Below are 57,671 nucleotides of genomic sequence, written 5' to 3' on the forward strand. Positions count from 1 at the left end.
GGCGCCTAGGATCAAAAGCAGATCAAGATCAAGAGCGGCTCGCTTCGCATCGTGGTTACGGTTGGGCGCTACAGAGTTGTGTAGATACCTATGGCTATCGGGAGCAAGCCCCCTCCCACATTTTTGATCCCATCAAGCTTCAGGGATCAGGTCGGTTTGGCCTCCGCTAAAGCCTGCTGCGCCAGCTCTTTCTCTGCCTCCTTCAAGTCTTCCTCGCTGATCATCTCGGCAATTGCCCTTAAGCGCTCCACCACCCGCGCATTGACCGTGCCTTCCGGAAACTGCCCTTCCGCATCCGGCTCACCGGCATCCTCGCCCACCAACAGGCTCAACGCCTCATCCGCCTGACGCACCGCATAGATATGGAATTGCCCGGCGCGCACGGCCTGCAATACCTTTTCATCGAGCATCAGCGTGGCCACGTTGGCCTTGGGAATGATCGCGCCCTGTTCACCGGTCAACCCGCGCGCTTCGCACAGGCGGAAGAAGCCTTCGATCTTCTCGTTGACCCCACCCACGGCCTGCACTTCGCCAAACTGGTTGATCGAGCCGGTGATGGCAAAGCACTGCTTGAGCGGCGTCTTCGACAACGCCGAGATCAAGGTGCAGGCCTCGCCCAGGGAGGCACTGTCGCCGTCCACGTAACCGTAGGACTGTTCCAGCGCGATGCTGGCCGAGATCGCCAGTGGGAATTCCTGCGCGTAACGGCTGCCCAGGTAACCGGTGAGGATCATCACGCCCTTGGAGTGAATCGGCTGGCCGAGATTGACCTCACGTTCGATGTCGACAATCCCGCTGCCGCCCGGGTACACCGTGGCGGAAATCCGCGCCGGTACGCCAAACGCCGAATCCCCCACCTCCAGCACCGTCAGCCCGTTGCACTTGCCGACGGCGGCGCCGGCGGTGTCGATCAGGATGACCCCCGCGAGCATGTCATCGAGAATCCGCGCCGACACGCGGCCGGTGCGCGTGGCCTTGGCCTTGAGCGCGCGCTCGATATGCCCGGCATCGGTCATTTCATCGCCCGCCAGGTGACGAATGAAGTCGGCCTCGCTGACCAGTTGGAACAAGTCGCCGATGCGCGCCGACAAACGGCCCTGATGTTCAGCCAGGCGTGCGCTGTAAGTCGCCAACCGCGCCACCGCATCCGACGTCAGCGGCGCCATGCCTTCTTCCGAGGTGCGGGTCTTGAGCAACTGGGCGAACTGCTCCAGGCTTTCGTCGACCATCGGGATGTCTTCGTCGAAGTCCACCAGTACCCGGAACATTTCCTGGAAGTCCGGATCGGCGTCCTGCAACGCGTAGTACAACTGGCGCGACCCGATGATGATCACCTTGACCTGCAACGGAATCATCTGCGGGTTGAGGGTCACGGTCGCCAGGCGGCCGAGTTCGCCCAGCGGGGACTCCATCTTCAGCTTGCGCGATTGCAGGGAACGCTTGAGCGCATCCCATACAAATGGCTCGCTGAGCATTTTTTCCGCTTCAAGAATCAGGAAGCCACCGTTGGCACGGTGCAACGCCCCCGGACGCAGTTGGCGATACGTGGTGTAAAGCGCGCCCTGGTCGGTGCTGTATTCGATACGGCCGAACAGGTTGTCGTAGGTCGGGTGCGGTTCAAACACCACCGGCGCACCGCCGTTGACCGAATGCCCCACCACCAGGCTCGGGCAGTATTGCTCCTCGAGCAGCTTGCGCGCCTGGGCATCGGTCTTGGCGTCGTCGACCAATTGCTCGACCACGGTCTTGAGCAGATACACCTGCACGGCCTGCAGGTAACCGCAGACGGCGGCGTTTTCCGCGTACTTTTCCGACAGTGGCGCAAGCAACGGCTGCAGGGCCAGGGTGATGGTTTCTTCGTTGAACTGGCGCAGTTGGTTGTTTGACTCACGCTTCCATTGCGGCAGGCTCGCCAACTCTTCGTTGAGGCGTTCTTCCAGCTCGGAAATATCGGTGTGGAAGCGCTCGCGATCGGCTTCCGGCAACTGCGAGAACTCCGCTTCGTCCAGCGCCTTGCCGTCAAGCATCGGCGTGAAGGCGATGTTGGAGCTGTCGCGATACAGCGCCACGTCTTTTTCCAAGGCCAGGCGCTCGATCACGTCCAGGGCCTTGTCATAACGCTGGTTGAACGCACGGTCGATGGCGCTTTTGCGCTGTTGGTACGTCGGGTGTTCAAACACGGCCGGGAAAGTCGCGACCAGATTGTCGACCAGCGCGTTGATATCGGTGATAAACGCTGCAGCACCGCCGCCTGGCAATTCCAGCGCGCGCGGTTCGCGCGGCTCGTCGAAATTATTCACATAGACCCAGTCCGACGGGGTTTGCAGGCGTTTGCCTTCAGCCTTCAGGTAACGTTTGACGAATGAAAAGCGACCGGTACCGGGCTCGCCCATGACAAACACGTTGTAACCGGGGCGTGGCATGGCCACACCGAACTGCAAGGCTTCAACCGCACGTTCCTGGCCAAGCACACCGCGAAAGGGCTCCAAATCATTGGTGGTCGAGAAGCTGAACTGTTCAGCGGAGAAAGGGCGAGTCAGCGCTTCGGGCGCTAGACGCAAGCTGGCAGCAACAGGATCAGGCATCGGGCTTCCTTACATCAGGCGGGGCAGATGGGGGCATTCTGGCTCTCGGTTGCGCGCTCTGGCAAGGCGCGCTGTTGGGAAAGCATAGCCACGGCGCGCGCCGCACAAAAAAAACGTTCAAGACTGAATGTTTTATAAAAACTCACGGAACCCATGGAACGTGCCTAAACTCCAAACTGCGCGGGTTGGACTAATAACTGGCCCCTAGGGTGCTGCGAAGCGCCTGAACCCTTGTCCATTGGTTTGCACACAAAGAGAACAAAGCTATGAAACGGATCCTTCTTGGTACTCTCTTCACCGTCGTCTCCCTCAATGCAATGGCAGAAGCACCAGGTGGCCCGAACTGCGGTTGGGGCAACATGTTGTTTGAAGGCCAGCGCGGTACTCCTGCTCATTTCCTCGCTTCCACCACCAACGGCACCTCGGGTAACGCCACCTTCGGCATGACCTCGGGCACCAACGGTTGCAGCACCAACAGCGCCCTGACCTACGGCGGCAAGTCCTGGATTGCCATGAATGGCATGATGAACGAGCTGTCCGAAGACATGGCCAAAGGCAACGGCGAAGCCCTGACCACCTACGCGGTGGTACTGGGTGTGGCTCCGGAAGATCGCGATCACTTCGCGGCCGTAACCCACGAGCACTTCCAGCAGATCTTCAGCAAGGCTGACGTGACTGCTGATGACGTGCACAACAACACCATTGCCGTACTGAAAAGCGATGCCCGTCTGGCGAAATACGCTACCCAGGCTTAAGCTCGACCCACCCGCGTCTTTCGAGGCGCGGGTTTTGTTTTTTCGACCTGTCCCCCTTGGGTCTTTTTTTCAGTCCGACTTAAGTAGCCCCCATGCTCAAACGCCTCGCTTGCCTGGCTCTCTTCGCCTGCGCCCCGCTGCACGCGGCCCCGCACCTCGACGATCAACGTTTGCAGCAACTGGCCAATGATCCGTTCTGGCTTTCGCTGGGGCATTACGAGGCCGGCAAGATCAATGGCTGGCGCAGCTATGTCAGCGACAAGAAATTCTTTCTCGCCGCTGACGGCGCGCATCATCCGGACGCCGAACTCAAGGCCACTGTGGACGCGCTCTACGCGCCTGCCAGCCTGGGCGAAAAACATGCCCAATGCGTCTACCCCGCACGCACCCGCTGGCTCAAGGATCAGTTGCAACTGACCGACCTGCCGGCTGTGGACTGCAAAGAATTCAAACAATGGTTCTCGGACGTCGCGCCCCACAGCGCGGTGATGATTTTCCCGGCGGCGTACCTCAACAGCCCCTCGTCGATGTTCGGCCACACCTTGCTGCGCATCGACCAGGCCGACGTGCAGAGCAACAACACCGCCCTGCTCAGCTACGCAATCAACTTCGGCGCCTATATCGAAGGCTCGGACAACAGCATTCTGTATGCCTGGAAGGGCTTGATGGGCGGCTACCCCGGCCTGTTCGCCCTGGTGCCCTACCAGGAAAAACTCTCCGAATACCGCAGCCTGGAAAACCGTGACCTGTGGGAATACCGCCTGAACCTCACCGAAGTCGAGACCAAGCGCATGGTCGAGCACGTGTGGGAGCTCAAGCAGATCAAGTTCGACTACTTCTTCTTCGATGAAAACTGCTCCTATCGACTGCTGGAACTGCTGCAAGTCGCGCGCCTCGGCCTGCGCCTGACCGAGCAATTCCCGCTCACCGCGATCCCGACCGATACCGTCAAAGCGGTAAAGGACGCGGGTCTGGTGGAAAAGATCGACTATCGTCCGTCCCGTGAACGCGAACTGCTCGAACGCGCCAAGCCGCTCGACAGCGATGAGCAGCAATGGGTACTGAAGATCAGCGATGACCAGAAACAGTTGCAGGAGCCCGCCTTCAAGGCGCTGCCGCGCGAGCGCCAGGCGCTGGTGGTGGACGCTGCCTATCGCCTTGGCCGCTACCGCGCCAACGGCCTGGAACGCGACACCGCACGCTCCCAGCGCAGCTTCGAATTGCTGCGCGCGATCAACCAGAACCCGGCGCCCGACCTGAAGATCACCCCGCCCGGCTTGCCGGAAAACGGCCACGAGTCGCGCACCTGGCAGGCCGGCATCGGCACTCGCGGCGACAAAGCCTTCGGCGAGTACGGCCTGCGCATGGCCTATCACGACCTCAACGACAACGCCGAAGGCTTCCCCCTGGGCGCACAAATCGAAATCCTGCAGATGAAACTGCGCCAGTACGAAGGCAACCACTGGCAATTGCAGCAACTGGACCTGGCCACCATCCGCTCCCTGACCCCGCGCAACGCCTTGTTGCAACCGTGGTCCTGGCAAGTCACCGGCGGCCTGGAGCGGGTGCCGGGCAAACACGACGACGAAACCCTGGTCGCCCACGTCAACGGCGGCGCCGGCGGCACCTGGCAACTCTCGGACGACATGCTCGGCTTCGCCCTCGGCACCGTACGTGTGGAACACAACAATGACTTCAGCGAAGCCATCTCCCCCGCCGCCGGCTTCAACACCGGCGTGCTGTGGAAGAACCCGCTGGGCAACCTGAGCCTGGAAGCCAAGGGCGATTTCTTCACCAATGGCGAGGTGCGGCGCAGCATCAGCCTCAACCAGCAATGGGAACTGTCACGCAACCTCGGCCTGCGCCTGAGCGCCCAGCGCGAATACAGCCACCTATCGACGCCGGTCAATGAAGTGATGCTCGAAGTGAAGTGGTACCACTACTGACCCAAGCCTGATGAAATGATCGTTCCCTCGCTCCGCGTGGGAATGCATCCTGTGACGCTCCGCGTCACGCCTTTACAGCGGACGCAGAGCGTCCAGTGCGGCATTCCCACGCAGAGCGTGGGAACGATCATCCTGCACATCCCTCTTACACGCCTTTCACATACAGCTTACAAATCCCCTTCTAGACTCACCCTATCAGCCGTAAATCGGCCAGGGAGTACGCCATGTGGCGGTATGCGCTAATGCTGTGTGCAGGGGTGTGGTTGACGGGCTGCCAAACTACCCATCAAGAGTTGCTGGCCAAGGGTTATCCGCCCGCCTTCGCCGATGGCTTTGACGACGGTTGCAGCAGCGGGCGCCAGGCCGCTGGGGTGATCACCGGGGAGTTTCGCAAAAACGTGCCGCGCTATCTGAAAGACCGGCAATACGCCGAAGGCTGGGAGGACGGTTTTCGCCAGTGCAAAGCCATGCGTGAGAACGAGGAATTGCGCGAGTACCAGGACAACCGCAGGAACGATCGCGAGCACGAGTGGCAGCAGGAGAAAGACCGTGATGCGGCCAAGGCATATCGCTCGCAATGACGTCATGATGACGCGGAGCGTCGTAGGCTGCATTCCCACGCAGAGCGTGGGAACGATCTGACGGTGAGCATGGCCCAAACTCCATTGAAGGAGAATGTCATGAGCCGAGCTTTTGTAAATGAGGACAACGCCGCCGCCCAGGCCGACCAGCCGGTGGAGCGTCAGGTCAGCGCGCAGCCCAACCGTTTGACTGCGCAAGGGCTGGCGCAACTGCAAGCCAAGGTGGCGCAGTTGCAGCAGGCATACAGCACCGAATCCGCCAAGGGCGACAAAGCCGATAAACAGCGGCAAGCCGATCTTGAGCGGGATTTGCGCTACTTCAACCAGCGCGTGCAAAGCGCCCAGGTTGTGCCGCAGGCCACCTCCACGGACAAAGTGCAAATCGGCAGTTGGGTGACCTTCGCCAATGAGCAGGACGAGCAGCAGCGCATCCAGTTGGTCGGCGAAGACCAGGCCGACGCCAACGCGGGCCTGATCAATTGGGGTTCGCCCCTGGGCCGCGCCTTGCTGGGCGCCCAGGTGGGTGACGAGGTGCTGTGGAAGCGCCCGGTCGGCGATCAGTTGATCGAAGTGCTGCGCATCGAACCCGAGGCTTAGACGATGCCCTGGGCCAGCATCGCGTCGGCAACTTTGACGAAGCCTGCGATGTTCGCGCCCTTCACATAGTTGACCCGGCCATTTTCCTCGCCGTAGTGCACGCAGGCATAGTGGATCGACTGCATGATGGTGTGCAGCTTGCTGTCCACTTCGCCGGCGGTCCATAGCAGGCGCATGGCGTTCTGCGACATCTCCAGGCCACTGACGGCCACGCCGCCGGCATTGGAGGCCTTGCCCGGCGCGAACAGAATGCCCGCGTCGATAAAGATATCTACCGCTTCAAGGGTGGTCGGCATGTTGGCGCCTTCGGCCACGCAGATGCAGCCATTGCGCAACAGCGCGCGGGCGGCATCAGCGTCGAGTTCGTTCTGGGTGGCGCAGGGCAGTGCGATATCGCACGCCAGCGCCCAGGGTGTTTGACCTTGGCGAAACTCCAGGCCGAAACGCTCGGCCAGTTCGCTGATACGCCCACGCTGCACGTTTTTCAGCGCCAGCAGGGCCGACCATTGTTCCTCGGTCAAACCGCTTTCGGCGTACAGCGTCCCTTCGGAGTCCGACAGGGAAACCACCTTGCCACCCAGGTCCATCACTTTGCGCGCCGCGTACTGCGCCACGTTGCCGGAACCCGAGATTGCCACACGCTTGCCTTCGACCCGCTGGCCCTGGCGCTTGAGCATTTCCTCGGCGAAATACACACAGCCAAAACCAGTGGCTTCCGGACGGATCAAGCTGCCGCCGTAGGTCATGCCTTTGCCGGTCAGGACGGAGGTGAATTGATTGCCCAGGCGTTTGTACTGGCCGAACAGGAAGCCGATTTCCCGTGCGCCCACGCCGATATCACCGGCCGGTACGTCCACGTCCGCACCGATATGACGGTATAACTCGCTCATGAAGGCCTGGCAGAAGCGCATCACTTCGGCGTCGCTCTTGCCCTTGGGATCGAAGTCCGAGCCGCCTTTGCCGCCGCCCATGGGCAATGAGGTCAGGGAGTTCTTGAAGGTCTGCTCGAAGGCGAGGAATTTCAGCACGCCCAGGTTCACCGAGGGATGGAAGCGCAAACCGCCCTTGTACGGGCCGATGGCACTGTTCATCTGGATACGAAAACCGCGATTGACCTGGACCTTGCCATGATCATCCACCCAGGACACCCGAAAGGTGATCGCGCGTTCCGGCTCGCACATGCGCTCCAGAATGCCCGAGGTCAGGTAGTGGGGGTTGGCTTCAAGAAACGGCCACAAACTGCGTAGGACTTCCTCCACGGCCTGATGGAATTCCGGTTGGTCGGGGTCGCGTTTCTTGAGGCGGGCAAGGAAGGATTCGACGGATTCGCTCATGAAAGTCTCGGCAAAATGATTGTTGTTAAACAGAGATTGAGCCGGACTTTATCAATTCATTTCGCACCGTGACAGGGCAAAATGTCGCCTTTATGAATTTAAATGGTGCATTTGTATAAATAAACAGCGCTTTTCGCCCTGAAACGGGGATTTCAACCCGACACATGCACCAATGCGTAAACGGCTGGACGACAGCATCGCGCTAGCGCGTCCCGGGCACCAGGTCGAGTATTTCGTCGATACCCAGGCAGCGCGGCTCCAGTTCCAGGGTCCTGCCATGGGCGAGTATGCCCACAGCGGTATCGCGCATAGCCAGATAGGCACTGCGCAACATGTGATTGGCGTAAATCACCGCGTTGAAACCAGCCTGCTCCAACACCTCGAACTTCAGGTGAGCGTAGCTGGTGGGCACACAAATCAGCGGTACCCTGGGCCGTTGCCGACGAAACTGCCTGGCGAACTCGAGGATTTCCAGGCCATCCTGTCTGCGGCTGTGGATCATGATGCCATCCGCCCCCGCCTCCACATACGCCAGGCACCGCGCCATCGCCTCTTCCATGCCGCGATCGAGGATCAAGCTTTCACACCGCGCAATCAGCATCAGCCCTGAGCCGGTGCGACTGGCGCAACCGGCCTGGAGCTTGGCGCAAAAGGTCTCTATGGGCTCCTGCGCCTGGTCGACCTCGGTACCAAACAGTGAGTTCTTCTTCAAGCCGCACTTGTCTTCGATCACCACCGCCGAGACGCCCGCACGCTCCAGCATCTTGATGTGAATCGCGAAATGTTCGGGCTTGCCGCCAGTGTCGGCATCGAATATCAGCGGCAGCGAACACACATCGAAGATTTCGCGGATCCCCGGCAAACGGTTGCTGGGCGAGAGAATTTCGATATCGGGTAACCCGCGCTGGGTCGAGTCGGTCAGCGAACTGGACCAGATGGCGTCGTACCCCACAGTATGCCCGGGGCTGATTTCCAGCCTGGCGCGCTGCGCGAGCAACGCCGATATCGGGCTATGGGCTTCGAGTACGCGCAGGCAACGGGTGCTATCCAGTAGCGCCGACAGAGGGCGTCGGCGCGCTTCGGTATCCATCATAGGTTCAGGCTCCATGTCAGCGGCACAACGGGGGTTATCGGACTGCCTCAATCCCAGGCGGGCTGTTCACACTTGAGCACCGACGCCATCTTTTGCAGATGCTCACAGGCCCTGGCCACGTATTCCCTGGATAGCTGCGCGATACGGCTGTAATCCACGGCCTGCCCGGTGGCGCTGGCATACAGCCGCAGCGCCTCTGCCGCATGCTTGAAGTGGCGCGCTTCGACGCTGCCGCAGTGCACGCTGAGAAAGCTCGCCACGCGGCTGGCCTCACCGGCGCTGTAGCCGCGCACATCGCGCAACCACTGCTTCCATAACGGCGTCATCAGGTTGTATTCGCCGGTGTTGAACAGCTCCGTCATGGCCATCATTTCCAGCGCCTCAATGAGCTGCGGCGCCAATGGACGTTTTTCGCCAACCCAGCCGGAAAATTCCTTGGTGATCGGGTTCAGGAATTTGTCCTGCAGGCGCCATTCATCCGAGCCGCATATCGCCGAAGCCATGCGGTAATACAGCTTGGAGTGGTGCGGATGCCCGTGCATTTCGCCCAACCCGATGTCCTCGACAATGATCTCGCCACAGTGGGCCGCCGCTTCGAGCATCTGCAGCCGAGCGGCGTCGGCCAGGGATGCCGACTCCTGGAGAATGCGCACAATGATGCTTGAGACAGCATGGGCGGCGCCGTCGGGGCTGCGCCAGCCGCAGAAGAACGTACACAGCGACGACTCGCTCCAGTTACTGGAAGTCATGTCGACATAGGTCTCGCAGTACCTGTCCAGCTCGGCAGGCTGGCTGTTGAAACCGCTGAGCAGGGCCTGGGCCAGATGTCGGTCCTCGACATCCACCAGCGCCTGGTTCACGTACCCGATAAATTGGCGGCTCAGATTTTCCACGGCTCATATCCTTTTTGGCTGGGGTTAGTGCGCAACGATTTCTGCCATGAAGCGCGCGAAGCGCGTGAGGCCTTCGATCAACGCTTCACGCTCAACGGCGTAGGAAATGCGGATACTGTTGCGGTCGCCGCAGCCGGAGCCGGGCACCACCGCGATATGGGCCTGGGTCAATAACAGATCGGCCAGGTGGTCGACATCACGGATAACGGTGCCCAGGTAGCGGCCACCCAATTTGCGCGACACATCGATAAACAGATAGAACGCCCCTTCCGGCGGGGCGCAGGTGATGTCATCGATATGCCCCAGGCAAGTGCAGGCCGCGAGCAGTTGCTGGTCGAGGAAGGCGTTGACCTGGCGGGTAAAGTGCGGCGCGTCCGCCATCAGGGTGCCGAGCGCAGCGTATTGGGACAGGCTGCTGGGGTTGGATGTGGTGTGCCCCTGCAGGTTGTGCATGGCGGCGATGACCGCAGCGGGCGCGCACGCATACCCTACCCGCCAGCCGGTGACCGCGTGGCTCTTGGAAAACGAATCGACCAGCACCGTCTGGTGTTTGAGCGGCGCAAACAGCGAGACGATGTTGTGATGTTCATGGGGCGCGCGCACCAGCTTGCGGTAGCACTCGTCGAACACCACCCACAGCCGGTGTTCGAACGCGAGCCGGGCGATCCCCAACAGTTGTTCGCGTTGATAAACCGTGCCCGTCGGATTGTTCGGGGTGTTGATCACAATCATGCGGGTGCGTGGAGTCAGGGCGTTTTCGACTGCCGCGCAGGTGAGGCGATAGTCATCGGCTGCCGTGTCGACATAGACCGGGACGCCACCGGCCAGCTGGATCTGGGTGGGAAAGGTTTCCCAGTACGGCACCGCAACGATGACCTCATCCCCCGGATCGAGCAGCACCATCGCGGCGTTATACAGCGCCTGCTTGGCACCGGCGGTCACGGCGACTTCGTCGGCGCTGTAGTTCACGCCGCAGCGCTGAGTGACCTGCTGCGCCAGCGCGTGGCGCAACTGGGGCAAGCCGATGGGCGGCGTATAGCGGTTGCGCGCAGTGGCCAGCGCATCGCTCGCGGCGGCTTTCATGGCCGGACAGGCATCGAAGGTCAATTCACCCGCGGCAAAATTGATCACGTCGACGCCGGCGTCTTTCAAGGCATTGGCTTTGCTGCGCATGCTGGATGTGCCCGGTGCGCTGAGGCGTTGCGCACGCTGGGACAACGGCAAGGACACGGCAGACGGTTCACTGTTATTCATTGTTATACCTGCCAGAACACGCTGAAAAATTCGTTCGCCCTACCGGACCTGGGCCTCCAGCCCTCGCTGAACCCGCCAGGACAGCGGCAAGGTGAGCAACAAGGTTGCGGCCAGCAACAAGACGGCCACGGGCACGCCGGTGGTATCTCCGAGGCTGCCGAACAGCACCGGCGCCAATGCGCCGCCACCAATGGTGCCGGTGTAGAACACTGCAAACGCCTGGTCGCGCCGGCCCGGCCCCGCCAGGTCCGGCACCGCGCCATACAGCACCGACGAGGTGCCATTGAGCGCCAGCCCCAACAGCGGCAACATCACCATCAAGCCGGCGTACGGCAGGTACACCGCCATGACGATCAGCACCGCCGTGGTGAACTCCGTGGCCCACACCGTCTTCATCATGCCGATGCGTGCACCGAGGTAACCGCACAGCAATTTGCCGAAGGCGCCCCCCACGAACAGCATCGTCAGCGCCAGGCCAATGCCCGCAGGCCCGGCCCCCTTGGCCTTGAGCAAAAACGGCAGGAACGTGAGAAAACCCATGCGCACCGCGCTGTCCAGCGTGCCGGTCACGATCAGCGCGCGCAGCCCGCTCGCGGACCCGGCGCCGCCGCCCGCGCGGCTGGCTTTCACCGGCGCCGCCGAACCCTCAGTGCGCGCCGGGATCAGCCACCACAACAGGCCGGCCGCCAGCAGCCCGAGTACGCCCAGCAGGGTGACACTGGCGCGCCAACTGATGACCGCCAGCAACAGGCCGATCAACCCCGGGATCAGGGTCTTGCCGATATCCCCGCTGAAGTTGTATTGCGACAGCGCTTGTTTGACGCCCCCGCCCGCCTCGTGGGTATCGGTGATCAGCGACGAAGCCAGCGGGTGCTGCGTACTTGCACCCAGACCGCCCAGCAGCAGCGCCACCAGCAGTACCGCCAGCCCACCGGCCTGGCCGGCCAGCAGATAGGCCAGGCCCGCGAGCGCAGTGCCGCCCACCAGCAGACGTTCGCGCCCCCAGCGCGCCGCAGCGCGGCTGGCCAGTAGCTGGAAACCGGCCATCATGCCCGCATAGGCACCGCGCAACAGGCCGACCTGGGCGTAACTGAGGCCGAACTGCGCTTGCCAGATCGGCAACAGCACGTAGATCACATCGGTCAGCCCATCGTGCACGGCATGCGCGCCGCAACCGGCCACCAGGGAACGGCGACGCACGCTTGCCGGGTCAGGCGGCGACAACGACGGGGCTGCGGTGTGCTTCAGGGTGTTCATTCGGGTCAGTGGCTCTCAGGCAGAACGCCGGGTCAACCCAGCAACTTCGCACAGTCGTTCATCACGCTGGCTTTACGCTGCAGGTATTCGGCAAAAATGTCGCGCGCCGTGGCGGGGTCCACTTCAACCTGCAGGGCGCTGGTGAACTCGTTCACCGCCGCCACCGCATGGGCGAAATGGTTGCTCTCGGTGCCGCCGGTGTGCACGGTGACCCAGGCCACCGTCGCACGAGATTTTTCCGGCGGCACGCCCATGTCCCGTACGAACCACTGCGAGTACATCGGATGGATGAACTCCACTTCGCCGTGGGTATACACCTCGTGGATCAACGTGGTCAGCAAGCCCTGCAACAGGTCGCGATCACGCAGGCGACGGCTGTCGGTCCAATCCTTGAAGGCCTGGGCCGAGGGCAGGCAATTGTCCTTCAACATCCACTGGTCATCGCCGCACAGCGCGGTCGCCATGGTGTAGAACAGGTCCGCGTGCACGGTGTTGCCCAATGCGCCCAAGTCTTCATCGGTAATGCGCTGCAGGCTGCCGCAAGCGCGGTACAGCTGCGCGGCGGCAGCGGAACCGGCGTCGCAACGCGCCAGCAAGGTAATCCGGTTGGCCAGGCCGGACACACTGGCCGCCGAATTATTGGTCTTGGACCAGCTGGCGAAGAACTTGCGCAGCACCGCTGGCGGATGCCGACGCGAGGTGAGTCGCGCAAACGCCTCTTCGATAGCCATCAGCGCCTCTTCCTCTGCCCAGAAGGCTTCGAACAGGGCATGCCGCAAGGTACTGGCCGGCATGTCATTCAATACCGGTTCGACGATCTTCAACAACTGGCTGCGTTTGATCAGGGTGTCAGTCATATTCACCTCTCATAATCCTTTATTGGATGAAACATCAGGCCGGTTTGCCGCGTTGGCCGGCGATCAGCGCCTGGGTGTTTACCGGTTTCCAGCCCAGCAGGGCGATCACCAGCGACAACACCTGAAAACCTGCGATCAATGCCACGCAGCCCGGCCAGCCCCACTGCTCCCAGAGCAGCGCCGGGGCCACGGCGCCGGCGCTGCCGCCCAGGTAATAGCCGGTCAGGTACAGGCCCACGGCGCCGGATTTGTCCTGCCCGGCCGTGGTGGCGATGTAGGCATTGGCGCAGGCCTGGGCCAGGAATACGCCGGTCGAGCTCAGGGCAAGGCCCAGCACGATCAGCCACAGGGACGGCAATAAGGTCAGGGCCGACCCGCAGAGCCCAAGGGCCACGGCGGCACTCAGTAACTGCGATTGCGGTCGCGATTTGCTCAAGCGCCCGGCAATGGGAATCACCACCAGCGCCAGCAGGAACACGGCATACAGTGTCCCCAAGGCGGCGGCGCCCAGGTTGAACGGCGCCTGGCTGAGATACAGCCCGGCATAGGTAAAGGTGGCGACTTGTGAGAACAGCACGCAGAAACCGACGCCATAGGCCGCCAGCAGGGGTTTGCGCAAAAGCCGGCGCACCCCGCGTGCGCCCACGACCGCAGGGTTGGGACGTGCCACTGGATTGGCCGGCAGCAGCGACAGGATCAACAGGCCCACCGCCAGGCTGATCACTGCCAACAGCTCGAAGGCTTCGCGCCAGCCGACATATTGGGTCATGACCCCGGAGACAAAGCGCCCGGCAAACCCGCCGAGCACCGTACCCGCGACGTACAGGCTGGTGATCTCGGTGACGGTCGTTGCACGCCAGCGGTCGCCGATATAGGCCACGCTGGTGGCGAACACCACCGGGATCAACATACCCTCGATAAACCGCCACACCAGCAGCTCGGCAAAACTGTCCACATAGGCCGTCAGCAGCGTCGGCAGCGCCAGCAGCAAGGCGGCCGCGACAATCACTGTGCGTTGCTCGAAACGTCCGGTCAGGCGCCCGACAAACGGCGCAGTCAGCGCCACCGCCAGGGTGGTCACGGTAATGCTCCACCCGGCCTGCCGGGCGCTCACCTGGAAGCTTTGGGCAAACACAGGCAGGATGCTCTGGGTCGCGTAGAGATTGAGGAACGCCGCACAGCCACACAGAAACACGGCAAGGCGGGCGTGATGCAAGCGCGGGTTCATGGGACCTCTCGTCTTATTGTCGAGGATCTTTATAGAATGCCCAGCGTGGCGAACACCAATACCGAATTCGGACCGATCAATACCCAGGAAACAGAATGCTTGATTTACGCAAGTTACGTTACTTCCTGACGGTCGCCGAAGAGTTGCACTTCGGTCGCGCGGCGCAGCGCCTGCACCTCGCCCAGCCGCCCCTGACGCGGCAGATCTCGGCCCTGGAAACCGAGCTCGGCTTTCGTCTGTTCGACCGCACCAGCCGCACGGTCACCCTGACCGCCCAGGGCCGGCACTTTCTACCCTATGCCCGCGCCGCGCTGGAGCACGCCCGGCTCGCGCAGGACATTGCCGCCAAGCTGGCCGCCGGCGCCACCGGCCAACTGGTCGTCGGCTATGCCAGCTCCATCGCGCTGTCGGAGCTGTTCAGCCAAACCCTGCGAGCCTTCGCCCAGCGTTTTCCCGAGGTGCAACTGACCCTGGTGGAGAGCGCTTCCGGCAGCCTGCATGCGCACGTGCTGGACGGTCGCATCGACATCGGCATGAGCCGCCTGCTGCCGGAGCCCGGGCAAACCGACGTCGAGGTGTTGTCGTTGGGGCAGGAACCTCTGGTCGCAGCGCTTTGCAGCGACAACCCATTAGCGGGCCAGGACGAAGTCACCCTCGCCCAGCTCAGTGAGTTCCCGTTGATTCTGTTCCCCAGCGATTACGGTTCGGGCCTCAACGGTTCCATCGAGCAGCTGTATCAACGCCACGGCCTGGCGTTGCGCCCGGGCCCCGCGGGGCGCCAGATCACCTCGATCATCGCCCTGGTGGCGGCAGGCCAGGGTGTCTCGCTGGTGCCCCAGTGCACCCGCACGCTGGCCAGGCAAGGCGTGGTCTACCGACCATTGGCAGACCCCGAAGCCTGGGTGCACCTGCTGATCCTCACGCGCTCGCAATCACGCTCGCTGCTGGTCGATGCGTTCATGGGGGTGGTCGGTGAAATGCTGCAAGGCCGGCCGGCGCTGGCGCCGCGGGCATAATCCGGGCAAAAAAATACCCCTGCGCGAGGGGTATTTTTCTACAAGCTGCTGCGTACAGGCGCCGCCGAAGCGGCGCCTGTTGCCGAATCAGGCCAGTTTCTTGTGGCGTACCCGGTGCGGTTGGGCAGCGGCTTCGCCCAGGCGCTTTTTACGGTCCGCTTCGTACTCGGTGTAGTTACCTTCGAAGAACACCGCTTGCGAATCATCCTCGTAAGCCAGGATGTGAGTCGCCACGCGGTCAAGGAACCACCGATCGTGAGAGATCACAATGGCGGCGCCCGGGAAGTCCAGCAGGGCTTCTTCCAGGGAACGCAGGGTTTCAACGTCGAGGTCGTTGGACGGTTCGTCGAGCAGCAACACGTTGCCGCCCTCTTTCAAGGTCAGGGCCAGGTGCAAGCGGCCACGCTCACCACCGGACAGGTCCTTGACGAACTTCTGCTGGTCGCCGCCCTTGAAGTTAAAGCGGCCCACATAGGTACGCGCCGGGATTTCATAGTTGCCGATACGGATCTGGTCGGAGCCGTCGGAAATCTGCTGGAATACCGTCTTGCTGCCATCGAGGTCTTCACGGCTCTGGTCCACACAGGCCAGTTGCACGGTTTCGCCGATCTCGATGCTGCCCGAATCCGGGGTTTCCTTGCCCATCAGCATGCGGAACAGCGTGGATTTACCCGCACCGTTACCGCCGATAACGCCGACGATCGCGCCTTTTGGCATGGAGAACGACAGGTTATCGATCAGCACGCGGTCGCCGTAGCCTTTGGAAACGTTCTTGAACTCGATGACCTTGTCACCCAGGCGCGGACCGGCCGGGATGTAGATCTCGTTGGTCTCGCTGCGCTTCTGGAATTCCTGCGACTGCATTTCTTCAAAGCGTTGCAGACGGGCCTTGGATTTGGACTGGCGGGCCTTGGCGCCTTTGCGCACCCACTCCAGTTCTTCCTTCATGGCTTTTTCATGGGCCGATTGCTGCTTGGATTCGGCGGCCAGACGGTCGGACTTGGCTTCCAGCCAACCGGAGTAGTTGCCCTCGTAAGGGATACCGGCGCCACGGTCGAGTTCGAGGATCCAGCCGGCGACGTTGTCGAGGAAGTAACGGTCGTGCGTGATCGCTACCACGGTGCCCGGGAAATCGTGCAGGAAATGCTCCAGCCAGGCGACGGAATCGGCGTCCAGGTGGTTGGTCGGTTCGTCGAGCAGCAGCATGTCGGGAGCCGACAGCAGCAGGCGGCACAGGGCCACACGGCGCTTCTCGCCACCGGACAGGAACTCGACCTTGGCGTCCCAGGCCGGCAGGCGCAGGGCGTCGGCGGCGACTTCGAGCTGGCGCTCCAGGTTATGACCGTCGCCGGCCTGCAGGATGGCTTCGAGCTTGGCCTGTTCGGCGGCCAGCTTGTCGAAGTCGGCATCCGGCTCGGCGTAGGCGGCGTAGACCTCGTCCAGGCGCGCCTGGGCGTCCTTGATCACGCTGACGGCCTCTTCGACCACTTCACGCACGGTCTTGGTCGGGTCCAGGATCGGCTCCTGGGGCAGGTAGCCGATGTTCAGCTCCGGCATCGGGCGGGCTTCGCCTTCGAACTCGGTGTCGACGCCGGCCATGATTTTCAGCAGCGTGGATTTACCCGAACCGTTGAGGCCGAGCACGCCGATCTTGGCGCCTGGGAAGAAGGACAGCGAAATGTTTTTCAGGATTTCCCGCTTCGGCGGAACAACTTTTCCCAGCCGATGCATGGTGAAGACGTATTGAGCCATGGTGAACCTAGCGTCAGTGACTGATGAATTAAGCGGACGAAGCCCGTGCCAGGCCATGCGCCGCGCGGGCCGTTGACTATCATCAATGCCGGCGAGCGAAAAAAAGCCTGAATATCTGGGGCTGGAACGCCCCCGCGTAACCGGCAAAGCTACCTGAATGCGCTGGGGCAGTCCAGCCAGGCGGGACTGGCACTTTGCCACAACTCAAGGCATGCTAGCCGCCCTCCGGGCGTCCGGCTTATAGTGCACGTCGCGCGCCAGTCCAGCCAACCGCAGGATCACAGCTTGTCCAAAGTCACGCCGCCCACGCCCTTGCGCGCCGCTCATCTAGCGCCAGGAGCGCCCCTGCACGGCACCTTTAAAGGCGCGTTGGCGACGCTTGTGCTGGTGTTGCTCGCGTTATTGTTCTGGCAACTGCTCGACCAATTGCAGCAAAACCAGAAGAACCAGCAGCAATACACCATCGACTACAGCGCCGACCTGGCCGAACAGATCAGCCAGAACATGGCCCTGAGCGCACAGATCGCCTTGAATCTGCTGCCGATGGTCGAGCCGCCGCGCAACGCCGAACAACAACAGGCCCTGATGCGCACGTTGCAGCGCTCATTTCCCGAGTTGCGCAGCTTCGCCCTGCTCGCCCCCAGCGGCGCGCTGATCAGCGACACCGCCGGCGACAGCCAGGACAGCGCCCTGCTCGAAGAACTGGTCAAGCGCAGCCACGCCCAAGCCTATTACCTGAGCAACGACAGCGACGGCACCGTCATCTATCTGTTGCTGCACCAGCCCAGCGGTGGCTCGAAACTGTACTGGGCACTGCGCCTGACGCCCACTTACCTGGCCAACCTGACGCGCCAGGATGCCCAGGGCCAGCGCCCGATGTGGGCGATCGAGAACCGCCTGAACCACCGCGTGGTCAGCCGCGACAGCGGCATGCCAGCACCCTGGGCCACTGCGTTGACCCCGGACGAGTTGAATAAAAGTGTGCTGGTCACACCCTTGAGCAAAAGTGACTGGCAACTGCACGGGCTGTTCGACCGCAGCGCGGTGCTCGAACAACTGCTGCCGGCCTTTATCGGCAAATGCCTGCTGGGCCTGGCTTTTTCGCTGATCCCGGTGATCGTGCTGCTGAACATGCGCCGGCGCCAGCGCCAGGTGAATGAGGGCCGCCGACGTTACCAGGATATTTTCGAAGGCACCGGCGTGGCCTTGTGCGTACTCGATCTGTCGGGGGTGAAGGCGTTCTGCGACAAGACCCAGGTGCAGGACAGCGAACAATTGCACGCCTGGATGCAGGCCAACCCCGCCGAGCGACGCAAACTGCTCAAGGAGTTGCGCGTCACCGAGATCAACCAGATGGCGGTGCGCCTGTTGGGCGTCAGCTCCTGCGAGCAGGCCTGGGAGCGCCTGATTGACGATGGCCCGCACAATGCCACCTCGATCGGCCACCAGGTGCTGGAAGCCGTACTGACCCGACAAAAACAATTGGAGCTGGAAATCCAGCTCAACGATGTGATGGGCAATGAACAATACCTGTGGCTGGTCATGCGTCTGCCGGAACAGCAGGATGACATCAGGGCGGTCATCCTCAGCATCAGCGATATCACCAGCCGCAAGCTGATCGAGCTGTCGCTGGTCGAGCGCGAGAGTTTCTGGTCGGATGTGGTACGCACCGTGCCCGACCACCTGTATGTGCAGGACGTGGTCAGCCAGCGCATGATCTTCAGCAACCATCACTTGGGCCATACCCTCGGCTACAACAAGGCCGAACTGCAGAAAATGGGGGAGTACTTCTGGGAAATCCTGCTGCACCCCGAAGACGCCGAGCATTATCAGGACGCGCGTCAACAGCAACGCGAGGTGGGTTATACGACCCAACTGCACTGCCAGCTGCGCTTTCGTCACCGCAACAACCAGTGGCGACGCTTCGACATTCGCGAACAGGCCCTGGCCACGGACACCTCGGCGGCGGTCACACGGATCATCGGCGTGGCCAAGGACATCACCGACCAGATCGAGGCCAGCGAATCCCTGCGCGACAGCGAACAACGCTACCGCATGCTGGCCGAGAGCATCAGTGACGTGATCTGCTCCACCGACAGCCGACTGGCCCTCAACTACGTCAGCCCATCGGTCAACGCCGTGCTGGGGTACGACGTGGACTGGGTGTTCAAGAACGGCTGGCAGTCGATCATTGCCAACCCGCAGCAACTCACCGGCATGTATGGCCTGATGGAACAGGTCAGCCGTGCCGTGGGTAATCCCGAGGCGCTGAACAGCCTGCGCGATGAGGTGCAGACCCAACTGTTCCTGTTCGACTGCCTGCGCGCCGATGGGCGCAAAGTGCCGATCGAGCTGCGCGTGGTGCTGGTGTGGGACGAACATGGCGCGTTTGAAGGCATCCTCGGCGTCGGCCGTGATATCAGCCAGCAACGCCGCGCGGAAAAAGACCTGCGCATGGCGGCCACGGTGTTCGAACACTCCACCTCGGCGATCCTGATCACCGACCCGGCCGGCTATATCGTACAGGCCAACGAAGCCTTCAGCCGGGTCAGCGGTTACGCCGTCAGCGATGTACTCGACCAGTTGCCGAACATGCTCACCGTCGACGAACAGCAGGAAGCCCACCTGCGCTACGTGCTCAAGCAATTGCACCAGCACAGCACCTGGGAAGGTGAAGTGTGGCTCAAGCGCCGCAATGGCGAGCACTACCCGGCCTGGGTCGGTATCACGGCCGTGTTCGATGATGAAGGCGACCTGGCCAGCTACGTGTGTTTCTTCAGCGATATCAGCGAGCGCAAGGCCAGCGAACAGCGCATCCACCGCCTGGCCTACTACGACGCCTTGACCCACCTGCCCAACCGCACGCTGTTCCAGGACCGCCTGCACACCGCGTTGCAATCGGCCGAGCGGCAGAAATCGTGGGTGGTGCTGATGTTCCTCGACCTCGACCGCTTCAAGCCGATCAACGACTCCCTGGGCCATGCCGCCGGCGACCGTATGCTCAAGGAAATGGCCACGCGCCTGCTCGGTTGCGTGGCCGAAGACGACACCGTGGCACGGATGGGCGGCGACGAGTTCACCCTGCTGCTGCAACCGCGTATCAACCGCGAAATGGCGCTGAACCGTGCCATCACCGTGGCCGAGCAGATCCTGGCCAGCCTGGTGAAGCCGTTCGTGCTCGAAGGCCGCGAATTCTTCGTGACCGCCAGTATCGGCATCGCCTTGAGCCCCCAGGACGGTAACGAGCTGAGCCAGTTGATGAAAAACGCCGACACGGCGATGTACCACGCCAAGGAGCGCGGCAAGAACAACTTCCAGTTCTACCAGGCCGACATGAACGCCAGCGCCCTGGAACGCCTGGAACTGGAAAGCGACCTGCGCCACGCCCTGGAACAGGACGAATTCGTGCTCTATTACCAGCCGCAGTTCAGCGGCGACGGCAAACGCCTGACCGGCGCCGAAGCCCTGCTGCGCTGGCGCCATCCACGCCGCGGCCTGGTGCCGCCGGGGGATTTCATTCCGGTGCTCGAAGAGCTGGGGCTGGTGGTGGATGTGGGCGACTGGGTGATCAGCGAAGCCTGTCGCCAGCTCAAGACCTGGCACCAGAACAAAGTGCGGGTGCCGAAAGTCTCGGTCAACATCTCGGCGCGACAGTTCTCCGACGGGCAGTTGGGCACGCGCATCGCCACCATCCTCAAGGACACCGGCCTGCCACCGGCGTGCCTGGAGCTGGAGCTGACCGAAAGTATCCTGATGCGCGAAGTCAACGAAGCCATGCAGATCCTCGCCAGCCTGAAAAACCTGGGGCTGAGCATTGCGGTCGACGACTTCGGCACCGGTTATTCATCGCTCAATTACCTCAAGCAATTCCCCATCGACGTCCTGAAGATCGACCGCACCTTCGTCGACGGCCTGCCCTCCGGCGAGCAGGATGCGCAGATCGCCCGCGCCATCATCGCCATGGCCCACAGCCTGAACCTGGCGGTGATCGCCGAGGGCGTGGAAACCCACGAGCAGTTGGACTTCCTGCGCGAGCATGGCTGCGATGAAGTGCAGGGCTACCTGTTCGGGCGGCCGATGCCGGCGAATCGGTTCGAGGCGCAGTTCAGCAATGATGCGCTGTTCATGTTTGACTGAGATGTGTGGTGAGGCCACTGGCCTCATCGGGGGCAAGCCCCCTCCCACATTTTGATCTGCGAACACATTCAAGTGTGGGAGGGGGCTTGCCCCCGATGAGGCCGGCACAGTCACCACCCACACCCAGATGAGCCCCACTTGTCCGCGACATGATGTCCTTTCATATGCCATCCAAAACCCATTGGGTTAGAATGCCCTCCTTTTCTGCCCCCGATCCTTGAGGACCGCCATGTTCAGCCGTGATTTGACTATTGCCAAGTACGACGCCGATCTCTTCGCCGCCATGGAGCAAGAAGCCGTGCGCCAGGAAGAGCACATTGAGCTGATCGCTTCGGAAAACTACACCAGCCCTGCGGTGATGGAGGCTCAAGGTTCGGTGCTGACCAACAAGTACGCCGAAGGCTATCCGGGCAAGCGCTACTACGGCGGTTGCGAATACGTCGACGTGGTTGAGCAGTTGGCCATCGACCGTGCCAAAGAGCTGTTCGGCGCCGATTACGCCAACGTCCAGCCCCACGCCGGTTCCCAGGCCAACAGCGCGGTGTACCTGGCCCTGCTGCAAGGTGGCGATACCATCCTGGGCATGAGCCTGGCCCACGGCGGCCACCTGACCCACGGCGCCAGCGTGTCCTCCTCCGGCAAGCTGTACAACGCCGTTCAATACGGTATCGATGCCAACGGCCTGATCGACTACGACGAAGTCGAGCGCCTGGCGGTCGAGCACAAGCCAAAAATGATCGTGGCCGGTTTCTCTGCCTACTCGCAGATCCTGGATTTCCCACGCTTCCGCGCCATCGCCGACAAGGTTGGCGCCTACCTGTTCGTGGACATGGCGCACGTTGCAGGCCTGGTCGCTGCGGGCGTCTACCCGAACCCGGTGCCTTACGCCGACGTGGTCACCACCACTACCCACAAGACCCTGCGCGGTCCACGTGGCGGCCTGATCCTGGCGCGCGCCAATGCCGAGATCGAGAAGAAGCTCAACTCCGCCGTATTCCCGGGCGCCCAGGGTGGCCCGCTGGAACACGTGATCGCGGCCAAGGCGATCTGCTTCAAGGAAGCGCTGCAGCCTGAGTTCAAGACCTACCAGCAACAAGTGGTCAAGAACGCCAAGGCCATGGCCGGCGTGTTCATCGAGCGCGGTTTTGACGTGGTGTCCGGCGGTACCGAGAACCACCTGTTCCTGCTGTCGCTGATCAAGCAGGACATTTCCGGTAAAGATGCTGACGCTGCCCTGGGCAAAGCCTTCATCACCGTGAACAAGAACTCCGTGCCGAACGACCCACGTTCACCGTTCGTCACCTCCGGCCTGCGCTTCGGCACCCCGGCTGTGACCACCCGTGGCTTCAAGGAAGCCGAGTGCAAGGAACTGGCCGGCTGGATCTGCGACATCCTGGCGGACCTGAACAACGAAGCCGTGATCGACGCGGTACGTGAGAAGGTCAAGGCCATCTGCAAGAAGCTGCCGGTGTACGGCGCCTGATTGCAGTTGCTTGAATGAAAAGCCCGGCTCTTGAGCCGGGCTTTTTTATTCCAATTTGAAATGCGGTCAAATGTGGGAGGGGGCTTGCCCCCGATGGCAATCTATCAGTCGCTGCCTGTGGTGACTGACACTCAGCTATCGGGGGCAAGCCCCCTCCCACATTTGGTTGCATTTCAAGTCAGGTGGGTTGGTAGACCCTGGCAAAGCCTTGGCGAATCTTGTCTTCCGGCAATTCATCGGCAATAAACACAATCACACTTTCCCGCGTCTCACCTTCGGCCCACTCGGTGTCCCAGTCGAAGCCGTAGAGCTTCAGCACGCCCTGGAACACCATGCGCCGATCCTCTCCGGCAATGTTCAGCACGCCCTTGTAGCGCAGCAGTTGCTTGCCATGGTCTTCCAACAGTTCGTTCATGAACTCACTGAGGCGGTCGATATCCAGCGGCTGGTCGGTGCGCAGCACCAGGCTGGAAATACGGTCGACCGATGGCGCAGCGCTGACCGGGCGCAGGCTCATGCCGGCGTTGAGGTTGAAGCCGCGCACATCCAGTAACTCGGCCAGGTCGATCTTGCCATGCTCCACCACCCGGATTGGTGCGCGGCGATTGATGCGGGTCAGGCGTTCGCTGAGGGCGTTGAAGGAGGCTTCGTCCACCAGGTCGCGCTTGCTCACCAGCAGGCGGTCGGCAAAGCCGATCTGGGCCTGGGCGATGGTCTGGGTCAGGTGTTGCTCGGCGTGGGCCGCGTCCACCAGGGTGATGATGCCGTCGAGGATATAGCGCTCGCGCAGTTCCTCATCGATAAAAAAGGTCTGGGCCACCGGCGCGGGATCGGCCAGGCCGGTGCACTCGATCACCAGGCGGTCGAAGACGATTTCGCCGCTGTCCAGCCGCTCGAGCAGCAAGTACAGCGCCTTGGTCAAGTCGGTATGGATGGTGCAGCACACGCAGCCGTTGGAGAGGGTCATGACGTGTACCGGCTCTGCGCCCAACAGTTGGGTATCGATGCCGGCATCACTGAATTCGTTTTCGATCACGGCGATCTTCAAGCCGTGTTCGGCCTTGAGTAGATGGCGCAGCAAGGTGGTCTTGCCGGCGCCGAGAAAGCCGCTGAGCACGGTGACCGGAATGGGAGAGGACACAGACAGTTCTCCTTATATCTGAAGGAACATAAAACAAATGTGGGAGGGGGCTTGCCCCCGATGGCGGTGTGTCAGGCACAGATGTGTCGCTGATACACCGCTATCGGGGGCAAGCCCCCTCCCACATGGAATCACTACTGGCCCGAGTGCAGGGTCAGCAGCACTTGGGCCCACCCTTGCCGCCGTAACGGGCCTCCTGGCGTTCGCGGAAGAACGCCTTGTAGTCCATCATCGGCTTGTCCGGGTGCTTGGTTTGCATATGCTCGACGTACGTGTCGTAGTCGGGCATGCCGACCATCAGGCGCGCGGCCTGACCGAGGTATTTACCGAGGCGACTGATGTCATTGAACATGGTTGCAATCCTCGGTTATGCGTCCGGTACGGCCTGGAACGGCGCTTCTTTATCCGTACGCTCTTTGTTGCCCCAGGCGGCAATGCCGACCTTGAGCGCATAGAACAGGATGCTGAACACCACGAACAGGAACAGCGCCGTCAGCGTTGCGTTGGTGTAGGCGTTGTAGATCACGTGCTGCATCTGGTCGATGCTCTTGGCCGGGGCCAGGATCTGACCGTTGGCCAGGGCATCGCTGTATTTCTTCGCCAGCGACAGGAAGCCGATTGCCGGGTTGGCGTCGAACAGCTTGATAAAGCCCGCCGTGGTGGTGCAGATCAACAGCCAGACGGCCGGCACCAGGGTCACCCAAATGTAGCGCTGACGCTTCATTTTGATCAGCACAACCGTGGCGAGCATCAGCGCGATCCCGGCCAGCATCTGGTTGGAGATACCGAACAGCGGCCACAAGGTGTTGATGCCGCCCAATGGGTCGATCACGCCCTGGTACAGCAGGTAACCCCACATCGCCACACAACCGGCGGTGGCGATCAGGTTGGCGGTCCAGGATTCGGTGCGCTTGAGCGACGGCACGAAGGAGCCGAGCAGGTCCTGCAGCATGAAACGACCGGCACGGGTACCGGCGTCGACTGCCGTCAGGATGAACAGCGCTTCGAACAGGATCGCAAAGTGGTACCAGAACGCCATGGTGTTTTCACCCGGCAGTACGCTGTGCAGGATCTGCGCGATACCGACCGCCAGGGTCGGTGCACCGCCGGCACGGGCCAGGATGGTGGTTTCACCGATGTCATGGGCCACGGCCGACAGCGCCTCGGGGGTGATTGCAAAGCCCCAGCTGCTGACGGTCTGCGCCACGGTTACCACGTCGGTGCCGACAATCGCCGCCGGGCTGTTCATGGCGAAGTACACGCCAGGCTCGATCACCGACGCGGCAACCATCGCCATGATGGCCACGAACGACTCCATCAGCATGCCGCCGTAACCGATGTAGCGCGCATGGCTTTCATTGGCCAGCAGCTTGGGCGTGGTGCCCGAGGAGATCAGCGCATGGAAACCGGAGACCGCGCCACAGGCAATGGTGATGAACAGGAACGGGAACAGGCCGCCCTTCCACACCGGACCGGTACCGTCGATGAACTGGGTAAGCGCCGGCATTTTCAGGTCAGGCATAGTGACCAGGATGCCAATCGCCAGCGCGATGATGGTGCCGATTTTCAGGAAAGTCGACAGGTAGTCACGCGGGGCCAGGATCAGCCACACCGGGAGTACTGCGGCAACAAAACCGTAGCCGATCAGCATCCAGGTGATCTGGATGCCGGTAAAGGTGAAGGCCTTGGCCCACACCGGGTCAGCGGCGATCTGCCCGCCCAGCCAGATCGAACCCAGCAGCAACAGCACGCCGATGATCGAAATCTCGCCAATGCGGCCCGGACGGATGTAGCGCATGTAAATGCCCATGAACATCGCGATCGGGATGGTCGCCATCACCGTGAAGATGCCCCACGGGCTTTCGGCCAGGGCCTTGACCACGATCAGCGCCAGCACCGCGAGGATGATGATCATGATCAGGAAGCAGCCGAACAGCGCAATGGTCCCGGGAATGCGGCCCATTTCTTCGCGGACCATGTCGCCCAGGGAACGGCCGTTACGCCGGGTGGACAGGAACAGAATCATGAAATCCTGCACCGCACCGGCCAGCACCACACCGGCAATCAGCCAGAGCGTGCCGGGCAGGTAACCCATTTGCGCCGCCAATACCGGGCCGACCAGAGGCCCCGCGCCGGCAATCGCCGCAAAGTGGTGACCGAAAAGAATGTGTTTGTTGGTCGGCACGTAGTCCAGACCGTCGTTGTTGACCACTGCGGGAGTTGCCCGCCGTGGGTCCAGTTGCATCACGTTATTGGCGATGAACAGGCTGTAGTACCGGTACGCGACCAGGTAGATGGCCACCGCAGCAACCACAATCCACAAGGCGTTGATCGCCTCGCCGCGGCGCAAGGCCACTACGCCGAGGGCGCATGCTCCTACGATTGCCAGCACCAGCCAGGGTAGATGGCGTAGCAGGCTATTATTATTTTTCATTTTTATATTCCAGCCAGGGTGGACAGAAAGGACAGCCAGCCCGAGTTTAGCGCTGTTGGCCTTAAAGGCCACCCCCTTCCTTGGTCTAGAGCCTTGCCGAGGCAAAAAAAGCGGAAATAAAGGCTGGATGATGGCGCAGCGGTGGCGGCATTGCTGGAAACCTGGAATCCAACACAGGTCAAAATGTGGGAGGGGGCTTGCCCCCGATAGCAGTGTGTCAGGCGCTGATAGATTGACTGACCTGCCGTCATCGGGGGCAAGCCCCCTCCCACATGGGTTTTGCGGTGTTGGTGATTACTCGAACAGCGCATCCAGCGCCTGTTCCAGGCGCGTGACCCCAATCACCTGCAACCCTGGCGGCATTTCCTTCGGCGCATTGCCCTTGGGCACGATCGCCCGCTTGAAGCCATGCTTGGCCGCCTCTTTCAAGCGCTCCTGGCCACTGGGCACCGGGCGCACTTCGCCCGACAAACCCACCTCGCCAAACACCAGCAAGTCATGGGGCAACGGCCGGTTGCGCAAGCTGGACATCACCGCCGCCATCAACGCCAGGTCGGACGCGGTCTCCAGCACCTTGACCCCGCCCACCACGTTGAGGAAGACGTCCTGATCGTGAGTCGGAATGCCGCCATGGCGGTGCAATACCGCCAACAGCATGGCCAGGCGGTTCTGGTCCAGGCCGAGGGTGACCCGGCGCGGGTTGGCCAGATGGCTGTCATCCACCAGCGCCTGGACTTCCACCAGCATCGGCCGGGTGCCTTCCCACGTCGCCATCACCACGCTGCCTGGGACTTCTTCCTGGGCGCGGGTAAGAAAGATCGCCGACGGATTGGAGACTTCTTTCAGCCCGCGGTCGGTCATGGCAAATACACCCAACTCGTTCACCGCGCCAAAACGGTTCTTCACCGCCCGCAGCAACCGCAGGCGGCCATCGGATTCACCTTCGAAATACAGCACGGTATCCACCATGTGTTCCAGCACTCGCGGCCCGGCCAGCGCGCCTTCCTTGGTCACGTGGCCGACCAGGAAGATCGCCGTGCCGCTCTGCTTGGCATAGCGCACCAACAGCGCCGCGCTTTCACGCACCTGGGATACGCCGCCGGGCGCCGATTGCAATTGCTCGGTGAAAATCGTCTGAATCGAGTCGATCACCATGACCTTGGGCTTTTCGATGCGCGCCGTGGCGATGATGCTTTCGATGCAGGTTTCGGTCATGACCCGCAGTTGGTCCTGGGGCAGGCCCAGACGACGGGCGCGCATGGCCACTTGTTGCTGGGACTCTTCCCCGGTGACGTACAGCGCCGGCATGCGGCTGGCGATGCTGCACAGGGTTTGCAGCAGGATCGTGGATTTACCGATACCCGGGTCACCGCCGATCAGCACCACGGAGCCGTCCACCAGGCCACCGCCCAATACCCGGTCCAGCTCGCCGGAGGCCGTGGAGAAACGCGGGATCTCTTCGACGCTGACTTCGGCCAGGGTCTTGATCTGCGCTTGTTGCCCGGTCCAGCCGGCGCGGCCGGTGGGCGCTGCGGCGCCACCGCTTTCAATCATGGTTTCAGTCAGGGTGTTCCACGCACCGCACTCGCCGCACTGGCCCGCCCATTTGGGAAAGGTCGCGCCGCACTCGGTGCAGCCGTACATGCGCTTGGCCTTTGCCATTGAAGAACCTCCAACCGAAAAACCGCGATGATAGCTCAGCGCGGCGCCGGGGTCCGGATTTCACCGCTGGCCAAGCGTGAAGCGCTGTTGCCGATGGGGTCTTCGGCGTTCAGGTCGGCGCCTTTGGCCTTCAATTCGCTTAACAATTCCACGCGTTTAAATAGCCCGGCGTACATGGCGGCCGTCTGCCCCGCGCCGTTGCGTTGGTCGGGGTTGCAGTCGGTGGCCAGCAAGCGCTGGGCGATTTGCAGTTCGCCTTTGAAAATCGCGCCCATCAGCGCGGTGTTGCCGCGCTTGTCCTGCACGCAGGCGTCGGCGCCGGCGGCCAACAGGCGCTCAACGTAGGCGCTTTGGCCGTGATAGGCGGCGAGGATCAAGGCGGTGTAGCCCTTGTCGTCCTGAGTATTCAGGGCATAGCCCGACTCAATGAAAGTGTTGAGCATGTCGAGGTCGCCACGGCGGGCGGCGTCGAAATAATAATCCTGAAGCTGCGCCTTGAGCGCACCAGGGTCATTGGAGGGGGGTTGTTCGGCCAGCACACTGAACGAACAGCAGGCCAGCAGTGCCCATATGAACGTACGCATGATCAAGATCCTTGAGAAAGATCCCCTTGCAGGAGCGCGCTTGCTCGCGAAAAACGTCAACGATAACGCGTGCATCCTGGATAAATGCGTTGCCTTTGAGTTCTTCGCGAGCAAGCTCGCTCCTACAGGAGGGCGTGGTTAGTCAGTCAGTTTGTCAGCCAGTGCTTTCACACGCGCCAAGTCACCCTTGGCCACCTTGGCCACACCGGTGCCGTATTCCGGGTCGGCCTTGTAGAGGAACGACAGGATGATGTGCTTGCTTTCATCATCGGTGGTCGCCAGCGAGCCGCCGAAGTTGTCGATCAGGTCCTGACGCTCTTTCTTGCTGTAGGAGCGATACAAGTCGCCGGCCTGCTTGAAGTTCTGCTCACGCTGAATCTTCGCCTGCTGGGTGCTGCCCGACAGCGGCGACTGGCTGTAGCGCGCAGCCTGCGGCTCTTCCCGTGGCAACAAGCGGCTTGGCTGGTAGTTCACGCCGGTGGTGGTCTTGCCGAAGTTCAGCGCGCCGTCCTGGTTGCCGTTGTTGACGGTGACCCGTGGGGCGTTGATCGGCAGTTGCAGGGCATTGGCGCCCAATCGGTACATTTGCGTGTCGGCGTAGGAGAACACCCGACCTTGCAGCAGGCGGTCTTCCGACGGTTCGATACCCGGCACCAGGTTGGCCGGGGCCATCGCCACTTGTTCGGTCTCCTGGAAAACATTGCCCGGGTTGCGGTTGAGCACCATTTGCCCGACTTTGCGCTCCGGCACATTCGGCCAGATCTTGGTGGCGTCCAGTGGGTCGAAATCGAACTTGGCCAGGTCTTCAGGTTTCAACACCTGCACATACAGGTCCCACTTGGGGAAGTCGCCCTTGTTGATATGGGTGACCAGGTCATTGGTCATATGGCTGTAGTCACGCCCTTGCACTTCGGTGACTTGCTTGGGGTCAAGGTTCTTGATGCCTTGCAGGCTCTTCCAGTGAAACTTGACGTAGTGCACTTCACCCTTGGCGTTGATCAACTTGTAGGCATGTACGCCGTTGCCGTCCATCTCCCGGTAACTGGCCGGTGTGCCGGAGTCCGAGTACAACTCGGTCAGTGTGCGTGTGGACTCGGGAACATGGGAGAAGAAGTCGAAACGACGCGAGTCATCGTCCAGGTTAGTGCGCGGGTCCGGTTTGAACGCGTGGACCATGTCCGGGAACTTGATGGCATCGCGAATGAAGAACGTCGGGAAGTTATTACCGACCAGATCCCAGTTGCCTTCGGCGGTATAGAACTTGGTGGCGAAGCCCCGTGGGTCGCGCAGGGTTTCCGGGGAATGGTTTCCGTGGACCACGGCCGAGAAGCGCACGAATACCGGCGTAGCTTCACCGGCGGCAAATACCTTGGCCTTGGTCAGGTCGCTGAGGTTGTCGGTCACGGTGAAGGTGCCATGGGCGCCCGTGCCACGGGCATGCACCACGCGCTCGGGGATACGTTCGCGGTCGAAGCGCTGCAGCTTCTGAATCAATTGAACGTCCTGCAGCAGCACGGGGCCATTGGCGCCGGCCGTCTGCGAGTTCTGGTTATCGCCAACGGCGGCGCCGTTGTCACGGGTCAGGTTGGCGGCTTGCACGGAGAGGGTCAGCAGGCTGGCGGTCACCAACGCCAAGGCTTGGCGTGCCGACACGGGCCTGCGATTGATTGAATGGTTCATCAAGGTTTCCTCTGGTTTTTTTAGTGCACATTCAGTTGTGCTTGCCAGAGGCTAGTGACCTGCGGGTCAGAAGATAAATAGAAAAACCCCACAGGCCCGATTGAGAAAAAAATGTGGTAACCCGCTGAAATTAGCCGTATTCCGCGCGCGATTGGTGGCACTTTGCAAACTAATTGCGTTTTAATGTGTCGATAAAAACCAACAGTGTTAAAGGTTGTGTCGCGCGAGCCCGCTACGACTGACTTACACTGACCTCCACCCTTCTCATCTGTAACAAGGAATAACTTATGGGCGTGATCAGTGAGTTCAAGGCCTTCGCGGTCAAAGGTAATGTGGTCGACATGGCCGTCGGTATTATCATCGGCGCCGCGTTCGGCAAAATTGTTTCCTCGTTTGTAGGCGACGTGGTAATGCCGCCCCTCGGCCTGTTGATCGGTGGCGTGGACTTCGGCGACCTGGCAATCACGCTTAAAGCCGCGCAAGGCGATGCACCCGCCGTGGTGCTGGCATACGGCAAGTTCATCCAGAGCGTGGTCGACTTTTTGATCGTCGCCTTCGCCATCTTCATGGGTGTAAAGGCGATCAACCGCCTCAAGCGCGAAGAGGCCGTAGCCCCGAGCCTGCCGCCGACGCCGACCAAGCAAGAGGTGCTGTTGGGCGAGATTCGCGACCTGCTCAAGGCACAGAACGACAAACCGCTCTGACCGGCAGATGCAAAAAGGCGCCTCGTGAGGCGCCTTTTTTTTTACCAGTAGTTTTCCACCGCCACCTGGCCCGGGCGTCGGCTCAGGCTCAGTTGCATGTCGCGCTGCTTGAGCAACTGGCGCGTGTCATCGACCATCTGCGGGTTGCCGCAAATCAGCACGCGGGAGTGTTGCGCCGTTAACTCGATGCCGGCCGCGCGCTCCAGCTCCCCGTTCTCGATCAAGGTAGTGATACGCCCGTTCAATGCGCCCGGATGCCGCTCGCGGGTGACGATAGGGATGTAGATCAGCTTGTGGGCGTATTCGGCCAGGTATTCGCGCTCGCCCAGGTCCTTGATCAGCGTCTGGTAGGCCAGCTCCCTGGCCTCGCGTGCGCTGTACACCAGAACGATACGTTCAAATTTCTCCCACACCTCGAAATCCTGCAGGATCGACAGGAACGGTGCCACCCCGGTGCCGGTGCCCAGCAGCCACAGATCACGCCCGTCTACAAAGCGGTTCAGCGTCAGAAAGCCGGTGGCCTGGCGCTCCACCAGCACGCTATCGCCGACTTTCAGGCGGCTCAACTCACTGGTGAACTCGCCGCCTGGAACCACGATGGAAAAGAAATCGAGGTATTCGTCAAACGGTGACGACACGATGGAATAGGCGCGCCACACGGTACTGCCATCCGCCTTGGTGACGCCCAGACGCACGAATTGGCCGGCGGTAAAGCGAAAACCGGCATCACGCGTGGTGCGCAGGGTGAAAAGGCTGGGAGTCAGCGATTGCACATCGAGCAAGGTCTGGCGGGTAAATTTCTCAGCACTGGCCGTCATGGGGGGCTCCGTTTTGCACAGGGCCGTAGTGTCTCTCAAAGCGCGCCGCGCAAACACCGCTGATTGGTAATGGCATTACAGTCAACCGAGTCGGCGGCCTGTCAGGCAGGTAACAATCGGTGACAAATAGCGTCCCAACACCGAACTAAACATTTCGCTATGAATACGCCCGCAATATGCAACAACACGAAGGCGAACGCACCGATAGCGTCACTTTGACATCATCCGTAACTGATTGAAAAACTGCGCTCTCTTCCATAAGTCCGACTAAAGCCCAGTCCTTGTCCACTCTGTTACAGCCTGACCGAAGGCAGTCAAGGAGTTTTTTTCTGCCCCACAAGTAAGACTTATCCTACACTTTCCATTCAAGTCGCATTGGGATGAGGACGTACCCAAGTCACACGAAAACCTATGGAGAGCAATCGATGGTCAAATGGCGCAATACACGGCTGCCCAAGCTTGAAGGCGAGAGCGAAATCACCAGCGTGTTTGAAATGGTCGTCAATCACACGTATGAATTAGGATTCCAACATTGCTCATTTACGATGAGTTCTCAAGCCCCAAGCAACCAAACAGACCCCATACATCTTGATAACCATCCCAGTGAATGGAGAAATATTTACAAACGAGCGCATTTCTTCGAAATAGACCCTGTTGTATCCCACTGCAAGAACAGTGTCCTGCCCATCGTCTGGGACGCGAAAACGTTTAGCAGTACCCCCCAGTTGTGGGAGTTGGCCCAGTCGTTTGGGGTGCACTTGGGCTGGAGTCAGGCGGTCCATGATTTCCAGGGTGTGTTCAGCATGCTCACGCTGACGCGTGGCAAAGGCGAGATCAGCCCCGAAGAGCTTTACGAAAAAGCCGGGCAGGTGTTGTGGCTCTGCCATGCGATGCATGCAGTGGTTGCAAAAAAATACGCCGACAAAGCCCATATCAACACGCCCAGCAAGTTGACCGCACGGGAGACGGAGGTCCTCAAGTGGTCCGCCATGGGCAAGACCGCTTCCGAGATTGCGGCCATTCTCTGCCTGTCCGAGCGTACAGTGGGCTTTCATATCAGCAGTACCTTCAAGAAGCTTGGCGTGCACAATAAGATCCAGGCCGTGCTCAGTGCCTCTAAAGCAGGACTGTTTTGACCCAAACAAGAAACACCGCATGTCATCGCGTTGAAAAAAAAGTAACATTTGCGGCCCATTCTGAGTGTTGATTCAGTCCTTTCACAGGTTGCCTCGCCGTTCACTCAGACGGTTCCGTCGATTACCCAGAGCCTCCCCCGCCATGCCCCTGCTTGACAGCCCCTTCGCCCAGCTCGATTTGATCCGTCAGCCCGAGCAACACAATGATCCGCTGCAAGCCTTCGATGCCGCCGACGAATACCTGCTCAGCCACCTCGCCGGCCAGCAACTCCCTGCGGCAACCCGTGTGCTGGTACTCAATGACAGCTTCGGCGCCCTCGCGGCCAGCCTTGCAGGCCATGTGCAGGTGACCTCCAGCGGGGACTCGTTCCTCGCCGCCCAAGGCCTGGGAAAAAACCTGGCGCGCAACGGTAAAGCCTTTGATGCGGTAACGTTCGTACCGGCCAGCCAAGTGCCGGTCGGGCCATTCGATCGGGTGTTGCTCCGTGTGCCCAAGACCCTGGCGCTGCTGGAAGAACAGTTGATCCGGTTGCACGGGCAACTGGCACCGGGCGCCGAAGTGATCGCCGGGGCCATGGTCAAACACTTGCCGCGCGCCGCCGGCGAACTGCTGGAGCGTTATATCGGACCGATGCATGCCACGCTCGCGGTAAAAAAGGCCCGGCTGCTGATCGCCACCGTCGCGCAACGCCCCGCGCCCGTATCGCCCTACCCTACCCGCTACTCGCTGGATACCCCGGCCATCGAACTGCTCAACCATGCCAACGTGTTCTGCCGCGAAGGCCTGGACATCGGCACACGCGCGTTCCTGCCGCACCTGCCGAACAACCTGGGCGGCGCCCGCGTGGCCGACCTTGGCTGCGGCAACGGCGTATTGGCAATCGCCAGCGCGCTGCAAAATCCCGACGCGCACTACACCCTGGTGGACGAGTCCTTCATGGCGGTGCAGTCAGCCGCCGAAAACTGGCAGGCCGCGCTGGGCGGGCGTGATGTCATCGTGCGCGCCGACGACGGCCTGGCCGGCCAGGCCCCGCAGTCGTTGGACGTGGTGCTGTGCAACCCGCCTTTCCACCAGCAGCAGGTGGTGGGCGACTTCCTCGCCTGGCGCATGTTCCAGCAGGCGCGGGAGGCGGTGGTGGTGGGTGGCGCGCTGTATATCGTCGGTAACCGTCACCTGGGTTATCACAGCAAATTGGCGCGCCTGTTCCGTGGCGTCGAACAAGTGGCAGCCACGCCCAAGTTCGTCATTCTCAAGGCGCGCAAATAAAAAAACCCTGCCCTTCCGGTAAGAAGAGCAGGGCTGAAAAACCGGGCCGCAAAGCCCGGATCGGGATGTCAGTGGGTGGTCAGCCCGGCCGCGTTCATGAACATGCGCATCAGGCTGGCGACGATAAACAAGGCCAGCACACTGCCGGTCCAGATCATCGCCAGCCATCCAAGGCGCCGCCACAGCGGCTGTTTCTCGGCCTGTTCGATATCGTGCAACGAAGGTTTGCCCGCCATGCTGCGACCCTCCTAGTGATAACCGTCTTCATGGGTGACCTTGCCGCGGAACACGTAGTAGCTCCAGAAGGTGTAGCCCAGGATGAACGGAATGATGAACAAGGTGCCCACCAGCATGAAGCCCTGGCTTTGCGGCGGCGCGGCGGCGTCCCAGATCGAGACTGACGGTGGAATGATGTTCGGCCACAGGCTGATCCCCAGGCCGCTGTAACCCAGAAAGATCAATACCAGCGTCAGCAGGAAGGGCGTGTAGTGCGCCCGGCGTGCCACGGCGCGGAACAACCCGTACATCGTCACCAGCACCAGCAGCGGCACGGGCAGGAACCAGAACAGGTTCGGCAGGGTGAACCAGCGCGAGGCGATTTCGGCGTGGGTCAGCGGCGTCCAGAGGCTGACGATACCGATCACCGCCAACACCACGAAGGCCAGCGGGCGCGCCAGGTTGTGCATCTGTTCCTGCAACTTGCCTTCGGTCTTCATGATCAGCCAGGTGCAGCCGAGCAAGGCATACGCCACGATCAACGCCACGCCGCAGAACATCGTGAACGGGGTCAGCCAGTCCAGCGAGCCGCCGGCGAACTGGCGATTCACCACCGGAATGCCATCGATAAACGCTCCCAGCGCCACGCCCTGGAAGAACGTGGCCGTCAGCGAGCCGCCGATAAACGCCTTGTCCCACAGGTGGCGCTTGTGGTCCTTGGCCTTGAAGCGGAACTCGAAGGCCACGCCACGAAAGATCAGCCCGATCAACATCAGGATCAGCGGCAGGTACAACGCCGACAACACCACCGAGTAGGCCAGCGGAAACGCACCGAACAAGCCCGCGCCGCCCAATACCAGCCAGGTTTCGTTACCGTCCCACACGGGCGCCACGGTGTTCATCATGACGTCGCGGTCGGTCTTGCCCTTCACGAACGGAAACAGGATGCCGATGCCCAGGTCGAAGCCGTCCATCACCACGTACATCATGATGCCGAAGATGATGATCACGGCCCAGATCAGCGGAAGATCAATGCCCATCTCAATGCCCCTTGTGCTGGATGTCGTCGTGGTCGTTATCGGTGCCATCATCGGCAGCGGACAACGGACGCGCCGGGGTACGTTTCTGGCCAGGTCCACCCTGGGTCGGCTCGGTGACCTGGTAAACCACAGGCCCTTTGCGCACCAGTCGCATCATGTAACCCAGGCCCGCGCCGAACAGCGCGAAGTACACCACCACGAACAGCACCAGGGTGATGGTCATCTGCGCCAGGCTATGCCCGGAAGAGGCATCCGCCGTGCGCATCAGCCCGTAGACCACCCACGGCTGGCGGCCGATTTCGGTGGTGAACCAGCCGGCGAGAATCGCGATCAACCCTGAAGGGCCCATCCACAACGCCAGGTACAGGAACGGCTTGGACGTGTACATCTTGTCGCCGCGGCGCAGCCACAGGCTGAACAGCCCCGTGAAGATCATCAGGAAACCCAGGCCGACCATGACCCGGAACGACCAGAACACCACGGTCGAATTAGGCCGGTCTTCAGGCGGGAAGTCCTTGAGCGCCGGCACCTGTTTATCCAGCGAGTGAGTCAGGATCAGGCTGCCCAGGTAAGGAATTTCTACCGCGTACTTGGTCTTTTCCGCCTTCATGTCCGGCCAGCCGAACAGGATCAGCGGCGTGGGTTCATTGCCGATGTTTTCCCAGTGACCTTCAATCGCGGCGATTTTGGCCGGTTGGTGCTTCAGGGTATTGAGGCCGTGGAAGTCGCCGATCACCGCCTGGATCGGCGCGACGATCAAGGCCATCCACATTGCCATCGAGAGCATCTTGCGGATCGCCGGGTTGTCCTTGCCGCGCAGCAGGTGCCAGGCCGCCGACGAACCGACGAAGAACGCCGTGGCCACGAAGGCAGCGGTGGCCATGTGCGCCAGGCGGTAGGGGAACGAGGGGTTGAAGACCACGGCGAACCAATCGGTGGGGATCACGCGGCCATCGACGATTTCAAAGCCTTGGGGCGTCTGCATCCAGCTGTTGGAGGAGAGAATCCAGAACGTCGAAATCAGCGTACCGATCGCCACCATCACGGTGGAGAAGAAGTGCAGGTTGCGCCCCACCTTGTTCCAGCCAAACAGCATCACACCCAGGAAACCGGCTTCGAGGAAGAAGGCGGTGAGCACTTCGTACGTCAGCAGCGGCCCGGTAACGGCGCCGGCGAAATCCGAAAAGCGGCTCCAGTTGGTGCCGAACTGGTAAGCCATGACCAGGCCCGAAACCACGCCCATGCCGAAGTTGACGGCAAAGATCTTCGACCAGAAATGGTAGAGGTCACGGTAGGTGTCATTGCGGGTCTTGAGCCACAAGCCCTCCAGCACCGCAAGGTAACTGGCCAGGCCGATGGTGATCGCCGGGAACAGGATGTGAAACGAGATGGTGAACGCAAATTGAATTCGGGCGAGATCTAGCGCCTCCAAACCGAACATAAGTCTTCCTCTGTCAGGTAATACCGGCTGCGGGCTCGGAGCCTGCACCCACTGCCCCTACGGATATGGAGTGTGGCGAATTTCAATTCGTTTCTTTTTTTACCCGTCACGCAGGGAGTCTGGCCTTTCGGCCGCCAGAACAATCCCCTGGCAGGTTTTGATCTGGATCAAGCATCGTTGAAAGAGTAGTCCCATTTGCGCTGTCCGGTTGTGTGGTCTTTTGCCGCGTGACAGCTTGCCTCACCCGAGTTATTGCAACTCTTTGTTACAACATAATGCTAATCTCGATGTTCCCTTCGGCCCCCGACCTGTACGCCCAATGCCTAGCGAACCTGCGTTGCTGTTACGTCACCACCGCCCTTTTATCGCGTTCTGGCTGGCGCGGATCTTTACCGCCAGCGGCTTCCAGATGCTGACCGTGGCCATCGGCTGGAACCTCTACCAACTGACCGGCAATGTGCTGGACCTGGGATTGGTCGGCCTGGTGGAGTTCGTGCCGCGTGTGCTGTTCATGCTGCACACCGGGCACGTGGCCGATCGCTATGAGCGACGCAAGGTCGCTGCCATCTGCCAGACCGTCCAGGCGCTGATTGCCCTGTCCCTGGCCATCGGCGGGCTGACCGGCAACGTGACCCGCGAGATGATCTTCATTCTGGCTTTCCTGCTGGGCGCCGCCCGTTCATTCGAAATGCCCACCACCCAGGCAATGCTGCCCAGTATCGTACCCAGCGCACTGTTCCCCCGGGCCGTGGCGTCGTCGCAATCGGCCCAGCAATTGGCGACCATCGTCGCCCCGGCCCTCGGCGGCTTGCTCTACGCGTTCGGCAGCGTGTGGGTGTACGGCCCGACCGTGGTGCTGTACCTGATCGCCTGCGGGCTGACCCTGAACCTCCCCGCCCGCCAGACGCCGCTGAACAAAGGCAAGGCCACCCTCGACTCGTTGCTGGCCGGGATTCGCTTTATCCGCAGCCGGCCGGACATCCTCGGCGCCATCTCCCTGGACCTGTTCGCCGTACTGCTGGGCGGCGCCACCGCCCTATTGCCGGTGTTCGCCAAGGACATCCTGTTGACCGGCCCCTGGGGCCTGGGCCTGCTGCGCTCGGCACCGGCGGTGGGGGCGCTGCTGATGTCACTGTGGCTGGCACGCTTTTCGGTGGACCGCAAAGTGGGACGCGTAATGTTCACCGCCGTCGGCGTGTTCGGCGTGGCGACCATCGCGTTCGGCCTGTCGACCTCGTTCTGGTTCTCCCTGGCCGTACTGGTGGTCCTCGGCGCGGCGGACATGATCAGCATGGTGATCCGGGCTTCATTCGTGCAACTGGAAACGCCGGATGAAATGCGCGGCCGAGTGAGCGCAGTCAACGGCTTGTTTATCGGCGCATCCAATCAACTGGGTGAGTTCGAATCGGGCATCACCGCGCACTGGTTCGGCACTGTGCCCGCCGTCGTCATGGGCGGCGTGGGTACACTGGTGGTGACCGGAGTGTGGATCAAACTGTTCCCGACCCTGGCCAACCGCGACCGTATGCATGTTCCGGTGGAAGAAACGGCCTTGAAAACCACCGCCTGACCCGCGTTGACAATAAGGTCAAATGTGGCAGGGGGCTTGCCCCCGATAGCCATAGGTATCTACACAACTCAGCAGCGCCCAACCGTAACCACGATGCGAAGCGAGTCGCTCTTGACCTTGATCTTGATCTGCTTTTGATCTCAGGCGCCCCGTTAAACCACGCTGGCCGAACGCAGGCTTGAATCCGTGGGTAACCCGGCAGGACGCCGGGTTAGCCGCACTGGGCCAAGGATGGCCCATTGCGGCGGCCCACGGATTCAAGCCGGAGAGAGGGCACACCGAGCCTAAGCGAGGTGCCGAGTGGTGGGGCAAGAGCGTTTTGCTTACTTTTGCGCTTTTCAAAAGTGAGCCGCCGTAAGGGCGGAACCCATAGCAGCCGTGACCACAGAAACGGATATGTACTCGTTCCAATCCAAAGTCCCGGTCGGCCCAGAGGCCGCCATCGGGGGCAAGCCCCCTCCCACATTTGGACAGTGGCGCATCAGTAAAATAGCTATGGGCTGCCCGCTGCCTTTTAGAGCACCTTGTCCAAGGTAATCGGAAACTCCCGAACCCGTTTCCCAGTAGCGTGATAGATGGCATTCGCCACCGCCGCCGCCACCCCGACAATACCGATCTCCCCCACACCCTTGGACCCCAGGGCATTGACGATCTCGTCATGCTCTTCGACAAACAGCACATCAATCTCGCCAATATCGGCATTCACCGGGATATGGTACTCGGCCAGACTGTGGTTCATGGAGCGCCCCAGTTCATGATCAACCTGAGTCTCTTCATGCAGCGCCATGCCAATCCCCCACACCACGCCACCAAGGATCTGGCTGCGCGCCATTTTCGGATTAACCACGCGCCCGGCCGCAATCGCACTGACCACGCGGCTGACCTTGATGGTGCCAAGGTCCTCGTCCACGCGAACTTCGACAAACACCGCCGAATGGGTGGCACTGGCATAGCCCTCGCGCTTCTTGTCAGGCTCGCTGTCGATCTGCACCTCCAGCGCGTCCTCACCGCTGTCCTTGACCAACTGAGCCAGCGACACACTCACATCGCCAGTATGCAACTGCCCCTCTTCGAATCGCACGGACTCGGCGTCCTTGAACACCGGGTAGACCTGCCGCGCGGTTTCCAACAGTTTCGCATTGAGCGCTTCACAGGCCTGCTGCACGGCGGTACCAACGGACGACACGGTAAACGAGCCGCCCTGCAAGGGCGCCGTGGGCAAGGACGAATCACCCAGCAGGAAGCTGATATTGTCCATCGCCACGCCGCTGGCCTGGGCCGCGATCTGGGTCATCACGGTGTAGGTGCCGGTACCGATATCGGTGGTGGCGCTGCTGACAGTGAGTTTGCCGTCGCTGTCGATGCGCGCCTTGGCACTGGCTTTCATCTGCATGGCTTCCCACACCCCGCCGGCCATGCCCCAGCCGATCAACTGGCGGCCGTCGCGCATACTGCGCGGTTCGGGGTTGCGCTGGCTCCAGCCGAAACGCTCGGCGCCTTCGCTGTAACATTCGCGCAGGGCTTTGCTCGACCAGGGTTTGTCCTCGTTCTGGTTACGCTCGGCGTAGTTGATCAGGCGCAGCTGCACCGGGTCGATGGCCAGGGCACAGGCCAGTTCGTCCATGGCGCATTCCAGGCCGATCACACCCAGGGCCGCGCCTGGAGCACGCATGTCCAGCGGGGTGAATACGTCCAGCGGTACCAACTTGTAGGTCAACTGCACGTTATCGCAGTGATAAAGCATGCCGCTCCATTCCACCACGTGTTCGCTGAAATCCTCGAAGCGCGAGGTCTGGCCGATCGCGGTATGCCCCAGCGCCAGCAGGCGCCCGTTGGCGGCGGCGCCCATTTGCAAGCGCTGCAAGGTGCGCGGGCGGTAGCCGAAGGTGAACATCTGTTGCCGGGTCAGGGTGACGCGTACCGAGCGCTTCAATGCCAGCGATGCCATGACCGCCAGCGGCAATTGGTACTGCGGGCGCAGGCCTGAACCAAAGGCACCGCCGACAAACGCGGCAAAGATGCGCACCTGGCTTTTATCCAGGCCAAACACTTTCTGCACATAGGCCTGGCAATTCTGCGGCCCCTGGGTCTTGTCGTGGATATGCAGCGTGCCGTCCGGCTGGTACAGCACGGTGCTGGCATGGGGTTCCATCGGGTTATGGTGTTCGATGGGCGTGCTGTAGTGCAGATCGAGGCTGATGGCGGCGCCGGCCCATTCGGCCTGGAAATTGCCACGCGGGCCGGGCGGGGTCTGCGGCGAAGGATGGGCCGATTCCTGCTGGGTGATCAGGTCCGTTTCGAAGTCTTCGGGCGCGTATTCAATCTCCACCAGCGAGCCGGCATGCCGCGCAAGCTCCAGGTTATCGGCGATCACCAACGCCAGCGGCTGTCCGCTGTAGAGCACGCGGTCGTTGTACAGCGGGCGAAACGGTGAGCCGTCGGCGGCATCCGCATCGGCGAAGGCATCGTCGTAGCTGGCGATCCTGGGGCGATTGAGGTGATCAATCACTTGCACCACGCCCGGCAGCGCGAGGGCCCTGGAGGCATCGATCCGGATGACCCGGCCTTTGGCGATGGTGCTCGATACCACACTGCCATGCAGCAGGCCGTCCTCGGGAAATTCACCGGCGTAGCGCGCCTGGCCGGTGACTTTGAGCAGACCGTCGACACGGTCCAGGGGTTTGCCGATGGCACTCATGGCTGTTCTCCCGCGACCGCAGCGTCGCTCAGTGCTCGAATGATTGCGCGGCGCGCCAGCTTGATCTTGAAACCGTTGTGTTGCAGCGGCTCGGCATCTTGCAGCAGGGCATCGGCGGCGTTACTGAAGGTTTCGCGGCTGACGGGGCGGCCGATCAGCGAGGCTTCCACCGCACGGTCACGCCAGGGTTTGTGGGCCACACCGCCAAGGGCCAGGCGGGCGTCGATGATCTCGTCGCCGTCCAACTCCAGGGCAGCGGCAACCGACACCAGTGCAAACGCGTAGGACGCGCGGTCGCGGATCTTCAGGTAGTGACTGTGGCGAGCCAGGTTATCGGCGGGCAATTCCACGGCGGTGATCAGTTCGTCATCGGCCAATTGGTTGTCCCGTTGCGGCGCATCACCCGGCAGGCGGTGGAAGTCGGCAAACTCGATAACCCGCGCCCCGCCGCGCCCTTGCACATGCACCCGCGCCTCCAGCGCTGCCAGGGCCACGCACATGTCCGAGGGGTGCGTGGCGACGCATTGCGCGCTGGCGCCAAGGATCGCGTGGATGCGATTCAAGCCGGTGCGCGCCGGGCAGCCGCTGCCGGGCTCACGCTTGTTGCACGGCACCGTGGCGTCATAGAAATAGTAGCAACGGGTGCGTTGCAGCAAGTTGCCACCGGTACTGGCCATGTTGCGCAGTTGCGGTGAGGCCCCGGCAAGGATGGCCTGGGACAGCAACGGGTAACGCTGCTCGATCAGCGGGTGCCAGGCCAGGTCGGCATTGCTCACCAGCGCGCCAATGAGCAGGCCGCCCTCGGCGGTTTCTTCGATGGCGCGCAGCGGCAATCCGGTGATATCAATCAAGTGTTCGGGGCGGCTGATGTTCTCTTTCATCAGGTCCAGCAGGTTGGTGCCGCCGGCAATGAAGCGCGACGCCGCACTGCTCAGGTGCACCGCCTCGTGTACATCGGCCGGTTTGCTGTACTGGAAGGGATTCATTGCTCACCTCCGCGGTTGCGGCACGCCGGCAGCGCGTCTTCGATGGCGTCGCGGATATTGCTGTAGGCACCGCAGCGGCACAGGTTGCCGCTCATCAATTCCTGGATCTGCGCAGTGTCGTGGGCGCGGCCTTCGTTGGCCAGGCCGACCGCCGAGCAGATCTGGCCGGGGGTGCAGTAGCCGCACTGGAAGGCATCGTGCTTGATAAAGGCTTGCTGCATCGGATGCAATTGGTCGCCGTCGGCCAGGCCTTCGATGGTGGTCAGCTCGGCGCCGTCGCACATCACGGCCAGGGTCAGGCAGGCGTTTACGCGTTTGCCGTCACGCAACACGGTGCAGGCACCGCATTGGCCGTGATCACAGCCCTTTTTGCTGCCAACCAGGTCCAGTTGTTCGCGCAGCAGGTCCAGCAAGGTGGTCCAGGGCAGCACACTCAATTGGCGATCCTGGCCATTCAAGGTCAAGCGTATCGGGTGGGCAACGTACGGCTGGGCCGCCGCGCCATTGGGGGTCGCGCTCATAAACACCTCACGGGTTGGTGTACATCCGCGGCGTTCAGGAAAATCGCCGTCTCAGGGGTACGACTTCCCGGGGTTTTGAGCGTTCAAGATGATTGATCAGTGGATATTGAGTGTTGCGGTCAACGTATTTTGCGGCGGGTTGATCGACGAATTGCTGTAGATGAAGTCCCCCGGGCCCTCGACATTCAGGTCGAACACATAGATATAGCCCATCAGCGTGCCCGCGCCATTGCACGCCTGGCTGATGTTGCCGACCTGGCACACCGCCGTGCGCTGGCCATTGAGCACCGCACCGTTGAAGCGCCCGACCGGGTTGTTACCCAGGCCCACTTCCATCACCGACACCTGGGTTGCCCCGCGATGTGTACACATCTGAGTAACGGTGACGCGCTCCGGGATGGTTTCCGTGCAAGTGGGCGACTCGACCTTGAACACCCGCACCTCGCTCAAAGCCGGTGCAGTCGCGCCCCACGCCGGTGCTGCGCCCAACCACAGGCTGATACTGGCGATCAGCGCTAGACTCCACACGTTGGCTTTTTTCATGCTGTCGATGACCCACTGTTGAACGTCGCTGCAGTATGCCTCAAGGCCATGCGCCACACAGCCTCGGCTGCTGGTATGATGCGCCGCTTTTTCCGATCCTCTCTGAAGCCACAGGCGCTTGGCGCAGTTTGTGCTTTGACTTAGAGGTCAACAAATCACGACGCAAGATAGCGTCACAGGGAGCCGGCATGCTGGAAAAGCTGTTTCAACTCAAAGCCCACAACACCAATGTGCGCACCGAGATTCTCGCGGGTATCACCACATTCCTGGCGATGGCCTACATCCTGTTCGTCAACCCGAGCATCCTCGGCGAAACCGGCATGGACAAAGGTGCAGTGTTTGTCGCGACCTGCCTGGCGGCGGCCATCGGTTCCACCGTGATGGGCCTGATCGCCAACTACCCGATTGCGCTGGCACCGGGCATGGGCCTCAACGCCTTCTTTACCTATACCGTGGTGCTGCACATGGGCCACACCTGGCAGGTTGCGCTGGGGGCGGTATTCATTTCGGCGGTGCTGTTCTTCCTGCTGTCGATCTTCCGTATCCGTGAGTGGATCATCAACAGCATTCCCCTGCCCCTGCGCTCGGCGATTGCTGCCGGTATCGGCCTGTTCCTGGCGCTGATCGCCCTGCACAACGCCGGTATCGTGGTCGCCAATCCGGCCACGCTGGTGGGCCTGGGCGATCTGAAACAACCGGCGCCGATCCTGGCGACCCTGGGCTTCGTGCTGATCGTCGCGCTGGAAGCCCTGGCAGTGCGCGGTGCCGTGTTGATCGGCATCCTGGCGGTGACCATTGTCTCGATCCTGCTGGGCGTCACCCCGTTCGGCGGCGTGACCTCCATGCCACCGTCACTGGCCCCGACCTTCCTGCAGCTGGACATCAAGGGCGCGCTGGATATCGGCCTGGTCAGCGTGATCTTTGCGTTCCTGTTCGTCGACCTGTTCGACAACTCCGGCACCCTGATCGGCGTCGCCAAGCGCGCCGGCCTGATGGGCAAGGACGGTCATATGCCGAAAATGGGCCGTGCGCTGATCGCCGACAGTACGGCGGCCATGGCCGGCTCGCTGCTGGGCACCTCGACCACCACCAGCTACATCGAATCCGCCGCCGGCGTGAGCGCCGGTGGCCGTACCGGCTTGACCGCCATCGTGGTCGCGATCCTGTTCCTGCTGGCGCTGTTCTTCTCGCCTCTGGCGGCCAGCGTACCGGCCTTCGCCACCGCGCCGGCGCTGCTGTTCGTGGCGGTGTTGATGACGTCCGGCCTGGCCGAAATCGACTGGGATGACATTACCGTGGCAGCGCCGGTGGTGATCACCGCCCTGGCGATGCCGTTCACTTACTCCATCGCCAACGGCATCGCCTTCGGTTTCATCGCCTGGACCGCCATCAAGCTGCTTTCGGGCCGCTACCGTGAGCTGAACCCGGCACTGGTGATTCTGTCGATCCTGTTCGTGATCAAGCTGGGCTGGTTCAACGCATGACTTTCGACGCCGCACACTACACCGCTCAACTGCAAGACAAGGTCACGCGTCTGCGTGACCTGCTGGCACCCTTCGACGCGCCCGAACCGCAGGTCTTCGACTCGCCGCTGCAGAACTTCCGCCTGCGCGCCGAGTTCCGCCTGTGGCGCGAAGGCGGGGATCGCCACTACGCCATGTTCGCCCAGGACGACAAGCGCACGCCGATCCTCATTGAAGAATTTCCCATTGCCAGCCAGCGCATCAATCAATTGATGCCGCAGCTCAAGGCCGCCTGGCAAGCCAGCGCCGCCCTGAGCCACAAGCTGTTCCAGGTGGAGTTCCTGACCACCCTGGCCGGCGACGCGATGATCACCCTGTGCTATCACCGCCCGCTGGACGAACACTGGCACGCCGCCGCCAACCAGTTGGCGGCCGAGCTGGACGTGAGCATCATTGGTCGCTCCAAGGGCAAGCGCGATGTCATCGGCCGCGACTACGTGGTGGAAAAACTCGAGGTCGGCGGCCGCACGTTCAGCTACCGCCAACCCGAAGGCGCCTTCACCCAGCCCAACGGCACGGTGAACCGCAAGATGCTCAACTGGGCGTACGACGCCCTGGGCGATCGCCCGGACGACTTGCTGGAGCTGTACTGCGGGAACGGCAATTTCACCCTGCCGCTGGCAACCCGCGTGCGCAAGGTGCTGGCCACCGAAATCAGCAAGACGTCGGTCAATGCGGCCCTGAGCAACCTCGATGAAAATGCCGTGGATAACGTCACCCTGGTGCGCCTTTCCGCCGAAGAACTTACCGAGGCGCTGAATGAAGTTCGACCGTTCCGCCGCCTGCACGGCATCGACCTGAAAAGCTACGAATTCGGCAGCGTATTCGTCGACCCGCCCCGCGCCGGCATGGACCCGGACACCTGCGAACTGACCCGACGTTTCGACAACATCCTGTATATCTCCTGCAACCCGGAGACCCTGGCGGCGAACATTGCGCAACTGCATGACACCCATCGCATTACTCAATGCGCGATGTTTGACCAGTTCCCGTGGACGCATCATATGGAATCGGGTGTGTTGCTGACCCGGCGGTAATCTGCGGGGTATGAGTATCGCCAGTTAAGGCTTTTGCAGGAGCGAGCTTGCGCGCGAAAAACGTCAACGATAACGCATGCTTCCTGGATAAACGCGGTGCCTATGAGTTTTCGCGAGCTCGCTCCTACAGCTCCCCTATTTGGTTATTCAAGTGTCTGTTGGATCTGAGGTCTGCGGTACCTCCTTGCGTGGCCGGCCACCCTTCTTGCCATTGGCACGAGCGGCGGCGGATTTGGCAGCGCTGCTTTTGCGGCCGTTGCGCGATGCCACCAGGCTGGTAGCCAGGTCCATCAGAGGTTGGCTTGTAGCGATCAAGCCGGTGATCGAAACATCCAGGTCCTGGGCCTCACAGCTAATCGCCTTGCCACCGAAAGTCACTTCCAACTGCTGGAAATCTTTCTCTGAAAACCCTTCAAACTCCGGCAGGCCAGCCGCCGGCAACATGACGCGGCTACCATCGCTGAAGCCAATGGAGAGGCAGTCGTTTTCATAACGCACATTGCTGGCGTTGGCGTACAGGCGTTTCAACCTGCGTCCTCGGGCGATTGCCTTGTCAACGTCGGCATCAGTGAGAGGTACATAAGGTGTGACTTTGGCTTTTATGATTTTCATAAATTAATCCCCACACAATCTGGCGCTCTTACCAGATTCAAAATAGTCCGTTGCTCTACGACGTCGTGCCTGGTGCTTGAGATGACGTAGACGCCTTGTCGAATGACCAACCCTGGAACCAACTCACCAGCGTCCCAATTCCAAGAATGATTCTCCAGGCAAACCGTCTGCAGTTTTTCCCACCAAATCCTGCGTGCCCGCGCCAAGTAATGCCGTTGCATGATGGCCCCGCGTATCTCCTTCAGAACCGATAGGGGTGGCTGCCTCCGTTCAGGCTCCACATCCCATAATTCAACGTCCCCGTCCACGAAACTGAAACGGAAACGCGCATCCCATTCCTTGCCCCTGACATGTACATGGGGCGGGCAATGCTCATCCCTGAGAAATACCGAGATTACATATCCCTTGTAAGCACCTACTCTCATCGTAACCCATCCGTTAGGTTTTTTTCCGTCAGGTAACAATTTTCCCGTATCACCCGACAACCGGCTTCATGCTCACGAAGCTGCTTCAAAGATTAGTAACGACGAACAAACCGGCGAATGCCGGGTTGTAACCACTCATGCCGACGGCTGGGGATACTCCGGCCGCACCCGAAAATCGTATTCACTCCGCAATCCGGCGTAACACTTCACCAGAAGTTGCCCTGCTGATTAACAGTTCGATAATCGAACAGAACCAGTGACTTCATTTGACCAAATTAACCATTCAGTACATTTTATCTCCACAACCAATAAAAACTGTGGAGACCCCTCTATGCCGCCTATCGTGCTGGTGCTCAACGGCCCCAATCTCAACCTGCTCGGCACCCGCGAGCCCGCCACTTACGGCCACGAAACCCTCGCTGACATCGCCGCCCTGTGTGGCCGCAGCGCCGAAAAACTCGGGCTGAGCATCGAGTTTCGTCAAACCAACCATGAAGGCGAATTGCTCGACTGGATTCACGCGGCCCGTGCCCGTTGCGCCGGGATCGTGATCAATCCGGCGGCCTGGACCCACACCTCGGTGGCGATTCGCGACGCGCTGGTGGCCAGCGAAGTCCCGGTGATCGAGGTGCATTTATCCAACGTGCATGCCCGTGAAGCGTTTCGCCATCACTCCTTTGTCTCGCCCATCGCCAAGGCGGTATTGGCCGGGTTTGGCAGCCATGGCTACCACTTGGCCCTGGAGCATTTCAGCCACTCGTTGAAAGGATGCGCGTGATGAAACCCCGTGTTCTCGCCGGCCTGATCGGCGCCGGCATCCAGGCCTCCCGCACGCCCGCCCTGCATGAACAGGAAGGTGACGCCCAGGGCTTGCGCTATTTGTATCGCCTGATTGATCTGGACGCGCAGCGTCTGGACAGCCGTGCCCTGCCCGATCTGCTGCGTGCCGCTGAACAGATGCACTTCACCGGCCTGAACATTACCTACCCGTGCAAGCAGGCGATCCTGCCGTTGCTGGATGAATTGTCCGACGAGGCCAGGGGCATCGGCGCGGTTAACACGGTGGTGTTCAAAGACGGCAAGCGCATCGGCCATAACACCGATTGCCTGGGCTTCGCCGAAGGTTTCCGACGCAACTTCAATGACGTGCCACGCCAACGCGTGGTGCAGATGGGCGCAGGCGGTGCCGGCGCGGCAGTAGCGCACGCGCTGCTGGCCGAGGGCGTGGAGCAACTGAGCATTTTCGACGTGGACACCGCCCGTGCGCGCGAGCTTGTGGATAACCTCGCCCGGACTTTTGGCGACGGGCGCGCCCAGGTCGGCAGCCACTTGGCCAACGCCATGGCCGAGGCGCAGGGTTTGGTCAATACCACCCCGATGGGCATGGCCAAGCTGCCCGGCACACCCGTGCCGGCCGAGTGGCTACACGCCGGGTTGTGGGTGGCGGAAATCGTGTATTTCCCGTTGGAAACCCAATTGCTGCGTGACGCCCGCGCCCTGGGTTGCCGCACCCTGGATGGCGGCAATATGGCGGTGTTTCAGGCGGTGAAGGCGTTTGAGCTGTTCTGCGGCCTGACGGCGGATGCAGACCGGATGCTGGCGCACTTCCAGAGCATGAACGCCTCACTGTAGAAACCGGTGTAAAAATGTGGGAGGGGGCTTGCCCCCGATTGCGGTCTGTCAGTCAGGCATGTGTTGACTGATACACCGCAATCGGGGGCAAGCCCCCTCCCACACTGGTCACTCGGTGAATTCAAGCTTGAAGGTAGCGCAACACCGATTCGCAGATCATGGCGCGATGCCGCTGCTTGATCGCCTCATCCGACAGTTCGATCTGAAAAATCTCACTGAACGTATGGCGGTTGGATACGCGGTAAAAACTGAATGAGTTGATCAACAGGTGGACGTCCAGCGGCTCCAACCCTTCACGAAACAGTCCCATCTCAGCGCCGCGACGCAAGGTCTCACCGAGACTCTCGAGGATTTTGCTGTTCATGTCCTTGATCGTACTGGTGCGTTTCACATACTCGGCGTTGTGGATATTTTCGATGCTGACGATGCGCACGAAATCCACGTTCTGGTCATGGTGGTCGAAGGTGAACTCCACCAGCCGGCGAATCGCTTCGCGCGGTTCCAGGGCCGTGAGGTTCATGCGGGTTTCGGTGTTGCGGATATCGCCATAGAGCTTCTCCAACACCTCGACGTAGAGCTGCTCCTTGCTGCCGAAGTAGTAATAGATCATGCGCTTGGAGGTGTGGGTGCGCTCGGCAATGGCGTCCACACGGGCGCCGGACAGGCCTTGCTGAACAAACTCGACAACGGCTTCCTGGAGAATATTCTCGCGGGTCTTTTCCGGATTGTTCTTGCGACTCTTGCGCGGTGCATCTGACACGGCAGAGAGGTCGGGAGTCAGGGTCATGGTGCGCTCACGGCGTTTTTATGCAGGCCCGATTATGGGCCGAGGCGCTCCACGAAGGAAGCACCCCAACCGCCGTTATAAACGTGCCTGGCGCACCGCACCGCTGCGCGACTTGGCCATTGCCGCCAGACGCACGGCAACGTTGGCCGCGCCATAGCCGGCATAGCCGTTCTTGCGCTGGATGATCTCAAAGAAAAACCGGCCCTCGAAGGCTTCGGTGTAGACGTGAAACAGCTCACCGCCCTGGGCGTCACGGTCGTACAGCACGTTGTAGTACGCCAGTTCGCTGAGAAACTCATCGTCGAAATCAAAGCGCGCGGCCAGGTCGTCGTAGTAATTGAGCGGGATGTCCAACAACGGCACCCCGGCCTCCTTGGCCCGGCGCACTTCGGCGAAAATATCCGCGCAATCGAAGGCAATGTGGTGCACGCCCGAGCCGCGATAGCTCGATAGCGCGTGGGAAATGGCAGTATTGCGGTTCTCGGAAATATTCAGCGGCAGGCGGATCGAACTGCAGCGGCTGCGCAATGCGCGGCTTTTGACCAGGCCGTAGGGGTCGGGCAGCACCACTTCGTCGTCAGCTTCAAAATCCAGCAGGCTCTTGTAGAACAGCACCCAGCTGTCAAGGCTGTCGGCCGGCAGGGCCATGGCCATGTGGTCGATGCGCAGCAAGCCACCGCTGGCGGCAGTCGCAGGCTGCAGGTTGAAATCGGTGTCGTAGAGCCCGCCTTCGCTTTTGTCCACCAGGTAGATCAGGCTGCCATCCGGCGCACGCACGGCGGCCAGTTCCAGTTCGTTGGGCCCCACCAGTCCGCGATAGGGCTGGCCCTTGTAGGCCACCGCTCGCTCCAATGCCTTGGCACTGTCTTTGACCCGCATCGCCATCGCACACAACGACGGCCCATGGGCCTCGAAAAAGTTGTGGGCAAAGGAATAGGGCTCGCAATTGAGGATCAGGTTGATATCGCCCTGGCGCAACAGACTCACATTCTTGGAGCGATGCTGGCCGGCCTTGGCGAAGCCCAGGCGCTCCAACCAGTGCGTGAGTTTGGCGCCAAGGCTTTCATCCACGGCAAATTCAAGGAATTCGATGCCGTCGTATTCGCTGGCTGCCGGCGTCTCAAACAGGATATCCACGGGCGCGGCAGGTTGTTGTGCTGCCAGGCGCTGACGGGTTTTTTCTTCCAGGTACAGCAATGAGCGCAAGCCGTCCGCCGCGTTGGCCCGCGTCGGTGCAGCGCGAAAGCCGTCGTTGAAAATCTCCAGGGACAACGGCCCGGTGTAGCCACTCTGGATGATCGGCGCAAGAAAACCTGCCAGATCGAATTCGCCCTGGCCGGGGAAGCAGCGGAAATGCCGGCTCCACTCGAGCACATCCATGGCCAGGATCGGCGCGTCGGCCATTTGTACGAAGAAAATTTTGTCGCCGGGGATCTCGGCGATGGCACTCGGATCGCCCTTGAGGGACAAGGTGTGGAAACTGTCGAGCAGCACGCCCAGGTTTGGGTGATTCACCTGGCGCACCAGGTTCCACACCTGTTGCCAGGTGTTCACATGCTTGCCCCAGGCCAGCGCTTCGTAGCCGATTCTCAAGCCACGGCGGCCCGCGTGTTCGGCCAGCAGGCTGAGGTCGTCGAGCAGGATGCGTTCATCGCCCACGCAATCGGCCGAGGCGTTACTGCACACCAACACCAGGTCGGTGCCCAGCTCCTGCATCAGGTCGAACTTGCGCTCGGCGCGTTCCAGGTTACGGGCCAGGCGGTCACGGCGGCAGCCTTCAAAGTCGCGGAACGGCTGGAACAGGGTGATGGCAATACCGAGGTCAGCGCACATCTGTCTAACTTCGCGCGGGCTGCCGTCGTAATACAATAGGTCGTTCTCGAAAATCTCAACGCCATCAAACCCGGCGGCGGCAATGGCTTCGAGCTTTTCCGGCAGGGTGCCGCTCAACGACACGGTAGCGATGGAACGTTGCATGGGTCACTCCCGGCAATTGTTGTTTATGGCAAATTATTCGCCCCCAGCCTACACGCGGCAATTAAAATGTACGAACCGGTTAGTTTTTGGTGCGATTATCGAACACTATGCCCCTTTGGCGAATTGACGACTTTTTAACCACTGCGCACCATCGACCTTGCACTAAGACCCAGATCTCACCATAAAAATTTCAAAAACGGGTACGACCTCATGCCTCTGCAAAATCCCGCCCTGGCCACGCGCCCCGGCACCCCGCACGCCGGCATCGGCGACAAGATCCGCGGCGCCCTGGCCGTGGGTAAAACCCGCTGGGGCATGTTGGCCCTGGTGTTCTTCGCCACCACCCTCAACTACATCGACCGCGCCGCCCTGGGCGTGATGCAACCGATTCTGGCCAAGGAAATGAGCTGGACGGCGATGGACTACGCCAACATCAACTTCTGGTTTCAGGTCGGCTACGCCATCGGCTTTGTGCTGCAGGGCCGGTTGATCGACCGGGTGGGCGTCAAGCGCGTGTTTTTCTGCGCCGTGCTGCTGTGGAGCCTGGCCACTGGTGCCCACGGCCTGGCGACCTCGGCCGTCGGGTTCATGGTCTGCCGGTTTATCCTCGGGCTGACCGAAGCGGCCAACTACCCTGCCTGTGTGAAAACCACGCGCCTTTGGTTCCCCGCCGGTGAGCGCGCAGTGGCGACGGGCATTTTCAACGCCGGTACCAACGTCGGCGCCATGATGACGCCCATGCTGCTGCCGTTGATCCTGCACGTGTGGGGCTGGCAGGCGGCGTTCCTGTGCATGGCTTCGCTGGGCTTGATCTGGCTGGTGTTCTGGGGGCTGAAGTATTACAACCCGGAAGAGCACCCGACCGTCAAACAATCCGAATTGGACTACGTGCAACAGCACGCCGAGCCGGAACAACCTGGCGTACCGTTCAGCCGCATCCTGCGCATGCGCGGCACCTGGGCCTTTGCCATCGCCTACGCACTGACCGCGCCGGTGTTCTGGTTCTACCTGTATTGGCTGCCGCCGTTCCTGAACCAGCAATACAACCTGGGCATCAACGTGACGCAGATGGGCATTCCGCTGATCATCATCTACCTCACCGCCGACTTCGGCAGTGTGGGCGGCGGCATCCTGTCCTCGTTCCTGATCGGGCGCGGGATGAACTCGATCAAGGCGCGGCTGCTGTCGATGCTGTTGTTCGCCTGCTGCATCGTCGGCGTGATCATGGCGGCCGGCTCCAGCCAGTTGTGGGTCGCGGTGTTCGCCATCTCCCTGGCCATCGGCGCGCACCAGGCCTGGACCGCCAACATCTGGAGCCTGGTGATGGACTACACGCCCAAGCACATGATGAGCACGGTGTTCGGTTTCGGCGGCATGTGCGCGGCCATCGGCGGCATGTTCATGACCCAGATCGTCGGCCACATCCTCACCGTGACCAACAACAACTACACCGTGTTGTTCACCCTGATCCCGGCGATGTATTTCATTGCGCTGACCTGGATGTACTTCATGGCGCCGCGCAAGATTCCGAAGGTCGACCTGTAATCAACGTCGCCGCTGCTGCCAGGCAGCGGCCAACCCGCTCATGCAGATCACCCCGATACCGACCACGGTGGTCATGTCGGGGGTATGGCTGAACACCAGCCAGCCCAACAAACCCGCAAACACGATCTGGCAATAGCCGAACGGCGCCAGCAAGGCCGGCGCCGCGAAGCGGAACGCCTGGGTGAGCATCAAATGCGCGGTCATCCCGCAGGTGCCCAGCGCCAGCATCATCACGCCATGCCACAGGGTGGGTATCTGCCAGAAGAACGGCACCATCGCACTCATCACCAAGGTGTTGCACAGGCCGGCGAAAAAATTGCTGGTGGTGGGGCTGTCGTATTGGCTGAGAATGCGCGTGAGCAATTGGTAGAAACAGAAGAACAGCGCCGAGCACAGCGGCAACAGCACCGCCGGTGTGAACAACTCACCGCCCGGATGGATGATGATCACCACGCCGACAAACCCGCAGATCACCGCCAGCCATTGGCCACGTGTGACGTGCTCGCCGAGCAAGGGCACCGATAGCGCCGTCACCAGGATTGGCGCGAGGAAGTTCACCGCCGTGGCTTCGGCCAACGGGATGTAATGCAGCGCCGTGGTGAAGAACAGGCTGGTGCCCAACAGGCACAACGCCCGTACCACCTGCATGCCCGGGCGTTTGCTGCGCAGCACGCGCAGGCCCGATTGGGGCAGGAAAATCCCCGCCATCAACAAGGTGTGCACCATGTAACGCGCCCACACCACCATCACGATCGGGTAGAACCCGGCCAGGTATTTGGACAAGGCGTCGTGGCTGGAGAACAGAAACGTCGCCAGCACAATCAGCAGGATGCCTTTGAAGGGATGGTTGACGCCGGAAAGCGGGGTACTGACAGTCATTGATTTCTCTTGTGTGGCGAGCGGAACGCGATAGCACTCAACCTAGTAATCTAGCAGCCGGGCCTGTGTCTGCCCCAAGAGCATAACCAAACACCGGGCGAACAGCGCACTAAATCAGTGGATTTGAGTCCAACGCTGCACGCACGCTCCGGCGTTGCACACTTTTTAATCAAGGCCATGCCGATATGAAAAAAATCCTGTTTGCGCTGTCTGCCCTCGCCCTGCTCTCTGCCTGCGACAAGGCCCCCAAGGAAGCGCCAAAGCCTGCACCCGCCTCCGTGCAAGCAACCCTGGTGCCCGAGACCCCGCCAACCGATAAATGGGTGGGCAAGTGGATCGGCGTCGAAGGCTTGAACCTGAACATCGCCAAGGATGACAGCATCGGCCGTGGCCACTACATCCTGACCATGCAATATGGCCTGGATGCTGATGCTTCCGGCACGTTCAAGGGCCAGGCAACCGACGAAGGCATCGCCTTCACTCGCCCCGACGGCCCCCAGGTGCTGCGCGCCGGGGACGGTGCCGCCACGGGCCTGAAGTGGCTGGCAGATAAAAAAGACTGCCTGATTGTGGCTGCCGGCGAAGGCTATTGCCGCTAACTACGACCATACTCCCTCCATATTTTTGCCGGACCGTTAACAAGAGGATTGCCCCATGCTATGGAAAAAAGGCCGACGCAGCGACAACGTGGTCGATGCCCGCGATGACAGCGGCGGCGGTGGCGGTGGTATGCGCTTCGGTGGCGGCAAGGGCCTGAGCCTGACCGCTATCGTACTGATCGTCGGCATCGGCTGGCTCACCGGCCAGGACCCAATGCAGATCCTCGGCCAGTTGACCGGCCAGATGGAGCAGGCGCCGTCGGTCAGCACGCAGCCACAGTCGCGCCAGGCGCCGCCGGCCAACGATGAGCAGGCCGACTTCGTGCGCGCCGTGCTGGGCGATACCGAAGACACCTGGGGCCAGGTCTTCCAGGAAAACGGCCTGGCCTACAAGAACCCGAAACTGATCCTGTTCCGTGGCCGCGTGAACTCCGCCTGCGGTGGCGCCACCTCTGCCAGCGGCCCGTTCTATTGCCCGGCGGATCAGCAGGTGTACCTGGACCTGGATTTCTTCCGGGAAATGTCGCAACGCTTCCAGGCCGCCGGCGATTTCGCCCAGGCGTATGTGATCGCCCACGAAGTCGGGCATCACGTACAAACGCTGCTCGGTATCTCGTCCAAGATCCAGGCCGCGCGCGAGCAAGGTCGCCCCATGCAAGGCGACGGTGGCCTGCTGGTACGCCAGGAACTGCAGGCCGACTGCTTTGCCGGCGTGTGGGCCAACCGCGCACAAAAACGCCTGAACTGGCTGGAGCCCGGCGATATCGAAGAAGCCCTGAACGCCGCCAATGCCATCGGCGATGACCGCCTGCAGCAACAGGGTCAGGGGCGCGTGATGCCGGACTCGTTTACCCACGGTACTTCGGCCCAGCGCGTACGCTGGTTCAAGACCGGCTTCGCCCAGGGGCAGATTGCCCAGTGCGATACCTTTAATGCCAAGAGTCTCTAAATGAATAAACGATTGGGGTTGCTGCTGGGTGTGTTGGTGTCCTGTTGCACCCTCGCGGCCGAACACGGCGTCAAGGTGGTCAGCCCCGATCGTTTTCATCTGGAAGCCGGCGACCTCAGCCTCGGCTTGAGCCAGGATTGGCGCCAGCCGTTGCCCAAGGTCACGCGTGCGCTGATCATCGTGCATGGCCGCCTGCGCAATGCGCAGACCTACCTGCAAAGCGGCATCGACGCCGCCGAGCATGCCGGGGTTGGCGGCAATACGCTGGTGATCGCGCCGCAGTTTCTCAATCAGTCGGATGTGAAGCGTAACCACCTGGGCGATCAGGTATTGCAGTGGAAGGGTAACGACTGGATGGCCGGCGACCCCTCGACGGGCCCCGGCCATATCAGTTCCTACGCCGCCCTCGACCAGATCATCAAGCACCTGGGCAACCGCACGCTGTTCCCGGCGCTGAAAGAAATCGTCATCGCCGGGCATTCAGGTGGTGGCCAAGTGGTACAACGCTTCGCCCTCACCGGCCATGATCACCCCTTGCTGCAAACCGAGGGCATCAGCCTGCGGTACGTGGTCGCCAACCCCTCGTCCTACGCCTACTTCAGCCCGCAGCGGCCGGTGCCGTTCGACGCGGCCAGTTGCCCAGGTTTCAACGACTGGAAATATGGCATGCAAAACCTGCCGAATTACGTCGGCCACCAGGGTGCCCAGCAACTGGAGCAAGTCTACGTGTCGCGCGACATCACCTACCTGCTGGGCCAGCAGGACACCGACCCCAACCATCCTGCGCTGGATAAAAGCTGCGAAGCCGAAACCCAGGGCGCGTATCGGCTGATTCGCGGGCACAACTATGTTGACTACCTCAAGCAGCGACATCCGCAGCTGGGTCACAGGCTGGTGGAAGTGCCAGGGGTTGGGCATGACGGGGACAAGATGTTTACCTCGCCGCAGGGGCAAAAGGTGTTGTTTCCACAATAATCACTGAAGAAACCGGATCAACATGTGGGAGGGGGCTTGCCCCCGATGGCGGTGGGCCAGCCAGCACCTGTTTAGCTGACAGACCGCCATCGGGGGCAAGCCCCCTCCCACAGTTGATCGCTATTGCCTGGACTGGATCATCTGGCGCAATAACGACGGGGACAGAAAGTGTTGTTCCCACAATAACTGAAGAAACCGGATCAAACATATGGGAGGGGGCTTGCCCCCGATGGCGGTGGGTCAGCCAGCACCTGTTTAGCTGACACACCGCTATCGGGGGCAAGCCCCCTCCCACAGTTGATCGCTATTGCCTGGGCTGGATCATCTGGCGCAGCGCCGCACAGTCTTCGGCATGCCAATCCGCCAACTCAGGCCACGGGTTCTCCGGCAGGTTTACCAACACGGTCCTGGTGCCCGCTGCCCGGCCACAGTCCAGGTCAAAACGATAATCCCCCACCATCACCATCTCGCCGGGGGCCACGCTCCAGGCCGCCGCCAGTTTCAACAAGCCACCCGGGTCAGGCTTGGGCGGCGCGTCCTCACGCCCCAGCACATCCTCAATGGCAAAGCAGTCCGCCAGGCCGATCGCCTCCAGGGTGATATGCGCCAGCTCCTGGGCATTGCGCGTCAGAATCCCCAGGCGATAACCGCGTGCGGCCAGCTCGCGCACCAGTTCAACCGCACCTTGCGCCGCCACCGAGCCCAGCGCCAGCTCGCGCTCGTGCTCCAGCAGCCAGGCATGTTTGGCCGCCGCGATATCCGCCGGCAATGCGGCAAGGTGAGTAAGGATGTCCTCTTCGGCGGGAATCTCCAGGGCCACCCGGATGGCCGCGAAATCATGCACCGCCACCGTGAGGGTGCCATCCATGTCGAACACCCAATGCCGGACGTCGGCCAGGCTCATGCCCAGTCCTTGCGATGGCGAATCAAGCCTTCCTGGGTCACCGAGGCCACCAGTTGCCCGGCGCGGTTGTACACGCTGCCGCGGGAAAACCCACGGGAATTACCGGCCCAGGGGCTGTCCATGGCGTACAGCAACCAGTCATCAGCGCGCAGGTCGGCGTGAAACCACAGCGCGTGGTCGAGGCTGGCGACCTGCATGTCTTTCTGCCACACGGTCTTGCCATGGGGCAGCAGCGAGGTGGTCAACAAGCCGAAGTCCGAAGCGTAGGCCAGCAGGTATTTATGCAATGCCGGCGCATCGGCCAGGGCGCCATCGGCGCGAAACCACACGTACTTGACCGGATCGGACGGCTGCGGGTTGAACGGGTCTTTTTCGGTGACCGGGCGCACTTCGATAGGCTTGGGGCACAGCAGCTTGTCACGCATGTGCTCGGGGATCAGGTGGGCGCGCTGCTGAGTCAGTTCCAGCTCCGAGGGCAGGTTCTCCGGGCCGACCACCACGGGCATGGTGGTCTGGTGCTCGAAGCCTTCTTCGTCGTACTGGAACGAGGTCGTGCAGGTGAAAATCGGATGGCCCTTCTGAATCGCGGTGACGCGGCGCGTACTGAAACTGCCGCCA

The 57,671-nt window shown here is 61.4% G+C and carries 49 protein-coding genes (1 of these 49 running past the window's edge); 19 read left to right on the forward strand and 30 right to left on the reverse strand.

Translation table 11 applies throughout. The features are described from left to right. Positions 1-146 precede the first annotated feature (146 nt). Entirely contained in the window at positions 147-2,585 is a 2,439-nt protein-coding gene (locus BFP90_RS17960; protein WP_065883862.1) for a Lon protease family protein, read from the reverse strand. Between the two features lie 266 nt (positions 2,586-2,851). On the opposite strand from BFP90_RS17960, the gene BFP90_RS17965 reads away from it, so the two are divergent. The 4 genes from BFP90_RS17965 to BFP90_RS17980 all read left to right on the forward strand — a co-directional run bounded on the left by BFP90_RS17965 (position 2,852) and on the right by BFP90_RS17980 (position 6,464). Beyond that, entirely contained in the window at positions 2,852-3,340 is a 489-nt protein-coding gene (locus BFP90_RS17965; protein ID WP_003194274.1) for a DUF3015 domain-containing protein, read from the forward strand. 92 nt (positions 3,341-3,432) lie between these two features. Then, positions 3,433-5,286, forward strand: a complete 1,854-nt coding sequence (locus BFP90_RS17970; RefSeq protein WP_065897619.1) for an Lnb N-terminal periplasmic domain-containing protein — start codon at positions 3,433-3,435, stop codon at positions 5,284-5,286. A gap of 224 nt (positions 5,287-5,510) precedes the next feature. Next, a complete protein-coding gene (locus tag BFP90_RS17975) occupies positions 5,511-5,867 on the forward strand; it encodes a hypothetical protein (RefSeq protein ID WP_065892214.1) in 357 nt (118 codons plus the stop codon). Positions 5,868-5,966: 99 nt separating this feature from the next. Next, positions 5,967-6,464: a GreA/GreB family elongation factor gene (locus tag BFP90_RS17980; protein WP_065897620.1), complete on the forward strand. Its 498-nt coding sequence runs from the start codon at positions 5,967-5,969 to the stop codon at positions 6,462-6,464. Here BFP90_RS17980 and gdhA read toward each other — a convergent pair. The 7 genes from gdhA to BFP90_RS18015 all read right to left on the reverse strand — a co-directional run bounded on the left by gdhA (position 6,461) and on the right by BFP90_RS18015 (position 14,380). Continuing rightward, entirely contained in the window at positions 6,461-7,798 is a 1,338-nt protein-coding gene (gene gdhA / locus BFP90_RS17985) for an NADP-specific glutamate dehydrogenase (RefSeq protein ID WP_065897621.1), read from the reverse strand. The genes BFP90_RS17980 and gdhA overlap by 4 nt on opposite strands. Positions 7,799-8,000: 202 nt before the next feature. Beyond that, positions 8,001-8,891 (reverse strand): phosphoenolpyruvate mutase, encoded by an 891-nt coding sequence (aepX, locus tag BFP90_RS17990; protein ID WP_065897622.1) that lies wholly within the window; start codon positions 8,889-8,891, stop codon positions 8,001-8,003. Between the two features lie 47 nt (positions 8,892-8,938). Next, complete coding sequence (locus BFP90_RS17995; protein ID WP_065883851.1) at positions 8,939-9,784, reverse strand: hypothetical protein; 846 nt, start codon at positions 9,782-9,784, stop codon at positions 8,939-8,941. Between the two features lie 24 nt (positions 9,785-9,808). Next, the gene (locus BFP90_RS18000; protein WP_065897623.1) at positions 9,809-11,038 is read right to left on the reverse strand and encodes an aminotransferase class I/II-fold pyridoxal phosphate-dependent enzyme; all 1,230 of its coding nucleotides are present in this window, start codon (positions 11,036-11,038) and stop codon (positions 9,809-9,811) included. Positions 11,039-11,077: 39 nt separating this feature from the next. Continuing rightward, positions 11,078-12,295, reverse strand: a complete 1,218-nt coding sequence (locus tag BFP90_RS18005; protein WP_065897624.1) for an MFS transporter — start codon at positions 12,293-12,295, stop codon at positions 11,078-11,080. A gap of 32 nt (positions 12,296-12,327) precedes the next feature. Next, a complete protein-coding gene (locus tag BFP90_RS18010; protein WP_065897625.1) occupies positions 12,328-13,152 on the reverse strand; it encodes a hypothetical protein in 825 nt (274 codons plus the stop codon). Positions 13,153-13,186: 34 nt separating this feature from the next. After that, entirely contained in the window at positions 13,187-14,380 is a 1,194-nt protein-coding gene (locus BFP90_RS18015; RefSeq protein ID WP_065897626.1) for an MFS transporter, read from the reverse strand. A gap of 95 nt (positions 14,381-14,475) precedes the next feature. On the opposite strand from BFP90_RS18015, the gene BFP90_RS18020 reads away from it, so the two are divergent. Next, positions 14,476-15,396 carry a LysR family transcriptional regulator gene (locus tag BFP90_RS18020; RefSeq protein ID WP_065897627.1) on the forward strand — a complete coding sequence of 307 codons (921 nt, stop codon included), beginning with the start codon at positions 14,476-14,478 and terminating at the stop codon, positions 15,394-15,396. A gap of 87 nt (positions 15,397-15,483) precedes the next feature. Here the strand turns inward: BFP90_RS18020 and ettA are convergent, their stop codons facing one another. After that, positions 15,484-17,148, reverse strand: a complete 1,665-nt coding sequence (ettA, locus tag BFP90_RS18025; RefSeq protein ID WP_065886915.1) for an energy-dependent translational throttle protein EttA — start codon at positions 17,146-17,148, stop codon at positions 15,484-15,486. 285 nt (positions 17,149-17,433) lie between these two features. On the opposite strand from ettA, the gene BFP90_RS18030 reads away from it, so the two are divergent. Continuing rightward, the gene (locus tag BFP90_RS18030; RefSeq protein ID WP_065897650.1) at positions 17,434-21,285 is read left to right on the forward strand and encodes a sensor domain-containing protein; all 3,852 of its coding nucleotides are present in this window, start codon (positions 17,434-17,436) and stop codon (positions 21,283-21,285) included. A gap of 229 nt (positions 21,286-21,514) precedes the next feature. Further along, positions 21,515-22,768 carry a serine hydroxymethyltransferase gene (glyA, locus tag BFP90_RS18035; RefSeq protein ID WP_065895218.1) on the forward strand — a complete coding sequence of 418 codons (1,254 nt, stop codon included), beginning with the start codon at positions 21,515-21,517 and terminating at the stop codon, positions 22,766-22,768. 178 nt (positions 22,769-22,946) lie between these two features. On the opposite strand, the gene yjiA is transcribed toward glyA, so the two are convergent. The 6 genes from yjiA to katB form a co-directional block, all read right to left on the reverse strand. Then, on the reverse strand, positions 22,947-23,909 hold the full coding sequence (gene yjiA / locus BFP90_RS18040) for a GTPase (protein ID WP_065897628.1): 963 nt from the start codon (positions 23,907-23,909) through the stop codon (positions 22,947-22,949). A gap of 154 nt (positions 23,910-24,063) precedes the next feature. Continuing rightward, entirely contained in the window at positions 24,064-24,261 is a 198-nt protein-coding gene (locus tag BFP90_RS18045; RefSeq protein WP_003176208.1) for a YbdD/YjiX family protein, read from the reverse strand. Between the two features lie 15 nt (positions 24,262-24,276). Then, positions 24,277-26,343 carry a carbon starvation CstA family protein gene (locus BFP90_RS18050; protein WP_065897629.1) on the reverse strand — a complete coding sequence of 689 codons (2,067 nt, stop codon included), beginning with the start codon at positions 26,341-26,343 and terminating at the stop codon, positions 24,277-24,279. Positions 26,344-26,637: 294 nt separating this feature from the next. Further along, positions 26,638-28,005: a DNA repair protein RadA gene (gene radA, locus BFP90_RS18055; protein ID WP_032884669.1), complete on the reverse strand. Its 1,368-nt coding sequence runs from the start codon at positions 28,003-28,005 to the stop codon at positions 26,638-26,640. A 35-nt stretch (positions 28,006-28,040) separates the two neighbouring features. Further along, positions 28,041-28,589, reverse strand: a complete 549-nt coding sequence (locus BFP90_RS18060) for an ankyrin repeat domain-containing protein (RefSeq protein WP_065895216.1) — start codon at positions 28,587-28,589, stop codon at positions 28,041-28,043. A gap of 138 nt (positions 28,590-28,727) precedes the next feature. Then, positions 28,728-30,269, reverse strand: coding sequence for a catalase KatB (gene katB, locus BFP90_RS18065; RefSeq protein WP_065895215.1), 1,542 nt, complete (start codon positions 30,267-30,269; stop codon positions 28,728-28,730). A 287-nt stretch (positions 30,270-30,556) separates the two neighbouring features. Here katB and mscL point away from each other — a divergent pair, with 287 nt between their 5' ends. Further along, a complete protein-coding gene (mscL, locus tag BFP90_RS18070; RefSeq protein WP_065886910.1) occupies positions 30,557-30,973 on the forward strand; it encodes a large-conductance mechanosensitive channel protein MscL in 417 nt (138 codons plus the stop codon). A gap of 41 nt (positions 30,974-31,014) precedes the next feature. On the opposite strand, the gene BFP90_RS18075 is transcribed toward mscL, so the two are convergent. Further along, positions 31,015-31,791 carry a ferredoxin--NADP reductase gene (locus BFP90_RS18075; RefSeq protein ID WP_065897630.1) on the reverse strand — a complete coding sequence of 259 codons (777 nt, stop codon included), beginning with the start codon at positions 31,789-31,791 and terminating at the stop codon, positions 31,015-31,017. 425 nt (positions 31,792-32,216) lie between these two features. Here BFP90_RS18075 and BFP90_RS18080 point away from each other — a divergent pair, with 425 nt between their 5' ends. Both BFP90_RS18080 and BFP90_RS18085 read left to right on the forward strand, forming a co-directional pair. Continuing rightward, positions 32,217-32,927, forward strand: a complete 711-nt coding sequence (locus BFP90_RS18080; RefSeq protein WP_065897631.1) for a helix-turn-helix transcriptional regulator — start codon at positions 32,217-32,219, stop codon at positions 32,925-32,927. A gap of 142 nt (positions 32,928-33,069) precedes the next feature. Continuing rightward, positions 33,070-34,194, forward strand: coding sequence for a methyltransferase (locus BFP90_RS18085; RefSeq protein ID WP_065897632.1), 1,125 nt, complete (start codon positions 33,070-33,072; stop codon positions 34,192-34,194). A 68-nt stretch (positions 34,195-34,262) separates the two neighbouring features. On the opposite strand, the gene BFP90_RS18090 is transcribed toward BFP90_RS18085, so the two are convergent. The 3 genes from BFP90_RS18090 to BFP90_RS18100 are packed head-to-tail and all read right to left on the reverse strand — an operon-like array spanning position 34,263 to position 36,891. Beyond that, positions 34,263-34,430 (reverse strand): DUF2474 domain-containing protein, encoded by a 168-nt coding sequence (locus BFP90_RS18090; RefSeq protein WP_065886906.1) that lies wholly within the window; start codon positions 34,428-34,430, stop codon positions 34,263-34,265. Positions 34,431-34,442: 12 nt separating this feature from the next. After that, positions 34,443-35,450 carry a cytochrome d ubiquinol oxidase subunit II gene (cydB, locus tag BFP90_RS18095; RefSeq protein WP_065886905.1) on the reverse strand — a complete coding sequence of 336 codons (1,008 nt, stop codon included), beginning with the start codon at positions 35,448-35,450 and terminating at the stop codon, positions 34,443-34,445. 1 nt (position 35,451) lies between these two features. Then, positions 35,452-36,891 carry a cytochrome ubiquinol oxidase subunit I gene (locus BFP90_RS18100; protein WP_065897633.1) on the reverse strand — a complete coding sequence of 480 codons (1,440 nt, stop codon included), beginning with the start codon at positions 36,889-36,891 and terminating at the stop codon, positions 35,452-35,454. Between the two features lie 319 nt (positions 36,892-37,210). Here BFP90_RS18100 and BFP90_RS18105 point away from each other — a divergent pair, with 319 nt between their 5' ends. Continuing rightward, positions 37,211-38,461: an MFS transporter gene (locus BFP90_RS18105; RefSeq protein ID WP_065897634.1), complete on the forward strand. Its 1,251-nt coding sequence runs from the start codon at positions 37,211-37,213 to the stop codon at positions 38,459-38,461. A 514-nt stretch (positions 38,462-38,975) separates the two neighbouring features. On the opposite strand, the gene BFP90_RS18110 is transcribed toward BFP90_RS18105, so the two are convergent. From BFP90_RS18110 to BFP90_RS18125, 4 genes are all read right to left on the reverse strand, one after another. Then, positions 38,976-41,159, reverse strand: a complete 2,184-nt coding sequence (locus BFP90_RS18110) for a xanthine dehydrogenase family protein molybdopterin-binding subunit (protein WP_065897635.1) — start codon at positions 41,157-41,159, stop codon at positions 38,976-38,978. Further along, complete coding sequence (locus BFP90_RS18115) at positions 41,156-42,145, reverse strand: FAD binding domain-containing protein (protein ID WP_065897636.1); 990 nt, start codon at positions 42,143-42,145, stop codon at positions 41,156-41,158. The genes BFP90_RS18110 and BFP90_RS18115 overlap by 4 nt, the downstream gene beginning before the upstream one ends. Further along, positions 42,142-42,666, reverse strand: coding sequence for a (2Fe-2S)-binding protein (locus BFP90_RS18120; protein ID WP_065886900.1), 525 nt, complete (start codon positions 42,664-42,666; stop codon positions 42,142-42,144). The genes BFP90_RS18115 and BFP90_RS18120 overlap by 4 nt, the downstream gene beginning before the upstream one ends. A 96-nt stretch (positions 42,667-42,762) precedes the next feature. Next, a complete protein-coding gene (locus BFP90_RS18125) occupies positions 42,763-43,209 on the reverse strand; it encodes a DUF4879 domain-containing protein (protein WP_065897651.1) in 447 nt (148 codons plus the stop codon). Between the two features lie 188 nt (positions 43,210-43,397). Between BFP90_RS18125 and BFP90_RS18130 the strand changes: the two genes are divergently transcribed. Next, positions 43,398-44,693, forward strand: coding sequence for an NCS2 family permease (locus BFP90_RS18130; RefSeq protein ID WP_034117796.1), 1,296 nt, complete (start codon positions 43,398-43,400; stop codon positions 44,691-44,693). Beyond that, positions 44,690-45,769 (forward strand): tRNA (uridine(54)-C5)-methyltransferase TrmA, encoded by a 1,080-nt coding sequence (trmA, locus tag BFP90_RS18135; protein WP_065895206.1) that lies wholly within the window; start codon positions 44,690-44,692, stop codon positions 45,767-45,769. The genes BFP90_RS18130 and trmA overlap by 4 nt, the downstream gene beginning before the upstream one ends. Positions 45,770-45,916: 147 nt before the next feature. Here trmA and BFP90_RS18140 read toward each other — a convergent pair whose 3' ends face one another. Beyond that, positions 45,917-46,381: a DUF2442 domain-containing protein gene (locus tag BFP90_RS18140; RefSeq protein WP_065895205.1), complete on the reverse strand. Its 465-nt coding sequence runs from the start codon at positions 46,379-46,381 to the stop codon at positions 45,917-45,919. Further along, on the reverse strand, positions 46,378-46,806 hold the full coding sequence (locus BFP90_RS18145) for a DUF4160 domain-containing protein (RefSeq protein ID WP_065897637.1): 429 nt from the start codon (positions 46,804-46,806) through the stop codon (positions 46,378-46,380). Before BFP90_RS18145 ends, BFP90_RS18140 begins: the two co-directional genes overlap by 4 nt. A gap of 331 nt (positions 46,807-47,137) precedes the next feature. Here BFP90_RS18145 and aroQ point away from each other — a divergent pair, with 331 nt between their 5' ends. Both aroQ and BFP90_RS18155 read left to right on the forward strand, forming a co-directional pair. Then, on the forward strand, positions 47,138-47,584 hold the full coding sequence (aroQ, locus tag BFP90_RS18150; protein ID WP_065895204.1) for a type II 3-dehydroquinate dehydratase: 447 nt from the start codon (positions 47,138-47,140) through the stop codon (positions 47,582-47,584). Continuing rightward, positions 47,581-48,438: a shikimate dehydrogenase gene (locus BFP90_RS18155; protein WP_170875982.1), complete on the forward strand. Its 858-nt coding sequence runs from the start codon at positions 47,581-47,583 to the stop codon at positions 48,436-48,438. The genes aroQ and BFP90_RS18155 overlap by 4 nt, the downstream gene beginning before the upstream one ends. A gap of 121 nt (positions 48,439-48,559) precedes the next feature. Here BFP90_RS18155 and BFP90_RS18160 read toward each other — a convergent pair whose 3' ends face one another. Both BFP90_RS18160 and quiC read right to left on the reverse strand, forming a co-directional pair. Beyond that, positions 48,560-49,225 (reverse strand): TetR/AcrR family transcriptional regulator, encoded by a 666-nt coding sequence (locus BFP90_RS18160; RefSeq protein WP_065886894.1) that lies wholly within the window; start codon positions 49,223-49,225, stop codon positions 48,560-48,562. Between the two features lie 75 nt (positions 49,226-49,300). Then, positions 49,301-51,202 (reverse strand): 3-dehydroshikimate dehydratase QuiC, encoded by a 1,902-nt coding sequence (gene quiC / locus BFP90_RS18165; RefSeq protein ID WP_065897639.1) that lies wholly within the window; start codon positions 51,200-51,202, stop codon positions 49,301-49,303. A gap of 210 nt (positions 51,203-51,412) precedes the next feature. Here quiC and BFP90_RS18170 point away from each other — a divergent pair, with 210 nt between their 5' ends. Beyond that, a complete protein-coding gene (locus BFP90_RS18170; RefSeq protein ID WP_065886892.1) occupies positions 51,413-52,747 on the forward strand; it encodes an MFS transporter in 1,335 nt (444 codons plus the stop codon). On the opposite strand, the gene BFP90_RS18175 is transcribed toward BFP90_RS18170, so the two are convergent. Continuing rightward, positions 52,748-53,626, reverse strand: coding sequence for a DMT family transporter (locus tag BFP90_RS18175; RefSeq protein WP_065886891.1), 879 nt, complete (start codon positions 53,624-53,626; stop codon positions 52,748-52,750). A 185-nt stretch (positions 53,627-53,811) separates the two neighbouring features. Between BFP90_RS18175 and BFP90_RS18180 the strand changes: the two genes are divergently transcribed. From BFP90_RS18180 to BFP90_RS18190, 3 genes are read left to right on the forward strand one after another with little or no spacing between them, the layout of a single operon-like run. Beyond that, positions 53,812-54,225, forward strand: a complete 414-nt coding sequence (locus tag BFP90_RS18180; RefSeq protein ID WP_065886890.1) for a lipoprotein — start codon at positions 53,812-53,814, stop codon at positions 54,223-54,225. A gap of 55 nt (positions 54,226-54,280) precedes the next feature. Continuing rightward, positions 54,281-55,174, forward strand: a complete 894-nt coding sequence (locus BFP90_RS18185) for a KPN_02809 family neutral zinc metallopeptidase (RefSeq protein WP_065886889.1) — start codon at positions 54,281-54,283, stop codon at positions 55,172-55,174. Next, a complete protein-coding gene (locus BFP90_RS18190) occupies positions 55,175-56,149 on the forward strand; it encodes an alpha/beta hydrolase (protein ID WP_065897640.1) in 975 nt (324 codons plus the stop codon). Between the two features lie 304 nt (positions 56,150-56,453). Here BFP90_RS18190 and BFP90_RS18195 read toward each other — a convergent pair whose 3' ends face one another. Beyond that, entirely contained in the window at positions 56,454-57,053 is a 600-nt protein-coding gene (locus BFP90_RS18195) for an HAD family hydrolase (RefSeq protein ID WP_065897641.1), read from the reverse strand. After that, positions 57,050-57,671, reverse strand: partial view of an acyl-CoA thioesterase II gene (gene tesB / locus BFP90_RS18200; RefSeq protein WP_065895199.1) — the 3' portion only. The gene runs 248 nt beyond the window's last position; the window shows 622 of its 870 coding nt (coding positions 249-870); its start codon lies off the right edge, out of view — the gene reads right to left on this strand; it ends in the stop codon at positions 57,050-57,052. The genes BFP90_RS18195 and tesB overlap by 4 nt, the downstream gene beginning before the upstream one ends.

The organism is Pseudomonas sp. 24 E 13 (genome assembly GCF_900004715.1).
Taxonomy (GTDB): domain Bacteria; phylum Pseudomonadota; class Gammaproteobacteria; order Pseudomonadales; family Pseudomonadaceae; genus Aquipseudomonas; species Aquipseudomonas orientalis_A.

Coding starts and splice junctions, on each gene's coding strand:
- BFP90_RS17960 (WP_065883862.1), bottom strand. CDS start 2,585: ATGCCTGATCCTGTTGCTGCCAGCTTGCGTCTAGCGCCCGAAGCGCTG.
- BFP90_RS17965 (WP_003194274.1), top strand. CDS start 2,852: ATGAAACGGATCCTTCTTGGTACTCTCTTCACCGTCGTCTCCCTCAAT.
- BFP90_RS17970 (WP_065897619.1), top strand. CDS start 3,433: ATGCTCAAACGCCTCGCTTGCCTGGCTCTCTTCGCCTGCGCCCCGCTG.
- BFP90_RS17975 (WP_065892214.1), top strand. CDS start 5,511: ATGTGGCGGTATGCGCTAATGCTGTGTGCAGGGGTGTGGTTGACGGGC.
- BFP90_RS17980 (WP_065897620.1), top strand. CDS start 5,967: ATGAGCCGAGCTTTTGTAAATGAGGACAACGCCGCCGCCCAGGCCGAC.
- gdhA (WP_065897621.1), bottom strand. CDS start 7,798: ATGAGCGAATCCGTCGAATCCTTCCTTGCCCGCCTCAAGAAACGCGAC.
- aepX (WP_065897622.1), bottom strand. CDS start 8,891: ATGATGGATACCGAAGCGCGCCGACGCCCTCTGTCGGCGCTACTGGAT.
- BFP90_RS18000 (WP_065897623.1), bottom strand. CDS start 11,038: ATGAATAACAGTGAACCGTCTGCCGTGTCCTTGCCGTTGTCCCAGCGT.
- BFP90_RS18005 (WP_065897624.1), bottom strand. CDS start 12,295: ATGAACACCCTGAAGCACACCGCAGCCCCGTCGTTGTCGCCGCCTGAC.
- BFP90_RS18010 (WP_065897625.1), bottom strand. CDS start 13,152: ATGACTGACACCCTGATCAAACGCAGCCAGTTGTTGAAGATCGTCGAA.
- BFP90_RS18015 (WP_065897626.1), bottom strand. CDS start 14,380: ATGAACCCGCGCTTGCATCACGCCCGCCTTGCCGTGTTTCTGTGTGGC.
- BFP90_RS18020 (WP_065897627.1), top strand. CDS start 14,476: ATGCTTGATTTACGCAAGTTACGTTACTTCCTGACGGTCGCCGAAGAG.
- ettA (WP_065886915.1), bottom strand. CDS start 17,148: ATGGCTCAATACGTCTTCACCATGCATCGGCTGGGAAAAGTTGTTCCG.
- glyA (WP_065895218.1), top strand. CDS start 21,515: ATGTTCAGCCGTGATTTGACTATTGCCAAGTACGACGCCGATCTCTTC.
- BFP90_RS18045 (WP_003176208.1), bottom strand. CDS start 24,261: ATGTTCAATGACATCAGTCGCCTCGGTAAATACCTCGGTCAGGCCGCG.
- BFP90_RS18050 (WP_065897629.1), bottom strand. CDS start 26,343: ATGAAAAATAATAATAGCCTGCTACGCCATCTACCCTGGCTGGTGCTG.
- radA (WP_032884669.1), bottom strand. CDS start 28,005: ATGGCAAAGGCCAAGCGCATGTACGGCTGCACCGAGTGCGGCGCGACC.
- BFP90_RS18060 (WP_065895216.1), bottom strand. CDS start 28,589: ATGCGTACGTTCATATGGGCACTGCTGGCCTGCTGTTCGTTCAGTGTG.
- katB (WP_065895215.1), bottom strand. CDS start 30,269: ATGAACCATTCAATCAATCGCAGGCCCGTGTCGGCACGCCAAGCCTTG.
- mscL (WP_065886910.1), top strand. CDS start 30,557: ATGGGCGTGATCAGTGAGTTCAAGGCCTTCGCGGTCAAAGGTAATGTG.
- BFP90_RS18075 (WP_065897630.1), bottom strand. CDS start 31,791: ATGACGGCCAGTGCTGAGAAATTTACCCGCCAGACCTTGCTCGATGTG.
- BFP90_RS18080 (WP_065897631.1), top strand. CDS start 32,217: ATGGTCAAATGGCGCAATACACGGCTGCCCAAGCTTGAAGGCGAGAGC.
- BFP90_RS18085 (WP_065897632.1), top strand. CDS start 33,070: ATGCCCCTGCTTGACAGCCCCTTCGCCCAGCTCGATTTGATCCGTCAG.
- BFP90_RS18090 (WP_065886906.1), bottom strand. CDS start 34,430: ATGGCGGGCAAACCTTCGTTGCACGATATCGAACAGGCCGAGAAACAG.
- cydB (WP_065886905.1), bottom strand. CDS start 35,450: ATGGGCATTGATCTTCCGCTGATCTGGGCCGTGATCATCATCTTCGGC.
- BFP90_RS18100 (WP_065897633.1), bottom strand. CDS start 36,891: ATGTTCGGTTTGGAGGCGCTAGATCTCGCCCGAATTCAATTTGCGTTC.
- BFP90_RS18105 (WP_065897634.1), top strand. CDS start 37,211: ATGCCTAGCGAACCTGCGTTGCTGTTACGTCACCACCGCCCTTTTATC.
- BFP90_RS18110 (WP_065897635.1), bottom strand. CDS start 41,159: ATGAGTGCCATCGGCAAACCCCTGGACCGTGTCGACGGTCTGCTCAAA.
- BFP90_RS18115 (WP_065897636.1), bottom strand. CDS start 42,145: ATGAATCCCTTCCAGTACAGCAAACCGGCCGATGTACACGAGGCGGTG.
- BFP90_RS18120 (WP_065886900.1), bottom strand. CDS start 42,666: ATGAGCGCGACCCCCAATGGCGCGGCGGCCCAGCCGTACGTTGCCCAC.
- BFP90_RS18125 (WP_065897651.1), bottom strand. CDS start 43,209: ATGAAAAAAGCCAACGTGTGGAGTCTAGCGCTGATCGCCAGTATCAGC.
- BFP90_RS18130 (WP_034117796.1), top strand. CDS start 43,398: ATGCTGGAAAAGCTGTTTCAACTCAAAGCCCACAACACCAATGTGCGC.
- trmA (WP_065895206.1), top strand. CDS start 44,690: ATGACTTTCGACGCCGCACACTACACCGCTCAACTGCAAGACAAGGTC.
- BFP90_RS18140 (WP_065895205.1), bottom strand. CDS start 46,381: ATGAAAATCATAAAAGCCAAAGTCACACCTTATGTACCTCTCACTGAT.
- BFP90_RS18145 (WP_065897637.1), bottom strand. CDS start 46,806: ATGAGAGTAGGTGCTTACAAGGGATATGTAATCTCGGTATTTCTCAGG.
- aroQ (WP_065895204.1), top strand. CDS start 47,138: ATGCCGCCTATCGTGCTGGTGCTCAACGGCCCCAATCTCAACCTGCTC.
- BFP90_RS18160 (WP_065886894.1), bottom strand. CDS start 49,225: ATGACCCTGACTCCCGACCTCTCTGCCGTGTCAGATGCACCGCGCAAG.
- quiC (WP_065897639.1), bottom strand. CDS start 51,202: ATGCAACGTTCCATCGCTACCGTGTCGTTGAGCGGCACCCTGCCGGAA.
- BFP90_RS18170 (WP_065886892.1), top strand. CDS start 51,413: ATGCCTCTGCAAAATCCCGCCCTGGCCACGCGCCCCGGCACCCCGCAC.
- BFP90_RS18175 (WP_065886891.1), bottom strand. CDS start 53,626: ATGACTGTCAGTACCCCGCTTTCCGGCGTCAACCATCCCTTCAAAGGC.
- BFP90_RS18180 (WP_065886890.1), top strand. CDS start 53,812: ATGAAAAAAATCCTGTTTGCGCTGTCTGCCCTCGCCCTGCTCTCTGCC.
- BFP90_RS18185 (WP_065886889.1), top strand. CDS start 54,281: ATGCTATGGAAAAAAGGCCGACGCAGCGACAACGTGGTCGATGCCCGC.
- BFP90_RS18190 (WP_065897640.1), top strand. CDS start 55,175: ATGAATAAACGATTGGGGTTGCTGCTGGGTGTGTTGGTGTCCTGTTGC.
- BFP90_RS18195 (WP_065897641.1), bottom strand. CDS start 57,053: ATGAGCCTGGCCGACGTCCGGCATTGGGTGTTCGACATGGATGGCACC.